The organism is Pantoea sp. QMID4 (assembly GCF_030270445.1).
Lineage (GTDB): Bacteria > Pseudomonadota > Gammaproteobacteria > Enterobacterales > Enterobacteriaceae > Pantoea > Pantoea vagans.
In genome coordinates this window covers 171,270-226,918 of record NZ_BSXL01000006.1, presented here as the reverse complement: position 1 = coordinate 226,918, position 55,649 = coordinate 171,270, and the positions used below count along the sequence as shown (strand labels likewise).

The window sequence follows — 55,649 nt, the reverse complement described above, 5'->3', positions numbered from 1 at the left end:
AGTTGGCGATCACCGCATCGACCACTTCCAGCGCAAAGCGACCGCGTTTTTCGATGCTGCCGCCATATTCGTCGGTACGCTGGTTTGAACCCGGCGCCAGGAACTGGTGCATCAGGTAGCCGTGCGCGGAGTGCAGCTCAAGCAGGTCGAAGTCTGCTTCACGTGCGTTTGCCGCAGCCTGACCAAAATCGGCCACGATCTGCTGGATCTCTGGCACCGTCAGTTCGCGCGGTACAGACGTGTCTTCGCGATAGACGCTGCCATCTTCAGCACGCAGTGACGTACGCGTACCCGCAGCAATGGCGGATGGCGCTACCGGTGCTTTGCCTTCCGGCTGCACGCTGTTATGTGAGATACGACCGGTATGCCATAACTGCACGGCGCTATGACCGCCCGCCTGATGGACACCTTCGTTAATCACTTTCCACGCGGCAATCTGCGGTTGAGTATGCAGGCCTGGCGCACCGGCATAGCCTTTTGCCTGGAAAGAGATCTGGGTTGCTTCGGTGATGATCAGACCGGCGCTGGCACGCTGACGGTAATACTCCGCCATCAGTGGAGTAGGGATGTCACCTGGTTCAATGCTGCGCAGACGGGTCAGCGGTGCCATAAATACGCGGTTTGGGACGGTAATTGCGCCGACTTTCAGCGGACGAAACAGCTGGGTACTCGCCATAATAGCTCCTGATTAGTAGACCAGTCGTCTACAAATACGTTTTTTAAAAATCAGTGGCTTTCAAGCCACTGTTCGATGGTACTCAGTGCCAGACGCAGTGGCTGCGCCTCGCGGGAAATTTTGCTCTGCAGACTGGCGCCCAGCCACAACAGCGACAGCAACTCTGCCATCTGGGCGGGAGGCTGCGGCAGGCTCAGCGACTCCTGCTGCTCTGCAGCAATCAGCGTCCGGGCATAGAGCGCGGTAATCTTTCCTGCACCCTGCTGAAGTGCATCACGCATCGGCTCTGAAAGGTCGCAGACCTCAGCAGAAACTTTCACGCCCAGACAACCGACAATGTGTCCCTGCTGCACAAACAGCTCAACCGCAGCACGAAAATGATTTAGCAGACGCTCACGCGGCGTACCGTCTGTCTGGTTGAGCTGTAACCCGACATCCTGCAGATAACGCGCAAAGTAGCGTTCCAGTAACGCTACGCCAAATGCCTCTTTAGATCGGAAATAATAGTAAAAGGAGCCTTTCGGCACCGCCGCCTGTGTCAGCAGTTCGCTGAGGCCCATTCCGGTAAAGCCGCGTTGCAGACAGAGCTGTTCACCTGTCTGGAGCAGGTGTTCACGGGTTTCATTGCGTTGTAACGTCTTATTCATGGCTGAGAGAGTAGTAGACCGGTTGGTCTGATGCAACGCTGTACCGTGCATTTGGCACAGAGTGTTCACTCACCCGTGAAAGAAAAGGATAATTCTGACGGGGCAAAGCTTAATTCCTGCGCATCCAGGCTACGCTTTTACTGGACTATTTATTCTGTTAATCCGGAGTCATGGTGGCTGAACAGCTTGAGTTTTTCCCGGTTCCCAGCCCCTGTCGCGGCATCTGTCAGACTGATGCGCGCGGCTACTGCCTGGGATGTTTACGCAGCCGCGATGAACGGTTCAACTGGCTGCGCTTCAGCGATGCGCAAAAGCGGGAAGTCATTCGTCTCTGTCAGCAGCGTCGTCTGCGCCTGCAACGGCAGCAGAAAAGCGAGGAGCCACCCGAGCCACAACAGCCGGAGTTATTCTGACGACTTTCCGCTTTCCGTTATACTCTCTGACACACTAATTACAGCCAACGCGCAACAGGGAGAACGTCATGTCAGAACCGCAGGCCATCGCTTTACAGGGCCCCGATTTTTCACCGCTGGTTATGGGGTACTGGCGTCTGATGGAGTGGGGCATGTCGCCGCAGGAGCGGGTTGCGTTTATTGAGCACCATCTGAGGCTCGGCATTACTACGGTTGATCATGCGGACATTTATGGCGACTACCAGTGTGAGGCGGCTTTTGGTGAGGCGCTGAAGCTGGCTCCAGGACTGCGCGATCAGCTTCAGATTGTGACCAAATGCGGCATTGCCACCCGCGCCCGTCCTGAACATCAGATTGGCCACTACATTACCGACAAACATCATATCCTGCAGAGTGCTGAAAACTCGCTGCGCCATTTCCACACTGATCGTCTCGACCTGCTGCTGATCCATCGTCCCGATCCGCTGATGGCGGCTGACGAAGTGGCTGAAGCCTTTATGGCACTTCATCAAAGCGGCAAGGTGCTGCATTTTGGCGTCTCGAATTTCACACCATCCCAGTTTTCACTGCTGCAATCGCGTCTGCCGTTCTCTCTGGTCACGAACCAGCTGGAGATTTCACCCGTGCAGCAAAGCGTGCTGCTGGATGGATCGCTGGATCAGTGCCAGCAACTGCGCATTCGTCCGATGGCCTGGTCCTGTCTCGGCGGCGGATGTCTGTTTAACGATCCTCACTTCCAGCCCCTGCGTAATGAACTGGAGGTGGTGCGTCAGGAAACCGGTGCCACCAGTCTGGAACAGGTAGTTTATGCCTGGATACTGATGCTGCCGTCGCGACCGCTGCCCATCATGGGGTCAGGCAAAGCGGCGCGCGTCAGCGAAGCCGCCGCGGCACTGGATTTATCCCTGTCGCGGCAGCAGTGGTTCCGTATTCGCAAAGCGGCGCTGGGATTTGATGTGCCCTGAAGCGTAAAACTGCGTCAATCTTCGGCAAAATAGTGCAACAGCGACCAGACTTATCTCAACCCCTGGGATACAAATGGAGTCACCATGAAAATGAAAGCAGTTGCGCTTTTTGCGCTGATCGCCTGCGGCTCAGCACAGGCTGCCAGCGAGCAGGTTACGATCCATCAGGTTACCGCTGAAGGGATTGGCAAATCGCTGGGCACCGTTAAGATTGACGAGACCCAGTATGGTCTGCAGTTTACGCCGGATCTGCAGGGACTGAAGCCGGGCATTCACGGTTTTCATGTCCATGCTAAAGGCAGCTGTGAGCCGGGCGAATCTGAGGGAAAAGTGGTCGCCGCCGGTGCGGCTGGCGGTCACCTGGATCCGGCTAACAGCGGCAAACATCTGGGGCCATATGCTGAAGGTCACCTGGGCGACCTGCCCGCGATCTATGTTGATGAGAAAGGCAGCGCCACCTATCCGGTGCTGGCGCCACGGCTGAAGTCGTTAAAAGAGATCAAAGGCAAAGCGCTGATGGTGCATGCCGGCGGAGATAATCATGCCGATCATCCTGCACCGCTGGGCGGCGGCGGGGCGCGTTATGCCTGCGGCGTTATCTGAATGTCCGGGCGGCAGGTGATAGCCGCCCCTTTTATCCCGCCTGTTTATGAATTGTTATACCATCCCCGTCATTTCCCCCCTATGATATTGATTCAGGTAAGAAAGCGTGATGGGGAAAGGAGCAGGAAAATGAAATTCAAGGGCGCATTACTGCTGTGTCTGCTGCTGGTGGGATGCGATAAGACCAATGATACGCAGCTGGTCACTGAAACCGGACGGGAGCTTCAGCGCACCATTGATACCAGCAAGATGCGTGTCACCTGTGAAAAGATCGCCAAAGGTCGTGAATGGCTCAGTCGCAACATGGTGCGCAAGCTGGAAGCGCAGGGGTGCGATCAGGTCTTTCGCAGCGCCACTGAAACTAATTTCACTGACACCACGATCTATCGCCGTACCATGACCATGGTGTGCGGCGGCATTCACGGCCAGAGTTTTACCGGCACCGAGCTGACGCGTCGCTTTATCTTCTCACCCGATGAGAAAGCGCTGGTGATTGAACCGATGACCGAGATGGATAAAACCCGCTTCGAGGGCCATAAAACGCTGCAACAGCTGCAGGATGATTTTAACCGGCAACAGCAGCAGTATTGCCAGTAATCACTCTGGCACAGCCTGCTTCAGCTGTGCCAGCGAACAGCGCAATCGCCAGATAATCCCCGCCAGCTCGCTGGCCTCATTGTTTTCCAGCGCCAGTAACGCGGTAATGGTCGCTTCCAGTTCCGTCAGCATCTGATCCAGCGAACTGTGCCGTACGCCGCGGCTGCTGATAATCTGCTGTAAATTTTGCAGGCTGTTATCGCGAAACGCCATCAGCGTTGCTGCACCGGCGCGCCATTCACGCAGCTGCCAGACGATATGCGAACAGTTGAGCAGCACCACGCCCCAGCGCAGAAGCCAGACACGCGCCTGCTCATCCCGGCTATGGCTGAGCTGGCTGATGCGATGATAAATCTGCGATTCAAAGCGGTTCTCGCTGAGCCGTGGTCGTTGCCGCAGCTGATCGAGAAACGCCAGCCGCAGTGCCCGGATATGCCGCCGGCTGCGCCGCGCATCAGAGCTGGGCCGCAGGATCTGAAACGCCAGCCAGGCGAGCAGCACTCCGCAGACTTTGGCGATGTTATCATTAAAAAAGTCCTGATAATCCCACGTGGGCGGGTTAGTCACCGCGATAAACGAGCCCATAAAGACGATGAACTGCCCCCACATCCCGGCGCGCTGTTTCTGCTGCAGCTTGAAGAGTTGCAGCGTCACCAGCAGCGGAAACAGAAACAGTAAAAACGGCCATAGCTGACCGATCTGCACCATCAGGCCAAACTTCATCACAAAACTAAATGCAAACAGCCACATCAGCGTTTTCAGCAGCAGCGTGACGCTGCCGCCGGGTGAGGGGGCAGCGGCATAGAGCACGCAGGCAATGGCGGTCAGGGTGAGCGCCGAGGCTCCGGAAGACCATTGCGTGTTAATCCAGAACGCGCAGCCCAGGACGATTACGCAGAAGGTGCGCAGGGCGCTCCAGCCCGCTTCGGCACTGTCACTGTCACGCGCCAGCGCCGGAACCGGCGGCGGCTGAAAGCGGGTATCGGCATCGGCGCGATCAAGCAGGCGGATCCAGCGCAGCACGTTGAGGTACATCCAGCAGAAGTAGCGCAGCCGCTGACAAAAGGCGCGCTGCCGATAGTCGCCATCCGCTGCGGGTGTCACGCTACGCAGGATTTGCGCCAGACGATATTTATCACACGCCGGTTTTGCCAGCTCCGCCAGCAGTTGCTGCAGCGCCTCAAATAGCGCCTCTGGCGCGTCAGGCCAGTTCAGCAGCATACGGCGCAGGCTCGAGAGCACGCTGGTAAGTCGAAGTTGCTGGTGCAGCACATAGTTCAGGACGTTGTTCTGTCGCCGAAAACGGTAGTGGCTCCAGAAAGCCTGAATGCGCAGCAGGTTCATGGTGAGGATCTGGCTGATGACGTTTTCGTGCGCGGTACGAATGGTATCGCTGGCCGAGGGCTGCAGCAGCAACACCGCATGGTCCAGCAGCCGGGCATGCATCTGTTTCAGTGAGGTGATCAGCGTCTCGCCATCGGAGGTACTCGGTAGCACCATCATCATCAACCCGGCGCACAGAATGCCGGAGATCACCTCGCAGACACGAGCCTGGGCAATCGTCCACAGCGAGGTGATATCGGTGATGTTTACGCTGCTGAAGGCGATAATAGCGGCCGTGTAGCCTGCCAGTGAAAAGGCGTAGGCGACATTGTTCTGGTAGTGGTTTGCAATGCCGGTGCAGAGCGCCAGCCAGCCAGCAATCGCAAAGGTAAACAGCCACGGCTCATTCAGGGTATGTCCGGCAATCAGCAGCGCGGCGGTGGCCCCGAGCAGACTGCCGACGACGCGGCCCAGACTTTTGCTGATCGCGCCGCCCACGGTAGGAAAGCTGATTACGGCGGCGGAGGTCATTGCCCAGTAAGGCTCATCAAGATCCAGTCCATAGGCGATGCTCAGCGCCAGACACATTGCGATAGCATTCCGCAACGCATAACGCCACTGACCGCCGTTCGCCTTAATCCAGGGCAGTTGATCCCAGGCCAGCCACTGAACATTCATGGCTGGATGGTGATGGTGCAGCTGGTGCCCGCAACCAGACTGGCATCAGCCGGGAGCGGATCGAGACGAATGCGCACCGGCACCCGCTGCGCCAGCCGCACCCAGGGCACGTTGGGTTTGATATCGGGCACCAGACCGCTGTCGGTCTCAATGCTCTGGTCATAGATAGCGCGGCCAATGCTGTCCACCTGGCCCTGCAGCCGCATACCATTGCTGTAGAGCACCACCTGAGCCGCCGCACCTGCGTGGATATGGCGCAGCTTGGTCTCTTCAAAATAGCCCATGACATAGTAGGAGTGGCTGTCGACCAGCGCAAACAGGGGCGACCCCGCTGTCGCATAGTTGCCGGGACGAAGCGTCAGATTCGTGATCCAGCCATCTGTCGGTGCAGTCAGCGTCGTCTGCTGCAGATTCCAGCGTGCCCGCTCCAGCTCCGCCTGCGCGGCTTTGGCACTGGCGGCGGCGGATTCCGCGCTTAAGCGTGCCGCATCCAGATCCTCCGCGGAGATGATGTTACGCGGCAGACTGCTGCGCCGGTGATATTCATGCTGCGCTTTCGCCAGGTCCGCCTGCGCTTTGCTGAGCTGAGCGGCAGCGTTGTCGAGTGCAATCTGCCAGGGCACCGTGTCCAGCGTTAACAGCAGCTGGCCCTGATGCACGAACTGATTATCTCTGACCTTCAGTTGCGTAATCCGGCCCGACACCTGAGGCGTAATATCCACCAGCTCTGCCCGCACTTTCCCGTCACGCGTCCAGGGCGACTGCATGTAGTAGTTCCACAGCCAGCCACCGGCCAGCAGGGCCAGCGCAAACACAATCAGCGTTGAAAAGTATTTTACCGCGTTAAATTTCATATCGATTATCCGTGACCGATGAGCCAGAGTGCGGCGGTCACGCACAGCACAAACAGGGAGAGATCAAACAGGGTAGGATGCCAGACGTCGCCGGAGTAGATCCAGCCGCGTACCAGCGGGTGAATCAGCAGCCAGAAAAAGAAGCCGAGCAGCACCGCTTTGAATATCGGCGGGAAAAAAAGCGAGGCGCCCACGACCAGATCGGTAAGCGGTTTCGCACCTGAAAAAGCAGGAGTGAGCACGTGATAACATCCTTCATTAACCCAGACGGCAGACTGAACGCGCTGCCGCGTAATCGTAGCCTGGTCCGGGATTTGTAATTTGTCCTGTAAACTCGCAGAATAGTGTAAAATCTGGCTTGATAGCTAGCAAGCTAATTATAAGGAGATGAAATGGATACGCCCCTCGGAACGGATTTATCTCGCCTGGTGCGCATCTGGCGCGCGTTGATTGATCAGCGGCTCAAGCCGCTTGAGCTGACTCAGACTCACTGGGTGACGTTGCACAATATTCATCAACTGCCGCCTGAACAGTCGCAGATTCAGTTAGCCAAGGCGATTGGCATTGAACAGCCTTCGCTGGTGCGGACGCTGGATCAACTGGAAGAGAAAGGATTGATTACCCGTTCGACCTGTGCCAACGATCGTCGTGCCAAGCGCATTAAGCTGACGCAGCAGGCGGAGCCGATTATCGAACAGGTTGAGAGTGTGATTGATGAGACGCGGGATGACATCTTGTCCGGCATCAGCCGGGAAGAGATTAGTCAGATGGTGACGCTGATCGCCCGGCTTGAGAAAAACATTCTCGAACTTCAGCACAAAGAGAAATAAAAAAACCGACGCCCGAGCGTCGGTTTTTTATTTTGCAGCATTAGCGAGGTGAAACCGTCACCTGGCTGCCGTTGGACGCCATGACAACACGCTGGCCAACAGAGTAACGCGAGGCGGCCTGTTTCTGAACCACCATGATGGTGTTGCCATCATCCTTACGGATTTCCAGCTCAACGCCATCAGTTTTATTGATTGCGCCCTGAACACCCTGGCCTGCTACGCCACCCAGAACTGCACCACCGGCTGTTGCCAGGCTACGTCCGGCGCCGCCACCAATGGTGTTACCCAGGAAGCCACCCAGCACCGCACCACCGATTGCACCGATGACGTTACTCTCATCACCGCCCTGGATTTTCACCGGACGCACAGAGACTAAGGTACCGTACGACACACTCTGCACCTGCTTGGCTTCACTGGCACTGTAGGTGTCACCCGACAGCGTACTGGTATTGCTACAACCTGCCAGCATCGCACCGGCCAGAGCGACCACAATTACACGCTTAATCATTTGAAACTCCTTTAGTCGAGAAGGCGCCACGTTTATCGCTATATCCTGCACACAGTATAAGACACAAAACTGGCAAATTAATCCCTGTCCGGATAAAACACGGTTGGACGAAGCATAGACTATGTAAGATCAACAATAATTCAATCGTCGTCTAAAAATAGTCCCGTAACGTTACTGGTCAGCACGATCAGATAAAAAGAATTTAATCATAGAATTAGCAATTATTATTTGTCAGGCTAACCGCAGATGAATCGCACTTCCCGCCGGAAGTAAGGAATGGTTATGAAATCAGGACGCTATATCGGGGTAATGTCAGGCACCAGCCTGGATGGCGTGGATGTGGTGCTGGCCGCCATTGATGAAAATATGGTGGCGCAGCAGGCGAGTTACTGCCATCCGATGCCACCCGCGCTGCGTCAGGCTATTCTGGGGATTTGCCAGGGCCAATCCCTGACCCTGTCACAGCTCGGCCAGCTTGATACCCGCCTCGGTCAGCTCTTCGCTGAAGCCGTCGTGACATTAATGCAGCGCGAGTCGCTGGAGGCCAGCGATATCACGGCGATTGGCTGTCATGGTCAGACTGTCTGGCATGAGCCTCAGAGTGACGCACCGAATACGCTGCAGATTGGTGACAATAACCAGATCGTCGCGGCAACCGGCGTCACCGTGGTGGGCGATTTCCGCCGCCGTGACATGGCGCTGGGCGGGCAAGGCGCGCCGCTGGTACCTGCTTTTCATCAGGCGCTGCTGATGGATGCCGCAGAACGCCGCATGGTGCTGAATATTGGTGGCATCGCCAATCTCTCATTGCTGATCCCTGGACAGGCGGTGCGCGGCTTCGATACTGGTCCCGGCAATATGCTGATGGACGCCTGGATATGGCGGAATCAGGGTCAGCCTTATGACAAAGATGCGCAGTGGGCGCGCAGCGGCTTGGTGATCCCGGCTTTGCTGGAGGCGCTGTTGCGCGAACCCTGGTTTGCGTTGCCGCCGCCGAAGAGCACCGGACGCGAACACTTTAACCTGGGCTGGCTGGAGCAGCATCTGCGCTATTTCCCGGGTCTGTCACCGCAGGATGTGCAGGCCACGCTGGTGGAGCTGACCGCCATCACTATTACACAGCAGGTTTTACTCAATGATAGCTGCGATCGTCTGCTGGTGTGCGGCGGCGGCAGTCGCAATCCGCTGCTGATGGCGCGGCTGGCAGCACACCTTCCCGGAACGGAAGTGGCGACCACCGATGCGGCGGGTATCAGTGGTGATGACATGGAAGCGCTGGCGTTTGCCTGGCTGGCATTCCGTACGCTCTCCGGTCTGCCGGGCAATCTGCCTGCGGTGACGGGCGCACGGGAGAAAAGCGTGATAGGCGCAATTTATCCGGCCAATTCTCTCTACCAGCGTTAAGCGAAAATGCGGGGGTATTATGCCCCCGCAGGCGAGCAGGCCGCCGTCAGGCGGCGCCGGAGAGATGCGTCAGATTACGAACCCCGGTAATCACCGTGGCAACCATTGTTTCACGTCGGGTAATGACCTCAACCTGATAAAACCGGCTGCGGTATGCGATGGAATAGATGATGGGATGGTACTTATTACCTTCTCCGTAGCGGGCGTAGTGCGCTTCGAGCGCACGGGTCGCTGCCAGAATATGGGAGGGTTCTTTATCACCGCGGATGATTTGCTTCATTCAGTTCCTCAAATGCTGTCCCTGGATTCACGTCGCACGCATGGCGCGTAGCGCTGGCCTAAACACTGAACATCTGACTGCTAAACATTTAATCACTGATGGGGTCATAACTGACTGTGACGCGGGAAGATGACAGAAAGATGATCCTCCGGCGCTGATAATTATTTAGCAGCCGCCGGGTGATCCAGCAAGGCAGGGAAGCGTAAAATCATCCAAATCGCAGGAGGTTAAATCAGCTCCGGCCAGGCCACGGCCGCAACGCCATTCAGTTCAGGCTCAGAGAACAGGAACCCCTGGAACTGGGTCACGCCCGCGGCTTCCAGCCACATCCATTCTTCCGGTTGCTCAATGCCTTCAGCGATTACGCCGATCTCCAGTGAGGCGCAGCATTTCAGAATGGCGTGGATAATCGCCTGTTTCGGCCCACTTTTATGCACGTCAGAGATGATGGCGCGATCGATCTTAATTTTGTCAGGCTGAATGCGGGTCAGTAGCGACAGCCCGGCAAAACCGGCACCGAAATCATCCAGCGCCAGGCTGATGCCAGCCGCTTTCAGCTGCCTGATGGCGGCTTCAAACGCTTCCGGCTGTGAGATGACTTCATTCTCGGTGAACTCAACCATCACCTGCTCGGGCACCAGTCCCTGGGCTGCTATCTCATCCACCAAAAAGAGGACGGCGTCGGGCACTTCTACCAGCGTCATCGGCAGCAGATTGATCGACAGGGTCATCCCCTCAATCCCCAGCTTCTTCGCCTGAGCAAAGGCGATCTTTTTCGACTGCAGATCGACCTGATAAAGCTGCTCGCGTGTCAGTCGGGCAAAATAGTCGAGCGGCGATTCTCCCTGCGGACCGCGCAACAGTGCTTCCAGTGAAACGATCTCGCAGGCGAAGGGATCAACAATAGGCTGAAACGCAAAGCTGACGTCATCCGTAGCCACCAGCGCTGCATCGCCTTCGCGCTGTTCTGCCTCATCACGAATAAACGTCCAGCCGCTGGCGGCAGGGATCTCGAAATAGTTCTCTTTTTCGCGCGCTTCAACAAAGGTGCGCAGGAACTGCAGTGCGCGATCGGCATAGGTCATCTGATATTTCGTCGTGCATTTTTCCAGCACTGACTCCAGCACGGTTTCCTGATCGTGCAGCCGCAGATCGAAGAGCTCCATACCGACATGACCAAAACGTCGCGCCGGGGCGTAATCTCGCAGCAGTTCGACCAGATTGTGGTGGCGCGGATCCTGGCAAATGCGGCTATAGACCGCATTTACTGCCGCCTCCGGGCCTTCCAGAAGCTGGAAAAAATGCGTGCCATTGAACAGTAAAATTCCGGTGATACTTGACGATTTGTTGATTTTATTCGCTTTCAGCGCCAAATCATTCAGGGTTTCGAGCTGCACATGTTCAGTGATGTGGCTGCGATAGATGATTGTCGACAACATAATGGTTTCCGGAATTTTTTATTTTTTGTTAAGGCACCTTACCAGAAGCGTCTCCTGGGGAAAACGAGGGCCAGTATGACTTTCTTATTCTGACGCTAATATTTTAGTCAACTGGCGGCGTGGTATCGCCTGTTGCCAGAGAACGTTGCATAAAAACGGTATCCAGCCAGCGGCCCTGTTTGAAACCCACCGAGCGCAGGATGCCTGTCATCTCAAAACCTGCTGCCTGGTGCACGGCAATCGAACCCTGGTTCTCGCTGTCGCCCACGTTGGCAATCATCTGGCGAAACCCTGCCTGCTCAGCCCAGGTAATGGCATGATCTAACAGACGTGAGCCGGCACCACGTTTCTGGAAGCCGGGGTCAATATAAATTGAGTCTTCCAGCGTATGGCGGTAGGCGTGGCGAGGGCGGTAAGGTGCCAGATAGCAAAATCCACGTACGTCGCCGTCGCTGACAGCAATGAACCACGGCAGCCCTGCCTGCTGTATCTTACGCACTCGCTCGCCCATCTCTGTAGCGTCAGGGGGCACGGTCTCAAATGAGCCGGTGCCGTTAAGAACATGCCAGGCGTAAATCTGCTGAATCGCCGGAATGTGGCGTTCATCTGCATCATAAATTTCCACCATGAGGTTTGCCCTGATCGTCTGCACCTGTTGTAAAACAACGGTATAGCGGGTGCTCAGATCGCGCAATATAAATCTCGTGCGCGTTAGCAATTTTATTACTGGCGCTTCCTCCAGGACGATTCCTGACGAAAAGGGAACACTCATACCCGCCGGTTGAGCCCCGCTTCTGAATGGCGGTTAAGCCTATTCTGAAAACAGCGTCAGCCGGATGATTCGCTCCGGCGTTAAGGCTATTATCTGTGCCGTTCCAATAGGGTGAATTAATTGACGGGAGGCGCAGCGTGATGCGATTTGTTGATTTTCTGAATAGTAAGCAGGGGCTGCGTGCAGCAAGAAATCACTGCTTCGAATTAAATGGGGTCGTGCTGGGCCATTTTACGGCGTTATTCCTGCACGATAACCAGATTATTTTTACCAAAGATGGTAAGCAGTGTGCGGTGCCTTATTATCTGGGGCCCGATGAAGATTTACTTCAGCAGAAGGTGAATCCACGGATTAAAAATATTCGCGCGATCTGAAAAGCTTCGGGGCTGTCTTTATCCGCTTTATTATAAACGTGCTCTTGAGCTGGACAGTTATATTGAACAATGTCTGGTAAATAACATTATCAGTTAATTCCCGCCACGCTTTGCGATGCTTTTCGTTATTTACGGCTTATTGATCTGATGCGTCACTATTCTGCGACGGTGTAATAAATTGCAGGAGCAGGGCGCTGAGCGAAAACAGCGTTAATGCCGTACTGGCACCCAGCGCGGCGTAAAGCTGACCAAACAGAAGCGATCCCGCAACCTGACCGACTGCCAGCATAAAAAACAGGATACCGACGCCTGTCGCGGGCTCTTCAGCCGTGGCCTGTGCTCCCCATACCAGCAACACGCCCGACAGCGTCACGTATCCTGCGCCGCAGCAGGCCACCGCAACCAGTAAATCGGTAGATTCACCGTGACTGAAGGCCAGAACCAGCAGTGGCAATGCCATTCCGCACAGTGACAGCCGGTAAACCGCGTTCAGCCCGATACGAGCAGCGACCGGGCCGGTTGCTGCACCCACAATGCCTGCACCTCCGGCAACCAGCCAGAGTAAACGGGCGGTCTCTGCATCGACACCGACATGCTGGCGCAGCAGCGCCGACCCAAAGCTCCACCAGGCCGCACTGACCAGACCTGAAACCAGCGCTATGCCTGTCAGCCGGCGCATAGCGCGACGGTACAGACGCTGGTGCCAGCGTCGCGCTTTAGCAGCGCTGCCGGCAGCATGAACCGGCAGCACGCGGATTACCGGCAGCAGACAGGCCAGTGACAGCAGGGCGAACATTAGGCAGGCGGCCCGCCATCCGCCAGGCAGCACGCTCAGGATCACCACGGTCAGAATGATACCCGCGCTGGTGCCGGCGTTGATCAGCGTATTGATGCGCGGCTGATCGGCAACCGCAATCCGGTTACTGACAGCCGCGGCCAGAGCGGGCGAGGCCAGCCCTGAACTCAATCCGGCGACAAACAGTCCTGTCGCCAGCAGTAGCGGTGAGGAGGCGCAGGCAAGCAGTAGCAGCCCTGATGCGGCACTCAGGGCCGCCAGCAGTGCGGTCAGTCGGGCACCATAGCGGTCTGCCAGTGCGGCTGCGGTGAGAATAGTGAGGCAGTAGGCCACAAAGCTGCAGGCTGACAGCAAGCCCGCCTGCTGCGGGCTGAACGGGATATCGGCTGAGATCGAAGGCAGCATCAATCCCCACGAGAAGCGCGCCATGCCGTAAGTCACAGCAATCAGGCTAAAGCCGGTCAGTGCCAGCGCGGCGGGTGACCTCATCTGACCGCACCACGCTGCAATAACTGGCTGGCGACCTGTGCCGCCTGCCGTACAGCGGCAGGACCGATAATCAGCGCTGTGGTCATCGCTCCCTCAAAGAGTATCCAGATGGCATCACTCAGCTGCTGATTAACTTCGCCGCCCAGTTGCGTCACGCATTGCGTAATGTAAGCGCGCATTGTGGCGCGAAAGGCCAGTGCCTGGGATGCCAGCCCGCTATCCCGCTCGGCATATTCCCCCCAGGCTTTCAGAAAGAAGCAGCCACGCGCGCCGTTTAACGTCGTCCACTCACCCAGCACCGTAAACAGATGCGCGATTGCCTCAGGCTGTTGCGCTGGCAGCAGCTCCGCTATAAAGCGCTGCTCGCGGGCGTCAAGCACCGCGGCGGTAAGTGCTTCGCGGGAGGCGAAATGATGGTAAAGCGTGCGTGTCGAAACGCCCGCTTCGCGACAGAGTTGATCGGTACTGGTGGCGTGGAAGCCGTGGGTATAGAAGAGCCGCTCGGCGGCCTGAAGGATATCGTCTCTCTTTTTCATGCTTTAAAAGTAAACCGATCGTTTTACTTTTTCAAGCCAGTCGCGGTTAATTACGCCCGCCGTTATTGATAAACCCCCGACTCTGCCTGTCTCAGCACTTCGCTAAAAGAGAGGCGCTCTGCCGCTTTCACACTTTTTCAGTCTCTGTTTATCAATACTCATAAGTCCCCCTGCGGCGGTTAATGTCGTTTGTTGTGGCTCTAATCATAACCACCGTGACATATCAGGCAGGATGTAGCAGAAAGTAAAATAACCTACTGTTTTATATTGCTTATTTTGTTTTATGGTTTTTTATTGATGCATTAGTACCCTAAATGAAAGCGGGACTGCAAAACGGGACGGGAACGTTAAGCGCGCTGAATGCCTGAAGCGATAGCAGAGGCTGAAAAGGGCATATTCTCAAAGTCGGTTTGCGTTACGCAATAAAGTGGTTTTAGGGATAATTCTCAGTTAGTTTAATAAAGCTTCAGATTACAAATAAAACCTCTTACGAATTTTGGTTCGTTTTTTACGACACATACAGCAACTATCAGGATGACTACCATGCTCAAAGCCAGCTATTATTATCTGTGCCCGCGTCCCATGGGTGGATGGATTTTACACAAAGAAGGTTGCGTTAATCTGTCAAAAAACGATAAACGCGTTTTTATTGGTTCGCTTTATACCCGACAGCAGGCGCTGGCGGTGGCAAAAGTCCATCACGCTAATGCTATATCGTGTAATGCCTGTCTGAGCACCTTTATTTGCCCGACCAGTACCAGTACGGCAATTAAACCGGCGCGCGCGGCAACGCCAACCCGCCATACGCCAAAACATTAATTCACTGAAATTAAACGGCAGCAGTAAAAGAGAATAAAAAAATTTACAGGGCGGGGCGTTCAGAATAAAAAAGGCAGCGTAACACGCTGCCCTGATACTTATGCCTGTTTAGGCTGGCCATTTGAGGCGGTTATTCCGCCATCAACCGGCAGATTGACGCCGGTAATATAACTGGCTTCATCGCTGGCAATAAAGAGAATTGCACGCGCGATATCATCCGCTTCACCGGCACGACGCAGCGGAATGCGATCGTAAAAACGCTCCAGCAGTTCCTGATCCTGTTTGGCATCTTCGGTCAGATCGGTAAAAGTGAAGCCGGGGCAGATGGCATTGACCCGCACGCCATCCGCACCGTAATCCATCGCCAGCGCACGGGTGAAGTTCGTAATCGCCCCTTTAGCGGCGTTGTAGATGCTCATACCCCAGTCACCGCCTAAGCCTGAAACGGAGGAAATGTTGACGACGTTACCTTTGCTCTTCAGCAGCGCTGGCATGAAGTAGTGAACACCGTGGAAAACGCCATCAAGGTCAGTTTTCATCAGGGTTTTCCATGCGTCGAGGTCGACTTCATGGATACGGCCCTGAACGATAACGCCCGCATTATTCACCAGTACGTCTGCACGGCCATACTTCTTCAGCACCGTTTCTGACAGCTGTTTAACCTGTCCGGCTTCTGAGACGTCGCAGGCAGCCACCAGGTGATCGCCCGCCGTCATTTTAGCCAGCGTCTCTTCCAGTTTCTGTCGGTTGCGTCCCACCAGCACCACGGATGCCCCTTCTTCAGCGAAACGCTTAGCGCTGGCTTCGCCAATGCCGAATCCGGCACCTGTCACAACCACAACTTTCTGTGTAAATCTGGACATTATGCCTCCTTATCAGCATTAATTCTTACTGTTAACAACCGGTTAAGCCTGGCAGCGATCGGCAAAAAAACAAGCGCAGCGCGGAATACGCTGCGCCTGATGCCTGATTGTCAGCCTGTTCAGCGACTAGGGACGTCTGAACAGGGCGAAGCTGCGTCCTTCCAGCTCGAAATCCTTCTCTTTAGTGATCACCAGACCCCGCTTCGCCACATCGCTGGTGGTCAGCTCCAGCACCCAGCCACCCTCGCCAAACTGTGGAATGCGGAAGGGCACATTGCCTTCGAAGGGGTTAAGCAGCATCAGGACGTCATGCCAGATGCCTTCCTCGGTCTGCAGATCCGGCCGGCCGATATAGACGCCCAGCGTTGAGCCTTCATCCCACTGCTCACTCTGCTGGAAACCGCCACCGGCGTTAAACCACTTGATATCCATGCCGTCGCGCCAGTTTTCACGGCGCAGCAACGGCTGCTGAGCACGCAATGTCAGGATCTGACGGGTGAACTCGCGCAGCGCCTCCGCGGACTCTGGCAGGTTATCCCAGTGTACCCAGGAGATTTCGCTGTCCTGGCAGTAGCCATTGTTGTTGCCCATCTGGCTGCGGCCAAACTCGTCGCCAGCCAGCAGCATCGGCGTGCCGTGAGAGAAGATCAGCGTGGCGAGGAAGTTACGCTTCTGACGCTCGCGCACCGCGTTAATGCCTTCGTCATCGGTCGGGCCTTCAACGCCGTAGTTATAGGCGCGGTTGTCGTTATGGCCGTCGTTATTGTCTTCGCCATTCTCATCGTTATGTTTGTCGTTATACGACACCAGATCGTTGAGCGTAAAGCCGTCGTGGGCGGTGATGAAGTTGACGCTGGCCCACGGACGCCGACCGTGCTGGTCGTAGAGGTCGCCTGAACCCAGCAGGCGGGCGGCAAAGTCGGTGGAGACGTTGTTGCCTTTCCAGTAGTCACGCACCGTATCACGATACTGATCGTTCCATTCTGCCCAGCCAGGCGGGAAGCTGCCCACCTGATAGCCGCCCGGACCGATATCCCAGGGTTCGCCAATCAGTTTTTTCTGCGACAGAATGGGATCCTGCATCACGGCATCGAAGAAGCCGCCACGCGGGTCAAAACCATCCGGTTCGCGGCCCAGAATCGTGCCGAGGTCGAAACGGAAACCGTCGATATGCATCGACTCAGACCAGTAGCGCAACGAATCGAGCACCATCTGCAGTACGCGCGGATGCGAGGTATTCACGGTGTTGCCGGTGCCGGTGTCATTGATGTAGTAACGATGCTGGTCGGGCATCGTACGGTAATAAGAGAAGTTATCGATGCCTTTAAACGACAGCGTCGGACCCAGCTCATTACCCTCGGCGGTGTGGTTGTAGACCACGTCAAGGATGACCTCAATACCGGCATCGTGGAAGGCGCGTACCATATCACGGAAGCCCTGAATGCCGCGTGGCCCGAAGTAGCGGGTCGCGGGCGCAAAGAAGCCCAGCGTGTTGTAGCCCCAGAAGTTTTTCAGCCCCTTATCCAGCAGATGCTGATCGTCCGGAAACCAGTGCACCGGCAGCAGCTCGACGGAGGTAATGCCCAGGCTTTTGATGTAGTCGACGGTTGCTTTGTGACCCATACCATCAAAGGTGCCGCGCAGCTCCGGCGGCAGTGCGGTGTTGAGCTGCGTAAAGCCTTTCACGTGGGTTTCATAAATGACGGTTTTCGGCCATGGCACATTCGGGCGGTTTTTATCCTGCCAGTCGAATTCATCAGGGTCGATAACCCGGCACTTAGGCGTAAACGGCGCGCTGTCACGGGTGTCGAACGTCAGATCTTTATCGTCGTGATAAAGATCGTACGCGAAGTGCGCCTCGTTCCAGGCGATGTCACCCGCCAGTTCTCGGGCGTAGGGATCGAGCAGCAGCTTGTTCGGGTTAAAGCGGTGGCCATTTTCCGGATCATAAGGGCCATAGACGCGATAGCCATAGAGCGCGCCCGGCTTCAGGCCCGGAATATAGCCGTGCCACACTTCGTGGGTATATTCCGGCAGCTCCAGCCGGGCAATTTCCGTTTTACCGCTGGGATCGTACAGACAGAGTTCAACCCGCTCGGCGTGGGCGCTGAACAGGGCGAAGTTCACGCCCTGGCCATCAAAATTGGCCCCCAGCAAATGGCTGTAACCCGCCGTAATTTCAAAACGCTGACTGTTTGACATTTATGCCTCGTTATTCAGTGAACAGATTGACGCGTAATAAACTAAATTCTTCCTGAAACTCACTGTGCCACCAGCACGGCGCACCACTGCGACGCCAGTTCTGTCAGCGGCAGCTTGTCGCCTGCATCAAGGGTTTCACCGCTCAGCACATCCTGATAGCGGCGCTGGCCGAGTGCGGCGGGCAGGGCGATATGCGTGTCAGCCCAGCGCGCCTCGGGCGCCTGCTCGAGATTCTCCGGCAGTAAGTTAAAGACCCGGCGTGAGACAATTACAATGACAGCCTGATCCTCACGGGTACGGGCAAATGCGAGCACCTTGTCCTGATGCTCACCCTCTGTTGACAGCGCCAGATAATCACCGTGTCGGAACAGCTCTGGCTGCTGCTGACGCAGCGTTAACAGCTTCACAATCGCCTGCTGATTGACCTGACCGCGCAGCCAGTGTGCCTCACTGCCGTCATGCTGCGGCGCGTTAAGCATTGCCGCCAGCGCATCAAAATCGGGTTCACGGCGGTTATCGGGATCGACCAGGCTGAAGTCCAGCGCCTCACTGCCCTGATAAATATCGGGTACGCCTGGTGCGGTAAGCTTCACTACGGTCTGGGTCAGGCTGTTGACCAGGCCGGCGCGCATAAAGGGTTGCAGCGACTGGCAGAAATCATTGAGGAAGGGGCTGTTGCCAGGCGCAAGCAGATGACGGGCATAGCTCAGCACCGCCTCTTCATAGTCATCGTTATTGTCGGCCCAGTCGGTGCGCAGTTTGGCTTCACGCATCGCTTTCTCAACATAGACCACAAAGCGGGCTTCCAGCGACGCCAGACCTTCCGCATCCTGCGGCTGCAGGGTGGTCGGCCAGACGCCGGCCAGCGCTTCATACAGCATCCACTCCACAGCCGGTTCCGGTGCCGGGCCATCTTTCAGATGAACGACATGATCTTTGTTCATCTCCCGCCAGCGGCTCACGCACTCCGCCCAGCGCTGTGGCGCTTCGGTCAGAGTATAGAGCCGCGCGCGGGCATCTTCGCCGCGTTTAGTATCGTGCGTTGAGGTGCCCGACAGCGCATCGGGCTGATGTTCGCGCCGCGCCTGCATCTCTGCATGGAACTGATCCAGCGAGAAGTGGCGTGCCAGCGGTTCAGCGCCGACTTCATTCAGCGCCAGCGCCATGTGCTGACGGAAGAAGAGGGTGTCCTCGACCGATTTCGCCATCAGCGGACCCGTCAGCTGCTGGAAGCGGGTGCGGAACTGCGTGGCATCGTCACGGGCGGAATCGCCCACTTCTGCACGCAGAATGCAGGTCAGGAAGTCCAGCGCCTGCAAGTCAGGCGCATGGTCGCTGGCTTTCACTTCGCTGACCACCTGGTCCAGCAGCGCGGTATCAGCGGGCGTCAGGCCTTGCGGTGTGCCATAAGTGCGGTAAACCGGGAAGGCGACCAGCAGCTCACGCAGCGCATTTTTCAGTTCCGCTTCCGGCTGAGTCGTGCCCTCTGCGTCAGCAATTTTCAGTGCCAGTTGCAGTAACCGGTTAAATTCGCCGGCAAAATTGCGGTTCGCCATCAGCAGCTTGGCGGCACGCAGCTCTGCTTTCATGTCGACGGTTTTGCCAATGACAGCCTGATAGGCTTTGCGCAGTCCGCTCAGGCGGTCGCTGTCGACCAGCAGATTGGCGAGTGAGGCCATAAACTCATAGCCGGTGGTGCCGGAAACCGGCCACTCATCAGGCAGCTGTTCATTGTCGCCCAGGATCTTCTCTACGGTGAGATAGCAGTCGGGACCGGCAGCCTGGCGTAACTGCTCCAGATAGCCGCGCGGATCGGCCAGACCATCCACATGGTCGACGCGCAATCCCTGCACCGCACCGCTGTGAACCAGTTCGAGGATCAGCTGATGCGCGGCATGAAAGACGGCCTTGTCTTCCACGCGCACGCCCACCAGACCGGTCACTTCAAAGAAGCGGCGGTAGGAGAGGTCGTTGGGCGCGTCGCGCCAGGACATCAGTCGCCACGGCTGCTGGTCATGCAGTCCGGCGATCTCTGCGGCATCGCGCAGGGCGAACACCGCCTCTTCGCGATCCTGCCAGGTCTCAGGTTTCAGCGGATAGAAATTGTCAAAGTAGGCCAGCGCCGGTTTGCCGGTCTGCGGATCGCGCTGCACGCTGATATCACCGTCAGCCAGCACTGCCTCAAACGTGTCGCCCAGGAACGGCAGCGTCAGGCGGCGTGACCAGTCGATATCAAAATAACTGGCATAGCGACTCTGTGCGCCATGCTCAATGACGTCGCGCCACCAGGGGTTCTCCAGCGAGGCGGCCATATGATTCGGCACGATGTCGAGGATCAGCTCCAGCCCGGCCGCTTTCAGCGCGGCCACCATGCGATCAAAACCTTCCCGGCCACCAATCGATGGCTCGATCTGGTTAACGTCGGTCACGTCATAGCCGTGGGTTGACTCAGCGGTGGCGCTGAAGATCGGCGAGGCGTAAAGATGGCTGATGCCCAGCTGTTTCAGGTAGGGCACCAGCGCCGCCGCACGGTCAAAGGTCATGCCATTGCGGAACTGGATGCGGTACGTTGCGGTTGGAATAGTCATTCTGTTTCTCTCTTAGCCAGACGTACCACGATAGCGTTGGGAATCAGTTCGGTTGCGGTCTGCGGCCAGGCAAACAGCGTTTCACCCGGCAAATCGGGAATCGGCTGCGTGCTGTCGCCGACGTTCAGCGCCAGTGACAGCGTGCCCTGTGGGAAATCCCAGCGCACCGCCAGGAAATCGTCTGCTGTTTTCACCACCTGACCGGCATCACCGCCGGCGGTCTGCAGCAGCGGCACGATATGTTCCTGACGCAGCGCCAGCAGATGACGCGTCAGCGCCAGCCACTGCTGACCTTCCGGCGTTTCTGTGCGTGGCCAGTCGAGTTTCGACTGTTCAAAGGTGGTGACATCGTTAGGATCCGGCACCGTTTCGCCGTGACCGGCATGGCCTTCAAACTCCCGGGCGCGACCTTCACGCACCGCTTTAGCCAGATCGCCGTGGAAATCGGTGAAGAACAGGAATGGTCGGGTTTCGCCATACTCTTCTCCCATAAACAGCAGCGGAATGTGTGGCGAGACCAGCAGCATGGCCAGCAGCACCTGTGTCCGCTCTGCACCTGCCAGCGAGACCAGCCGTTCACCCTGCGCGCGGTTGCCCGTCTGGTCATGGTTCTGGATAAAGTCGACAAAGGCGACCGGTGGCTGACTGCTGCTCTTCACACCGCGTGGCTCGCCCGACTGCGTTGACACTTCGCCCTGATAGACAAAGCCTTCTGCCAGCGCCCGCGCCACCCGCTGCGCTGGCTGGTCAGCGAAATCCTGGTAGTAGGCGTGGGTTTCACCGGTTGCCAGCACATGTACGGCGTTATGGAAGTCATCGTTCCATTCGCCGGTAAACAGCGGAGCATCTCCGTTGTCGTCGCGCGGATGCAGGAAGGTAACGTTTCGGCAATCTTCAGTAGTGAGATGAATGGGGCGATCGGTAATAGTGGCGCGGATGCGCTCGGCAATCTCAACCAGCACATGCTTCTCGCTCGGGTCATCAATCTGATCGATGGCGTCAAAGCGCAGGCCATCCAGATTAAATTCCTGCAGCCAGTAGAGCGGCGCTTCCACGATATAGCGGCGCACCGCATCAACATCATAGGCGATCCCGGCGCCCCACGGCGTCTGGCGCTCTTTATGGAAGAAGTCTGGCGCGAGCAGCGGCAGATAGTTGCCCTCCGGGCCAAAGTGGTTCAGCACGATATCCAGCACTACCGACAGGCCGAGACCGTGCGCCGCATCGATAAAGGCTTTGAAATCATCCGGCGAACCGTAGGCGGCATGCGGTGCATAGAGCAGCACGCCATCGTAGCCCCAGCCACGATTACCGCCAAACTGCGACACCGGCAGCACTTCAATCATGGTGATGCCGGTTTCGGCCAGCATCGGCAGCTTCGCTATCGCCGCCCGGAAGGTGCCTTCCTGGGTAAAGGTGCCGATGTGCAGTTCATAGACCACTGACTCTGTCCATGGACGACCCTTCCAGCCCGTGTTCTGCCACTGATACGCGTCAGGATCGATCACCAGGGAGGGACCGTTGACCTCCGCTTTCTGGGCGCGGGCAGCGGGATCGGGCACGGCTGTGCCATCTGCCAGCACAAAATCATATTCGGCATTCGCAGCCACACCGGTGACCTGGGCTTCAAACCAGCCGTCCGCCTGCGGTGTCATCTCAATGTCTTTACCGGCGAGACGCAGCGTCACGCGTTGCTGGCCGGTTGCCCAGAGGCGGAAACGCACCTCGTCACTGGCAACCCGTTCAGCGCCCCAACTTTTAGAAAAAGATTTGGATTCCATTCAGTTGCCTCATTTAGCCTGGAAATACGCGATGGTGACCACCGCGTGAATAGGATGTCGATGACGTAAGCGTCAGAAAATCGTAAAGCTATCAGTGAGACCCGGATGCCAGGTGGGCTGGCGCGCCTCTTCAGCCAGGAAACTGGACTGGTATTCAGCGTGATGCGGCGGGAAGGGAAAAGTGAGACCACTTCCACGCGGCATACAGAGAGTAATCATAGACTAAGATGTTGCAGTCGCAGGGTGGCAGGCGGCTCAGGCGTATTAATTTGCGTTAATTACTCTGAATCGGCCTCTGGCAAGGGGAAATCATGGGGGCAGACCCAGAAAACTCTGCCGGATAGCGCGGATTCGCTATAAGCTTAAGCGCGATCGCGCAGGTCACGCTGGAGGATCTGCGGCGCTGAACATTTCAAAAGGATATTACGTGAGGAAACGCGTTCTGTTAGTCACGCTGCTGCTACTGATTTCCGCCTGTTCTAACAGGGTCGGACACCGGCTGGACAACCGCAATCTGCAGCAAATTCATGCCGGTCAGACGACCAAAGCCCAGCTGATCGCGCTGTTTGGTCAGCCTGACAGCGAGACGCCTTACCCGGACGGGCAACGGTTGCTGAAGTGGACCTACAGCGAGGCGCGCACCCTGAACACCACCGAAGGGCAGACGCTGACCGTGCAGATGAAGAATGACAAAGTGCTGAACTATGCGCTGAGTAAGAGTTAATGATCTGATCCACTGTGAGTTCCGTGGCGGTGCGGGACCGCCACAGCAGGTCACGGGTTACGGCATGCCGTTTGGCTCTGTATCCCCGCTGAGGGGACGCGGCTGCGCCAGACGGGCGAAATCAGACCCGGCCGGATGCTGGTAAATCTGCAGTTCAAAGAACCGGGCCATGGCATAGATATACTCAAAAATCGCCGCCTGGGTATTTTCATAATCGGCCCAGAAAATGGATGAGGTGAAGCAGTAGATCTCCACCGGCAGCCCATCCGGCGACGGCTTCAGCGGCCGCACCACGATATACATCTCTTTCATAATGTCATCGCGCTGGGCCAGCCAGGCACTCAGGAATTTACGGAATACCATCAGATTAGTGATGCCGTTCTCCATAAACCAGCGGTCGCCGACGGCATTGATATCCCGTCCATCCAGCATTTCAGTGATCGTTTCGCCCGCGAGGCGGATCTGACTCATCGCCTGCAGCATCTCCTGATTCACAAAGGTGATCGACTTCTGATCAAGATAAAAGCTGCGCATGATGCGGCGCGCGCCTGAAGAGAACATCGCCTGCCAGTTGGTGTAGGTTTCGGTCAGGAAGTTCTTGGTCGGGATGCGCGAAAGGGTGTTATCCCAGTTGCGGATGGTGATGGTATGCAGCGCAATATCGATCACCTCGCCGCTGATATTCCTGTCCGGCATCTCAATCCAGTCGCCCAGTTGCAGAACATCGTTAGAGGAGAGCTGAATATTCGCCACCAGCGACAGCAGCGTATGCTGGAAGATCAGCATCAGTACCGCGGCGACCGCACCCAGCGAGGAGATGATAATGGCGGGCGACTTGTTGGACATAATCGCCAGAATCATGATTGCGGCGATAATATGTACCAGGATTTTACCAATCTGGATATAGCCCTTGATCGAGTGATTCTTACGCTTTGATTTGCGCGAGTAAGAGTTGTTAACAATCTCCAGCACTTCGTTGAAGAAGATCGACAGATAGACAAAAAACAGGATGCCGCAGATGGTCTGAATCGCCACTTTCAGATTTTCAGGCAGGCCAGGCATGAATTGCAGGAAATTGTAGACCACAATTACCGGCACAAAATTTGACAGCTTCTGAGAGAGGCGGACATCTTTATCCAGCGGAACGTTCTTTTTATGACTGCTGAAAAAGACCTTCCTTATCACTTTGACGATGAAGAATTTGCAAATCAGGTGAGTGACCATCCCGGCCATAATCAGCAGCAGCAGGCTGAAGCCGATCGACAGCACCCGGTTTCCCTCTATAAAACTCATCAGACTCTGAATGTAATGCATGTTAACCACGTGCGAAAAATGTAAGGGGCGAATTCAACCACAGCACGGGGGCGCTTGTTAAGCGACGAATGCGTTCAGGCGGCGTCACGCCCTTTTTTTCAGTGCAGTACGACGTGCTGGCTGCATCCGGCGGGTTGCGGAGAGCAGGCTTCTTTGCAACTGCGCTCAGTTAAATTCCTCGCTTGCCGATAACAGCTTTATCTTCTCTGATATGAGTTTGCGGACATGCTTAAAAATCTTAAAATAACTCACGGTATTCTGGCGGTGCTGGCCGTTTTTATTACGTTACTGGCCCTGACCGGATTTCTGTTCTACAACGGCGTGTCAAAAGCCGACAAAAACTTCGTGGCGGCCGAGCAGCTGACGCTGCAACAGCAGCACCTGAGTGATGCGGTGAAAACCCTGATTAAAACCCGCGTCACCATTAACCGCGTGGCGATCCGTTTCCTGAAAAATCAGCAGGACCCTAAATCGCTGGCGGCGATGGCTGCGCTGCTGGAGCAGGCGGGTCAGTCAGCGGAAAAGGCGGATGCAGACTTTAAAGCGTGGCAGGCGATGCCGCGTAAAGCGGAACAGGGCGAAGCCCAGTCAACGCAGGTTCAGACTGCTTATCAGCAGATGCGTGACACCATGCTGGCCTCTATCACCTTCCTGAAGCAGGGCAACTACCCGGCCTATGGCAACCTTGAAGCGCAGGCAGCGCAGGATCAGCTCGACACGGCCTATGAGGCCTGGCGTGCAGTGAACATCCAGCTGATGAAAGATACCTCTCTGCACAACCAGCGCAGCCTGACGGATGCACTCTGGGCGCTGCTGGCCATCGGCCTGATCACCGGCGTGATTGGGGTGGCAGTCTGGATGGGACTGCAGAAGCTGCTGATTAACCCGCTGGCCAGACTGACCGCTCATATGCGCGCTATCTCGGCCGGTGATTTAACTTCTGCGATTCAGCATGAGGGCCGCAACGAGATGGGCCAGCTGATTCAGGAGTTGCAGCAGATGCGTGATGCGCTGGTCGTGACCATTACTTCGGTCGATGACGCCACCCGTTCGATCTTCACCGGTGCCGCGGAAATCTCTGCCGGCAGCACCGATCTTTCCTCCCGAACGGAACAGCAGGCAGCCGCGCTGGAACAGACCGCCGCCAGCATGGAGCAGCTTACCTCGACGGTAAAGCTCAACGCAGACAATGCGCAGCAGGCGACCACAGTGTCGAAAGAGGCGTCAGCTACGGCTTTGCAGGGCGGTGAGACCGTTGCCCGGGTGATTGCCAACATGGATCAGATTAGCGAAAGCTCGAATCAGATCGCCGGTATTATCGCCATTATCGACAGCATCGCCTTCCAGACCAATATTCTGGCGCTGAACGCTGCGGTTGAAGCCGCGCGTGCCGGTGAACAGGGTCGTGGATTTGCGGTGGTGGCGGGTGAAGTACGCTCGCTGGCAGGACGCAGCGCCAGCGCCGCACAGGAAATTCGTGGACTGATCGACCGCTCAGCAGAGCGGATCAAAACCGGTGCCGGTCATGCTGCGCAGGCGGGCACCGCGATGGAGAGCATTGTGAAGTCGGTGAGTCGTGTGACGCAACTGATTGAAGAGATTGCGGCATCCTCGACCGAACAGACGCGGGGCATTGAGCAGGTCTGCATTGCGGTCTCGGAAATGGATGGGGTGACGCAGCAGAACGCCGCGCTGGTGGAGGAGTCAGCCACTGCCGCCGCCTCCCTGGAGGAGCAGGCGAGCTACCTGCGTAAAACGGTGTCGGTATTCAAAACCGGCACGCTACACGCAGCGTTCTCTGCCCCACCGGTTGCGAAGGCGATTGCTGTGCCAAAACGTCAGCCTGTCGCTGTGACAGATAATGAGAACTGGCAGACCTTCTGATAATAAGTGAGAACCGATTTCTGGCTGTGAGACCGTGCCTGCACTGGGAACACGGTCAGATCGGAAAGACGCAAAAGATGTCATCCATGGCCGCTCGGCCCGCGCGATTACGCACCTCATCCCTGAGGTGCGCCCGTAACCGGGCCAACGCGTTGCGTTGTTCAAAAACGCTTCCGGCGTTTTTGTCCCTGACGCGGGACGCTTTCCTCTTCTGTCCGTGTTCCCAGCGCGTTGAGTCTGGCCGTTGCTGCCAGATTTACCCTGATTCAGGTTTATCAGCAGCCATAAAAAAACCGCCCCTGGAGGCGGTTTTTTATTTACTCAACGCATCAGGCCGGAACGGACTGCGCTTTCTGGCTACGGGACCAGACGCGGTGCGCTTTCATCGCCTGCGTGAAATCCGACATTAGCGCGGTCTCTGCCGAGTCGCCCTGCACGATGCCTTCTTCCTGATCGGCATCTTCCAGGCCGAACTGTGCTTTAAAGCGACGCGCGTCGCCCACCAGACCAATCACCTTGAGGTGTTTATAGGCTTCCAGCAGGAAGTAACGGGCATCGCCGCTTAACAGCAGGGCATCGATATTGCCATTTGGCACGATCACGGCATCAAAGGTCAGAGAAGGCAGACCGGCAAAGGTGGCATCAACCGGCAGCACTGAGCCGTCATCCGCACGCACCTGGCCCATATGCGGTGCCAGCAGTTTGGTGTGAACACCTTCTGCTTTCAGCGCCTGCAGAATCGCCAGCACATCAGCCGCTTTTACACCATCGCTCAGCAGCAGCGCCACCTGACGACCTTTGATCTCACCATCCGGGATGGCATAAAGGCTCAGACTGTCATCTTTGGTCAGGCCGTTCACCGCCGCCGGCGGCTGGATGTTAAGCTGCTCATCGGTCAGCGCAAGTCCAAGGTTATCCGCCACGCCTTGCGCCAGCTTCGTATCGATGCGTGCCAGGTGATCGACCACGCGCTCACGGATATAGGCGCGTCCCACTTTACTCAGCTCAAACGAGTAGGCACCGATGATGTGCTGCTGCTCAACGTCTGTCTGGCTGTTCCAGAACAGGCGCGGCTGCGCATAATATTCACCGAACGACGGGCTGCGCTCGCGCACTTTGTGGCCTTCAACCCGCTCCTGATAGCTCTCGAATCCGCCGCCAGTTGCAGCAGGTGGGGTCTCACGCGGCCAGTTGTCGTTGATCGAGTTCGGCTCGTAGTTTGCCGGATTGGTGTCGATATCCTGACGATGCATGCCCTGACGCTGGAAGTTATGGTACGGGCAGGTCGGACGATTGATCGGGATCTCATGGAAGTTTGGTCCGCCCAGACGACTGATCTGCGTGTCAGTATAGGAGAAGAGACGACCCTGCAACAGCGGATCGTTGGAGAAATCCAGACCCGGCACGATATGGCCTGGGTGGAACGCCACCTGCTCGGTTTCGGCAAAGAAGTTGTCCGGGTTACGGTTAAGCACCATCTTGCCGACGATCTCAACCGGTACCAGCGCTTCCGGGATCAGCTTGGTGGCATCCAGAATATCGAAGTCGAATTTGAACTCATCTTCTTCCGGGATCAGCTGCAGGCCCAGTTCATATTCCGGGAAATCACCCGCTTCAATCGCTTCCCACAGATCGCGACGATGGAAATCGGGATCGCGACCGGTCAGTTTCTGCGACTCATCCCACAGCAGCGAGGCTTTACCGGCCACCGGCTTCCAGTGGAATCGGACAAAGGTCGCTTTGCCTTCGGCGTTAATCAGACGGAAGGTATGGATACCAAAGCCTTCCATAGTGCGATAGCTGCGCGGAATACCGCGGTCAGACATTGCCCAGATGACGTTATGCATGGTTTCCGGCTGCAGAGAGACGTAATCCCAGAAGGTGTCATGGGCGCTCTGGCCCTGCGGGATTTCGTTGTGCGGCTCTGGCTTCACGGCGTGCACAAAGTCAGGGAATTTGTGCGCATCCTGAATAAAGAATACCGGCGTGTTGTTGCCGACCAGGTCAAACACACCTTCTTCGGTGTAGAACTTGGCGGCGAAACCGCGAATATCACGCACGGTATCGGCAGAGCCTGCACCGCCCTGAACTGTGGAGAAACGCACGAAGACGGGGGTCGTCTGCTCGGGATCGCTGAGGAACTGCGCTTTGGTCAGATCTTTCAGGGAGCGATAAGGCTGGAAATAGCCGTGTGCGGCAGAGCCACGGGCGTGCACGATACGCTCCGGGATGCGTTCATGGTCAAAGTGCGTGATCTTCTCACGCATAATAAAGTCTTCCAGCAGCGTCGGACCACGCGAGCCGGCCCGCAGTGAGTTCTGATCGTTGGCGATGCGTGTGCCCTGGTTGGTGGTCAGAGGGCGGTCAGTGCCGTTTTTGCGGCTGGCTTCAAGCTGGTCAAGTTTGGCGTTGTGTGTCTGTGGCGCTTTCAGGCTGCCCGGGGCGGTAGGCTGTTTGCCTGGCGGGGTCGGTTCGGCTGGGGTCTGATGCGAACCATCTTTTGGTGCCAGCGATCCCAGCCCCGGCTCTGATGATTCCGGGCCGGTGGTCGGCGCGCGTTCGCTCAGGGGTTTCTTCTCGGTTTCTTTCGACATTGATCCATGCTCCAGCTGTTATTTTACATTCGGCGACACTAAATATAGAACAACCTGAACAATGCTGAGGTTAAATCCGCGATTTAAACCACCCCGCAGCGCCTTTTTTATCGGGTTCAAAACGCGCGCTTATCTCTCAGCCCGCATTATCGCTTCGCTTATTCACACTCTGTGCCGTCTGGCTTAGCGGCCTGTCAGTCCGCGCCCGCTATAGCGACAACCCACTTTTGTGTTACGACAGGTTTGCTCGTCACTGGCGGGTGTGATGTGCCAGAAGAGGCCCCTGACCATTAAATAAAATTAACACGAGGATATGTTCATCGGGGTTGAATTGTGAAATGTTATATCATAACATTTCTGGCTGTTACATTAATCGGGGATCAGGCTTTGAAAAATCATGCAGGTAAATGGATGGGAATCGTCGGCGCGCTGTTAATCAGTCAGCAGGCGCTGGCACATGGTACGCATGCCCATGGAAAACCGCTGTCAGCGATGGAGCAGAAGGCGGCTGAAGGGGTTTTCGCTGACAGCGATGTGAAAGATCGTCCGCTCTCTGACTGGGACGGAATCTGGCAGTCGGTCTATCCGCTGCTGCAGAGCGGCGAACTGGACCCGGTCTGGCAGAAGAAAGCGCAGCAGAACAACAGTAAAACGGCAGAACAGTACAAGGCCTACTATCGCAAAGGCTACGCTACCGACGTCGATACTATTGGAATTGAAAATGGCGTAATGGAGTTCCACGTCGGCGATAAGGTCAGCGCCTGCCACTATCACTATGCAGGCTACAAAATCCTGACCTATACCTCCGGGAAGAAAGGGGTACGCTACCTGTTCGAGTGCCAGGACGCCAGCAGTCAGGCGCCGAAATATGTGCAGTTCAGCGACCACACCATCGGGCCGCGTAAGTCCGCCCATTTCCATATCTTTATGGGCAACCAGTCTCAGCAGGCCCTGCTGGCGGAGATGGACAACTGGCCGACCTATTACCCTTACCAGATGACGAATGCACAGGTGGTGGATGAGATGCTGCACCACTGAGTGCCGGGGCGGGATCGGATGACCCGCTGGCCACAGCGGGTTTTCATTATTACCTTTCGCAATCTTTATCCCACCCACACCGGGCGGCGTGAGGCGGGGATGCCGCGTACCACCCGCTGATATGACGCTTCAACCAGCTGCTGAATCAGGCCTGGTGAGAGACCGTCGCCGGGATAAACCGTAATCCAGTGGCGCTTATTCATATGGTAACCGGCAGTGATCGAGGGATAGATCACCCGGTGCAGCTCCGCCTGCTGCGGTTCGCATTTCAGGGTGATAATCGGCACGCCCCGCAGTTCGGTCAGCAGTAAAAACACTTTTTCACACACTTTATAAACCTGATGTTGCGGCCCGAATGGATAGCCTGATTCGGCGGCGGGCAGCCGTTCAGCCGCGTCGATAGCGATGCGCTGGATCGTGTGACCCTGCATAGTCTCTCTCCCTGTCATTATTCAAACTGCCGCTGTGGCCCGCGACTGGCTGGTCGTCAGAGGCCTGTTACACTTCTGATAAGCATTAATCAGGAGCAGTCATGAAATTAGGTTTTGCATGTAAGTATCTCAATAGCGATGGCAAACAGTTTTTCCCGTTTCGCGCGACTACCCGTAAACGATTTCTGAGTTTACCGCACGCTGAACGTCATCAGCTGGTTCATGAGATCACCGTTACCAATCTCAATAATCTCTACCTGACGCTTGAGCATCTGGCCACGTTACCGCCGCCGCTGCGAATGATGCGTATCGGCAGCGATCTGTTGCCACTTTACACGGTGCCCGAAGCGACGCCGCTGTTTGCGGAATTCCTGCCTGAGCTTTATCCGCTGTTTGCCCGCTGTGGCGAGCTGGCACGGGCGCATGATATCCGGCTCTCCTTCCATCCGGGACAATATACCGTGCTGGCTTCCGATAATCCCGATGTGGTAGTGCGCGCACTGGAGGATGTGGAATATCACACGCTCTGCGCCTGTCTGATGGGCTACGGCAAGACCTTCCAGGATTTTAAAATCAACATTCATATGAACGGCAAGGCGGGGTTCGATGGCTTTAAGCGGTCGTTTAATCAGCTCAGCCCGGAAGCGCGGCTGATGCTGACGGTTGAGAATGATGAGATCTCCTGCTCGCTGGATGATGTGCTGCAGGCGGCACCGCTCTGTCCGGTCGTGCTGGATATCCACCATCACTGGGTGAAAGAGAGCGAGTTTATTCAGCCGGATGACGCGCGTGTGGCCAGGGTGATCGACTCCTGGCGCGGCGTGCGGCCGGTGCTGCACTATTCGATTTCGCAGGAGGGGATTATTCCGCAGGAGGGCTGGCCCGATCAACAGCAACTGGGCGTGAGCAAAAGCAAACTGCGGGCGCACTCTGACTTCTTCTTCAATCCGACGCTGAATGGGTGGGCGCTGTCGTTTCAGGCTTTCGACATCATGTGCGAAGTGAAAATGAAAAATCTGGCGCGGGAGCCACTCTGGCAGTGGGGCGTCGCGCAGAAGCTGCTAAAGGATCCCCTGGCCGAAAGGGCCAGGGAATCGGTGGACGTTAAATAATCGCGACGCCGCCCGTGACGGCGATGGTGGCCCCGGAAATGTAGCTGGCTTCATCACTGGCCAGCATCACATGGGTGGGTGCCAGCTCAGCAGGCTGACCGGCACGCTGCAGCGGTACTTCACTGCCAAAGTTTTTCAACCGTTCAACCGGCATGTCCGACGGGATCATCGCTTTCTGACCGGCGACCTCAACCAGTCGTGCGTTATCCTGCGCATCCTCATGCTCATCAAGATAAAAGATCAGCACGTCAGCCCCTTCCCGGGCAAAAGCAATCGCCACGGCCCGGCCAGGGCCGGACTCACCGCCGGTAATAATCGCTTTTTTACCCGCCAGACGGCCTGAACCCTGATCACTTTCTTCACCATGATCGGGCTGTGGCTGCATTGCGGCGGTACTGCCGGGCCACGTCTGCTGCTGCTCTTCGAAAGGGGGATGGGGACGCTGAGTGGATGATATGATGACTCCTCCATAAAAAGATGGGAAAAACCTGTCAGGGCATCGATCCCTGACAGGCGGGCAATCAAGGTTTCGGTGGCGTAACGCCGTCAATCTGCTCTGACTGCGCACCGGAGCCGGGACGGGCATTGCCGGGTAGCGGCTCTTTTTCTCGTCTGTGCTTACCGTGGATGCAGAAAACGCCTGTACACAGTTAGCGGATAAATAAAGCGAACCAAGACCAATTAATCGCAATTTAAGGTGAAATAAACGGCAAAACCGGCAGATAGCAGAGCTATATGTGGCCCGGCAGGGCAGGCTATGCGGGAGGTAAAAAAGAGGCGGGTGATGCAGTGCAGCAGCAATAAAAAAGCCCCTTTGTAAAAGGGGCCGATTCCGTAGTGAAAAAGCATCCGTGCTAATTCGCGTTCCGTCATGACAGACACAGGTTTTTAGCTTTCGCTGGTAGCCGTTGCACGCTGCAGAACATATTCAAGAGCCTGACGGTAAATATCCTGCTTAACCACGTCGCGCTCGCTCTCCAGACGGTGAATCAGGCCCAGCACGATGTCTTTATCGGAGACATGGGCTTTGGCGCGTGCGAGTTCAGCATGGACCGCGGCGATAACCTGTTTTTCAGTAGTCAGCGCTGTACCAGAGTTCATGAAGTAATCAGAAATCTGAGACTCTGTATTCATCGTTGTTTGCATGTCAGGCCTCATAAGAAATTGGGGAGGAATGCGTCGATTCCGATCCGGTAACCGGCTGACGCAAAAAAATTGCATCTGAAGGTGGAAATCCACAACACCTTCAGATGCGGTGCAAAGCACGCTCGTTACAAGTGATTTAACATCACGAGATAAAGTTATACAATAACGGCAAAGTTGTACAATAAAATTTGACAAAAGATCACTGGTCAGAGGTGTTGAGGGGCAGGCAGACAACGGAAGTGTGTCGGATTTTTAGTGTTTATCTGAGTTAATTCAGTGTGTTAATGGATTGTTTTCGCAGGATGGTCGCGTCCGCTGGTGCGTAACGCCTCTTTTTTCCGCCGTGCGAAAACGATACAACAGCCGTTCAGACAGAGATTTCAGCAAAAAACCTGTACAGGCCGTACAGGTTTTTTGCGCAGGAAAAGCGGATAATACAACACGGCTGCTGCAATCCTGTCCGCCTGACAGGTCATGCCACATAATTCACTTCCCACGCCTGATGCAGAAGGCTAAGGTTGAGCCCTTATTCATCACAAGGAAATGATCATGGTTCACGACTATTTTGCGATTCCGCCTGCGGGCGTGACTCAGGAACAACATAAACGTTCAGTGGCTGTGGCAGCGGCGCTGTCAGTGGCAAAGGAGTCCGTTAGCGCTTCAACGTCAGCAACCGGCTCAAAAGCCTCCTGGGATTTGCAGGCCGTGGCAAATGAAATTGGTAATCTGGCCGATGCGATTCAGGATGCGCTGGAAAGTGATAGCCAGGCGTAAACACTAACCCGGGGACGGGGCAGATCAGGGGATGGCAGTGTTCAGGAGCCGGTAACGTCCGGTGAGCGGACGCTGCCGGAAAGTCCTATTCCATTGCGGGTGGCTCATATTTAATATACTCGCGCAGAGCGTCATGGATTGCCTGATTGTTGCCTTCCTCCAGACCGCGTCCGGCATATTCTTTTGCCAGGGCGGCCAGCACATCGTCAAACTTCCCTTTGTAGTTGAGATTATTCAGCGCAATTTGCTGACCGAGTATCGCTTTTAATACCGTGGTCTCCACTGTTAACTGCGCAACTGCCTCTTCCAGATGTTTAATTCGATCGTCGTCCGCCATAACCCCTCCAGGCCTTAAAAAAGGCAGAATAACCAGCCTGCTCTGAATATTCAAACCTCAGCAAATGCCACAGAGACGTTGTCAGATTTTCCTTAAGTAAAAATAATCAGCGGGTGAATTTATAAGATTAGTTACTGAAAGAAAAAAACGCTGATATTCCCGTGCTGCGGCAAAAGTAACCGGTTTCCGCTTACTCTCACAGCAGTGAGAAAAAAGAGGGTTAAAAAAATGCATTACCATCAACTCCTTTGCTTAAAAATGTTCCGTGTCACTTGATTAAAAGGGGGATTAGCTATTACTGTATTTATATACAGTAATCTGAGAAAGGAGTGAAATTGTGGAATTCATTAAACCTGCGGACATTCGCGCCGTTATGCCTTTACCGCTTTATATCGAACGTGTGCCGTGCGGATTTCCCTCCCCGGCGCAGGATTATGTCGAACAACGTATCGATCTCAATGCACTGATGGTGCAGCATCCCAGCGCCACCTATTTTGTCCGCGTCAGCGGCGAGTCGATGATTGAGGCGGGCATTAACGATGGTGATATGCTGGTGGTCGACAGCTCGCTCACCGCCTCACACGGCGATATCGTGGTGGCCGCCGTCGACGGTGAATTTACCGTTAAACGTCTTCAGCTTCATCCCTGCCTGCAACTGATGCCGATGAATACCAAATTTAAACCGATCGCTATCCAGACCGAAGATACGCTGGAGGTGTTTGGGGTTGTGACCTTTGTTATTAAATCGACGCATTGACCATGTTCGCGCTGGTCGATGTGAACTGCTTTTATGCGTCGTGCGAAACTGTTTTCCGGCCCGATCTGAAAGGCAAACCGGTGGTGGTGCTGTCGAACAATGACGGCTGTGTGATCGCGCGCAGCGCCGAGGCAAAGAAAGCTGGCATTAAAATGGGCGCGCCCTATTTTAAAATGCGCGAAGAGCTGACGCGTCACGCGGTACAGGTCTTCAGCTCAAATTACGCGCTCTATGCCGACATGAGCCATCGGGTGATGACCATCCTCGAAGAGATGGCCCCCTCGGTAGAAATCTACTCGATCGACGAGGCGTTTATGGATCTTACCGGCGTGCATAACTGCATGGCGCTGGAAACCTTTGGCCGTCAGGTCAAAGAACGGATCCGCAAAGAGACCCATCTGACCGTCGGCGTCGGCATTGCACAGACCAAAACGCTGGCCAAGCTGGCGAATTTTGCGGCCAAAAAGTGGAGCAAAACCGGCGGCATTGTTGATTTATCGGACCCCGAACGACAGAAAAAGCTGCTGTCACTGATCGATGTGGCTGAGGTCTGGGGCGTGGGGCACCGGATCGGCAAACGGCTTAACGCTATGGGCGTCATAACGGCGAAAGATCTGGCCGACCAAAGCACAGAGTCTATTCGCAAACAGTTCAGCGTGGTGATGGAGCGTACCGTCAGAGAACTGCGTGGCGAATCCTGCCTGGAACTGGAGTCAGTGACACCGGATAAGCAGCAAATCATGTGTTCACGTTCGTTCGGTAGCCGCATCTCCGATTATGACCAGATGCGCGAAGCTGTCTGTGCCTATGCGGAGCGCGCGGCAGAGAAACTGCGTCGCGAGAATCAGTATTGCCGTCAGATAGGGGTATTTTTGCGCACCAGCCCGCACGCAACTGATGAACCCTTTTATGGCAATCAGTCTATAGAGACGTTGCTAATCCCGACGCAGGACACCCGCGACATCATCAACGTTGCAATGGCGTGTCTGGATAACGTCTGGATTAAGGGATATCGCTATATTAAGGCGGGCATTGTGCTGGGGGATTTTTTCAGTCAGGGCGTGGCCCAGCTTGATCTGTTTGATGAGCATCAGCCGCGCCGTAACAGTCAGGAGCTGATGCAGCTGATGGATAAAATTAACAAAACCGGCAGCGGGAAACTGTGGTTTGCCGGACAGGGGATTAACAAGGCCTGGGCGATGAAGCGCGAGATGCTGTCGCCTGCCTATACCACACGGGTAGCGGATTTGCCGGTGGCGGCGGTTAAGTAGGCGCGGGGCCGGCTCCCTCTGTTGCTGACGTAGCAGCAGCGTCTGTTAAAAGCTTTTTTATCACGCGATTAAAGTGACAGGAAGTTATGCTTTGCCTGGCCCGATTAAGTAGTTTTTCATCGGGCGTTTTAAAAAAATAACCAGGTAAATATAATGGATTTCAGAAAGTTTGAAGCCAGAGTAATGCTCTGGCCTGCAATACATTTCACAGCAATCATGCATTCCCGCTACCACGACGACTATGAGATTTATGCGGTCGACGACAACAGCAATATCAAAACCCGACTCTTTTTATGCTTTGCTGACAATGAGAGCCACGCCAGCCTGCTTATTAAGCAATTTATGTTATGGCTCATCAAAATAAACGCCCAGCAACGCAGGCAGCGACGGGCCGATCGCCGCAAAGAGACCGCGTTATTATCTGAATGAGTCGTGACCGGTTTGCCCTGTAACCTGTGTCGGGTTGCAGGGTCCAGCCGGTTATTTCCCTTGATCATCAGATGACAGAAACGGACATCCGTCGGTGCCGCTCTCTATACTTGTTACCCATGCCTGCGATAGAATCCGGGCTGATTCTGACAGAAACGTACCTCCCAGACCGGTAACAATGATCACGACAGCGACAGCGCATAAAAACAAAGAGCGGGGACGTCCCAGAGAGTTCGATATTGAACAGGCTCTGGATCACGCCATGATCGTATTCCGCCAAAAAGGGTATCACGCCACATCAATAAGCGATCTGGGGGAGGCGATGAATCTCTCCGCAGGCAGCATCTATAAGGCCTTTAAAGATAAGCGCTCGCTCTTTCTGCTGGTATTTGAACGTTATCTGTTGCTCAGAAATACTGAGCTGCGCCGTCGTCTGGCACCCTGTATTAGCGGACGGGAAAAAATAACCGAGCTGTTGCAGTTCTATCTCGACTCGGCGCGTGCTATCGAAGGGCGGCGCGGCTGTCTGGTCGTTGCCAGCGCCATTGCACTGCAGACGATGGATCAGGCGCTGGCGCAGCGTATTGATGAGGTAGTCCGGCGTAATCAGCGCTTTCTGGTCTCGCTGCTGGAGCTGGGTCAGCGGGATGGCTCAATCGATAACACGCTGGACAGTGAAGCGGCAGCCGGTTTAATTCTCTGCATTGCATACGGTATGCGGGTTGCAGGCAAGGTCAGCGATGTAACCAACGAACAGCAGACGCTGGCGCTGGCATTAAAAGTACTGGGGTAATCGTTACGGGGCAGGTTAATCACTAAACCTGTATTTCACCGCCCGCGTTTTTTCGGGCAGAGAAAGTCTGCAGTGCGCTTTTCCCGACGCTGTTTATTTGCCAGGCTTTTACGTTTTATTCTGTAGCGTAATAATTAAGGCCTGCTTCGTGAAAACCTCAATCTTACTGACACTCCTGGCCGCTATTGGTTGCTCTGTCTTTGCTGCCCAGGGGGATTTGAAACCCGCGCAGCGCAACATCCGCTGCAACAGCAGGTGACGGAAAGCAAGGAACCGCTGACACATTAACAGAAGTCGCTGGCAGAGAGCGTCCGCTGCTTAACGGCCAAACAGCAGGCTGATGAGAGCACGGTAGTGGCGCTCATCTTCCAGCGTAGATGCTGTTTCCAGCCGACGAAGAAGTTTGGTGCAGATCGATTTACGGTTTACGTTCCCGCCCGCATGCAGAATTTCCACCACCACCTGGCCCAGCGTTTCCTGCTGTGAGGGCAGGCTTGCCGCATTAAAATAACGGGCAATATCGTCTGCCGTCCGCGGCAGTCTCTGGTTCGGGTACATGGGTGATTTCCTGTCAGGTGAGGGAAAAACGATCAGTTTGCGGCAAAGTTATACAAAAAAAGCAAGCCTGTATAGCTATTTCAGCACAGAAGAGGGGTTTTTTGTGCTATCTGCATAGCATTCAGTGATAAACAGGAAAAATGCAAAAACTGGCATGGTGCAGGGAAAAGCTGAAGGGCACCAGGCGAGGCCTGGCCCCTGAACCGACAGCGCCATCATTCAGCGCATTAACGATAATCTTTAAGGAAAATCGGCGCCTGTCCGGTCTCGACCAGCCAGTTTAATTCTGCGCGGTCGCGCGTTGAGGCCTCGATAAAGCCTTTGAGCCAGTTGCGTGCATCAGCAATCTGCGCGACGCGTTCATCGCTGCATTCGTTTTCAGCCATTTCACCCAACTGGCGAATCAGTGATACCAGCGTAATCTCCTGCTCTTCAAACGCCAGATTGATTGCGGCTTCACCAAGAAGCATGTGACCGATTATTTTATCATGGTAAATCATCAGCGACATCCTGATTGAATAACGATATGAATAGTCTAGTTAAAGGCAATCCGGACTAAAAGATCGGAAAACGCCGATAAACGCGGTTTAAATTTTTAAAAATAAAGTGAACCTTTAAGCGAAGCGATAAGTCTCTAATAAAAAACAATAAAAGCACACGTCTGTTTTGCAGATAAAGCAGCCTGAGCTATTAAGCTGGTTAAAAAAGATAAAGATTGCCTGAAATTCAGATAAGTAACTGGCAGGTGAATCGTAATTATTGTCATGCTGCCTGCCATATTCTTGCCAAAGAATAACGGATATTTCTGATTAAAATCGGCAGGTGGCCAGGAAATTCGGTCGTGCCACATGTCGTGCTAAGCGCAGACAAAAATAAAGCCGCCCGTGGGCGGCTTTATTAATTGGACGGGAGTGCCCGGTTTATTTCTTCGGTACTTCAGAGACCGCTTTAACGTCAGCTTTATTGATCTGTTGCTTCACGCCATTGGCGTCAGTATAGGCCAGCAGGCCAGCATCTGACTCAGAAGGCTTGCCATCACTAATAATGGTGCGTCCATCGTTAGTCTGAATCGCATAACTGGTACGGGTGCAGCCGGTTAATACGGTCGTACCAATCAATGCGGCGAGAGATAAAATCAGCGCTTTTTTCATCTTATTCACCTTAAATTAGTTGTCGAGTTCACTCATATTACTGATCTCATTGCGATTGATCTGCTCAGTTTTTCCTGTCTGAGCATCGCGATAAGAAACCAGGCCAGTATCTGAATCGATCTGCGGTTTACCATCAGTGACAATGGTGCGGCCATCAGTGGTCTTAATCGACTGATTCGAGGCGCAGCCTGCCAGCGTACCTAAAGAAAGAGCCAGCAAAGCAATGGCTGACAGGGATTTCATTTTCATTTTTTTTCAACTCCATGAAGTATAACCAGACATTTACAGCATAGACGGCTTTATAGAGTTTGCTGGTCCTGTCACGCTTCGCTGCCGGTTTTTTAGACAAAAAAGGGGGGTGTAGCGATGATTCTGAGGAATGACGGCAGGGAATAGCATTTATTGCAAATGTGCACGGCTGTTTATGCCGTTTTAGCAGCGGCATTACCAGGCCGGAATAAACGTGACGCCAATACAGGAAAACAGGAAATAAGCACGGCAGCCGGAGCAGATATTCTTTGTCAAAGCCAGAGTCGCCAAAGGGGTAATCGTCTGCACCAGCGTTAACGGCTGATCATGTCCGCAGGCCCGATATCCTGATGACTATCGGGCCAGTAAGGAAGGGGATCAAAGAATGGAGTCTTCACCGGCTTTGGCTGCCGCTTTTTCCGCTTTCATGGCGCTGACCGGATCGGATGCGCTCAGCCAGCGGTCAAATTTCTGGTAGGTGTCGATAAAGGTTTTAAAGTAGCTGCTGGCGACGGTAGCATTCTCTTTGTGGTTCATAAACGCCACCGCCAGCTTAAATGCATCTTCGTTATCAAATTTCATGTTTTTCTTCCTCGCTTAGGATCTATAGAGCGTAGCCTGAGAACACGGCCTGTGCATTCAGACAACCGCCTGAAAACGCGCAATAATTAAGGCTGCCTGACAGCATCCACCAGATTGGCGTGGATTCCCACTTACTTCGCGCCAAATCCTTCTTATAATGCCAGCTTCACTCGTGAAGGAGACCCGCTTATGTTGAAAGGATTAACCGTTGCCGCGGTGCTGCTGCTCTCGGGCTGTAGCCTGATGCATAAACAGCCACCGTCGCCGCAGACCCTGCACTATCGCTGCGGAACCCTGCCTCTGACCGTGACGCTGGATGAGGCGAAAGAGCAGGTGAGCTTCATTATGGATGGCCAGCCCCTGACGCTGAAGCAGACGATATCCGCTTCCGGCGCGCGCTACAGCGACAACACCTATGTGTTCTGGTCCAAAGGAAACGGCGCATTTATCGAACGTAACGATAAAATCGTCGTGAACGATTGTGAGCTGCAACCTGCCAGCTGACTCTTTATCTGAATAGGCGAGAATTATGAGCGAGAGCGAAACGCTACACACCATTTCCCATCTGCGGCGCGAATATACCCGCGGCGGATTGCGTCGTAAGGACCTGCCGGATGATCCGATAGCCCTGTTTGAACAGTGGCTGAGCCAGGCGTGTGAGGCAAAACTGCCTGATCCCACGGCAATGACTGTAGCCACCGTGGATGAGCAGGGCCAGCCGTGGCAGCGCATCGTGCTGCTGAAACACTTTGATGCGCAGGGCATGGTGTTTTACACCAACCTTGGTAGCCGTAAGGCGCTGCAGCTGGCGCACAATCCGCGCATTTGTTTGCACTTCCCGTGGCACGACCTGGATCGTCAGGTAATGGTACTGGGCGAAGTGGAGAAACTGTCGCCGCTGGAGGTGCTGAAATATTTCCACAGCCGTCCGCGCGACAGCCAGATTGGGGCATGGGTGTCGAAGCAGTCGAGCCGGATTTCGGCCCGTGGCATTCTGGAAGGAAAGTTCCTTGAGCTTAAGCAGAAGTTCCAGCAGGGCGACGTGCCGCTGCCCAGCTTCTGGGGTGGCTACCGGGTGAAATTTCACACCGTGGAGTTCTGGCAGGGAGGCGAACATCGTCTGCACGATCGTTTCATCTATCAGCGCGATCACGACGGCTGGAAAATTGACCGTCTGGCACCCTGAATCTGCATGATTTCCCCCTATCAGCGCTGGCACAGAAGACGTCAGCGCTTTATGCTATAGCCCTCATTTTTTTCGATTCCGCAACTCAGCGGAAAGCTGTGTACCAGCATAGGTGCAGTCTGATCAATTTGGAGTCAGTAATGACCAGCAGTAACCTGATACAACAATTGCAGGAGAGGGGCCTTATTGCCCAGGTGACGGATGAAGACGCGTTAACGGAGAAACTGGCGCAGGGGCCAATTTCGCTCTATTGCGGCTTTGACCCCACTGCTGACAGCTTGCATTTGGGCCATCTGGTACCGCTGCTCTGCCTGAAGCGTTTTCAGGATGCCGGCCATCAGCCGGTGGCGCTGGTCGGGGGTGCAACCGGCCTGATTGGCGACCCGAGCTTTAAAGCCGCAGAGCGTAAACTTAATACCAGCGACACCGTCAACGAATGGGTTGAGAAGATCCGCCAGCAGGTGGCGCCATTCCTGGACTTCGATTGTGGCAGCAACAGCGCCATCGCCGCCAATAACTACGACTGGTTTGGCGGCATGAACGTGCTGACCTTCCTGCGGGATATCGGCAAACACTTCTCCGTCAACCAGATGATCAATAAAGAAGCGGTGAAGCAGCGTCTGAACCGTGACGATCAGGGTATCTCCTTTACCGAGTTCTCCTACAATCTGCTGCAGGGCTATGATTTCGCCTGCCTGAACGAGCGTCACGGCGTATCGCTGCAGATTGGCGGTTCCGATCAGTGGGGTAACATTACCTCCGGTATCGACCTGACCCGTCGTCTGCATCAGAACCAGGTGTTTGGCCTGACCGTTCCGCTGATCACTAAGTCTGACGGCACCAAATTCGGTAAAACTGAAGGCGGCGCAGTCTGGCTGGATGCGAAGAAAACCAGCCCGTACAAGTTTTATCAGTTCTGGATCAACACCGCGGATGCTGACGTCTATCGCTTCCTGAAGTTCTTCACTTTCATGAGCATTGAAGAGATCAATGCGCTGGAAGAAGAGGACAAAAACAGCGGCACCGCGCCACGTGCGCAGTATGTGCTGGCTGAGCAGGTAACGCGTCTGGTGCATGGCGAAGCGGGTCTGTCGGCGGCAAAACGTATTACGGCCAGTCTCTTCTCAGGCTCCGTAAGCGACATGACCGAAGCCGATTTTGAACAACTGGCGCAGGATGGTATGCCCACTATCGTGCTGGGCGCTGACGACGATCTGCAGCAGGCGCTGGTGAAAGCCGAGCTGGTGCCGTCTCGCGGTCAGGCACGCACCATGATCGGCTCCAATGCCGTTTCGCTGAACGGTGAAAAGCAGTCTGATGCGGAATATCGCTTCAGCGACAGCGACAAACTGTTTAACCGCTTTACGCTGCTGCGTCGCGGCAAGAAACATTACTGCCTGATCAACTGGCAGTAAGATTTCAGGGCCGGTTTCCGGCCCTTTTTTATGGCAAGGCAGGACAGGGCAAACAAGTGAAAAATATTTTAGCGATTCAGTCGCACGTTGTTTTTGGTCACGCCGGTAACGCGGCGGCTGAGTTTCCGATGCGCCGCCTGGGGGCAAACGTCTGGCCGCTGAATACCGTGCAGTTTTCTAACCATACGCAATATGGCCACTGGACCGGCACGGTGATGCCTGCAACGCATCTAACCGACATCGTTAAAGGTATTGCGGATATTGACCGCCTGAAGACCTGTGACGCGGTGCTGAGCGGCTATCTGGGGTCGGCAGAGCAGGGCGAGCAGATTCTGCAGATTGTTCGGCAGGTCAAAGCAGCTAACCCGAATGCCTGGTACTTCTGCGATCCGGTGATGGGTCACCCCGAGAAAGGCTGCATTGTGGCACCCGGCGTGGCGGAGTTTCACTGCAAGATGGCGATGCCGGCCAGCGACATTATCGCCCCGAATCTGCTTGAGCTGGAGATGCTGAGCGAACGCACTGTTACCGACGTCGACGCCGCAGTCGACGCTGCGCGGGCGCTGATTGCCCAGGGACCTCGCGTGGTGCTGGTGAAGCACCTGGCACGAGCCGGTCGTCGCAGCGATCGCTTTGAGATGCTGCTGGTAACGGCGGAAGACGCCTGGCACATCAGCCGTCCGCTGGTCGATTTCGGTGTGCGTCAGCCGGTCGGCGTGGGCGATCTCACCAGCGGTCTGCTGCTGGTGAATCTGCTGCACGGCAAATCATTGCAGGATGCGCTGGAGCACGTCACTGCAGCGGTCTATGAGGTGATGCTGAAAACCCATCAGATGGGCGAGTATGAGCTGCAGCTGGTGGCGGCCCAGGATGCCATCGCCAGTCCGACGCAGCATTTCGCGGCAGAAAAGCTGTAAAGCAAAAGGGCCGGTTAACCGGCCCTTTTGACTCAGGCTAAGCCTTCCGCTTTCAGCGCCGCCTGCACCGCAGGACGTTCCGCAACACGATCAAACCACGCCTCCAGCGCCGTAAAGCCGGACAAATCCAGTCCCAGCGCTTTTGCCCAGCGCGTCACCACAAACAGATACGCATCTGCCACGCTGAAATGCAGTCCCATCAGCCACTGTCTGTCGTGCAGTGACGCATCGACATAGCGGAATTTCGCTTCCAGCTGGCTGCGCGTCTGTGCTTTCACCTCATCGGAGTAACCGGGACGAAACAGCGGCCCGAAGCTTTTGTGCAGCTCGCTGCCGATGAAGCTGAGCCACGCCACGGTGTGATAACGCGTCAGGCTGCCGACCGGTGCCAGCAGATGGCGATCGGGCTTGAGATCTGCCAGGTACTGCACAATGGCAACACCTTCCGTCAGCACGGTGCCGTCGCTGAGCTGCAGCGCGGGCACCTGGCCTTTAGGGTTAATCTGGCGAAAATCATCGCCCCGTTCAGTGAGTTTTGTGGCCAGATCAACACTCACCTGCGTGAAGTCCAGCCCGCATTCGCGCATAACAATGTGGGGAGAAAGAGAGCAGGCTCCTGCTTTGCAAAACAGTTTCATGACCATGTACTCCTTGTTGCAATGGGATCACAGCATAGTAAAGGCTCAGGGTGGAATTACCAGTGATAAGGATCAGGGATCGATGAGGGGAAAGGGTCAGCAATAAAAAAGCCGGGCAGAGCCCGGCTGATTCGTGTCACGGCAGCGATGACGCCTGCATGTTATTTTTTCGCGTCAGGATCCTGCGTCATACGGTTCAGTAACGGCGCCGTAATCAGCATCAGCAGAGCGATGACAGCGGTCACGATACCAATCTGCTGGAATACGCGGCTGTAGGTCGCCAGCGAAATCAGCGGGTCGGTCACGTTTTCAGGCACCGCCATCAGGTTGGCCACTTTACCGGCAATGACCGCCGCGCCTGCGGTGGTCAGGAACCAGGAGCCCATGATAAAGCCCATCAGACGCTGAGGCACCAGCTGTGCCACCATTGCCAGACCGAGGCCGGAGATCATCAGCTCACCGATACTCTGCAGCGCATAGCTCAGGATCAGCCAGTTAACAGAAACGATACCGGCATCGCTGGCGAACTTCGCGCCCACCGGCAGCACCAGGAACGCAGCGGAGCAGAGCACCATACCAAAGGCAAACTTGTGCGGCATCGGCAGCTTATCGCCCAGCTTGTTGTAGAGCGCCGCCAGCAGCGGACTGGCCAGCATGATCCAGAATGGGTTCAGCGCCTGGAACTGCTCGGGCGCAAAGGTAATGCCGAGAATCTGGTGCTCAACGTTGCGGATAGCAAAGAAGTTGAGTGACGTTGGCATCTGCATATAGAGCACGAAGAACAGAATCGCTTCGACCATCAGCAGGAAGGCCACAATCATTTTACGACGCGCTGCGCCCTGCAGTGCGAAGGCTTCTTTAGCGAACACCAGCACGATACCCAGTGCAATCACAGCCAGCACCAGGCGCGCAATGACCTGATGATGCAACATCCAGTTCGCCAGCGCGATCAGTACTACGACGCCAACCAGCGTCATCAGCAGTTTTCCGACCTGCAGCGGTGCAAAGTCGGGCTTAGAACCGTAATCCCTGACCATGCGTTTGCAGAACAGGAAGTTAAACAGGGTGATGATCAGACCGATAACGCACAGTGAGAAGGCAACGCTGTAACCATATTTTGCCGCTAACCACGGGGTGAGCATCATCGAAAACAGTGAACCGATGTTGATCGACATATAGAACATGGTGAAGGCACCATCGATACGCGGATCATCTTTTTCGTAGCAGGTGGAGAGCAGCGAAGAAGGGTTCGCTTTGAACAGCCCGCTGCCCACGGCGATGGTCGCCATACCGACATAGACGATGCTGACGTTATGACCGGAAAATGCTACCAGCGCATAACCCAGTGCCAGTACCAGCACGCCCAGCACAATCACACGTTTGGTGCCCAGCACTTTATCGCCGAGCCAGCCGCCAATGGCGACGAGTCCATAAACCAGCGCGCTGAATGAAGAGAACAGGGTGATGGAGTCTGATTCAGACAATCCCAGTTGCTTCACCAGGTAAACCGCCATAATGGCCTGCAGGCCATAGAAGCCAAAACGTTCCCATAACTCAATCGAGAAGATTAAGTAGAACGCCTTCGGCTGTTTAAACGCATTGAGACTGACAGCCTCATCAGTGTGTTTGTTTGCAGTTGACACATGTACCTCAGTTTTTCATACCCTGTTTCGGGACAGCAATTAAGTCCGCGTCATGTGAGTTTTTCATGCGCGAGATTGTTATTAGAAGGGAAAAGCGGCGACTAATTTGGCTGATTACGGGCGGCAGGGCAAGAATTTTTTGACAACCGGCCTGCGCTGATAATCCAGAGTTAAAAACCTTATAACAAACTGTTGATCAGATTTTAATTTTGATGAAAAAGAGCAGATCAGTATAAATCAACTGAATGCGAGCGAGGTGCTGGATGAATTTAACATTAACTGCTAACGGAGAACAATTCAGATGAAACGTTTGCTGCAGATTTTATCAGCAGCATTTACAGGAGGTTTCAGGCCATTATGCAGGCAATATGACGAAAAAGTAAACGTTAACGCGTCTGCTTTGGCGGCAAAGCATACAATTGCTGATCGAGAGCACAAACCAGCGATTTAATTCAGTAAGCAAAATAAGAAACCGATTGCATTGCTGTGCAGGAAGGCTGAAAAGCCTGTCGTCAGCAAAAACCGGCAAAAAGTTTCCGCTGAAGAAATGGGGGGCAGGCTGTGGTGAAGGGGGGATGCTCCCTGTATTGAGTGGCAGCATTATGACGTGGTTTTCAGAATGCTCGACTTGAAATTAACATTCCTGTAACCTTTCAATTTCCCCAGGAAGGATCTGTTTATGTCGTCTCCCCTGCAGTTATCTCTGGCTGGTGACTACCGCGCCGATGCGGTTGCCCATCAGGCCATTCCTCTTGCTATTGAACGTGCTGCCCGCTGGCTTAACATTACGGTTAAAGCGGAATGGATTGCCAGCGAAAAACTCGCTGAATCCAATCTCAGGCGCAGTGACGCGGTCTGGGTTGTGCCTGGCAGTCCCTACAATAATGATGAGGCCATTTTTGACACCATTCGCTGGGCGCGGGAAAGCGGAAAACCTTTTCTGGGTTCGTGCGGGGGATTCCAGTATGCGGTCATCGAGTATGCGCGCAATGTACTGGGCTGGCACGATGCGAGTCATGCCGAAACCGATACAGGCGGGCGCAGGGTCATAGCGCCGCTGAGCTGCTCGCTGGTGGAGCAGCGCGGCGCGGTCAGGTTCGAACCCGGTTCACGTATTGCTGCGGCCTACGGCACGCTGGACAGCGATGAAGGCTATCACTGTAACTTTGGCGTCAACCCGGAATTCAGTGCGGCGCTGGACGATAACACCCTGCGTATTACTGCCTGGGATGACGCGGGGGACGTACGCGGTGTGGAGCTGCCGGATCATCCTTTCTTTGTTGCCACCCTGTTCCAGTCAGAACGCGCTGCGCTGCAGGAGAAAGAGTCTCCGCTGGTCGTCGCCTGGATGCAGGCGGCGCTGGCACAACGCTAGAAAGTGAGCAGTCTGTGACACTGTCACAGACTGCTGTTCTTCAGCGCAGCAGCGCCGGGCGTTTGGCGTTAAACGACCAGTTTTCAATCAGAAACTGCATGCCCAGCGCATCGTTACGATTTTTATCCGGCAGCGAATTGTAAAGTGCATGTGCCGTTTCAACCCGCGTCATATCCAGAGTAACGCCCAGCCCTGGCCCCTCTGGCAGTTCCAGATGCCCATCCCGAATCTGCGGTGCATGCTGCGTCAGCTGTTGTCCATCCTGCCAGATCCAGTGCGTATCAAAGGCCGTCAGACGATCGCCGGGTGCAGCCGCCCCCAGATGCGCCACCATTGCCAGAGACACATCAAAGTGGTTGTTTGAATGGCAGCCGGTGGTCAGCCCCCACTCCTGACAGAGTTGCGCCACGGTATGCGCATTGCGCATCGTCCAGAAGTGGGGATCGGCCAGCGGAATGTCGATAGCATTAAGCTGTAACGCATGCTGAAACTGTCGCCAGTCATTGGCGATCATATTGGTGGCAACCGGAATACCGGTGGCCCGTTTAAACTCGGCCAGCGTTTCCCGGCCGGAGTAGTCCTGTTCCGCGCCACAGGGATCTTCCAGATAGGGAATGCGGCCCGCCAGTTGTTTACCATAATAAATGGCTTCGTCCAGCGACCAGCTGGCGTTGGGGTCGACCGTGACACGAGCCTGCGGAAAGTGTTGCAGCAGGGCGTTGACCGTCTCAACCTCCACTTCGCCGTGGTGTACGCCGCCCTTGAGTTTGAAGTCGCGGAAGCCATAGCGTTCCGCTGCGGCTTCAGCCAGCCGCACGACGCCTTGCGCATCCATCGCTTTTTCATGACGCAGTTGCAGCCAGGCATCACCGCCAGACTGGCCTGCCTGATAGTTCATGCTGGTAAGGTTGCGGTCGGCGATATAGAACAGATAGCCGAGCACCGGCACCCGATCGCGCTGCCTGCCGCTGGCAAGTAATTCGGCAACCGGCAGATTCAGGTGCTGGCCCATCAAATCAAGCAGCGCCGCTTCAATCGCCGCGGTGGCGTTGTAGAACTTCTCCGGGTTCATCTGCGGAATGTGGATGTCATCGGTATGCGCGGTCTGCTGATGGCGTGCGTCACTGGCAAACAGCGTGGCGATCGTCGCATTCAGCCGCAGCAGTTCGCTGCCCTCAATCTGCGATCGAAAACGTGCCAGCAGCGCCAGCGTCGAAGCGTGACAGGGACTTTCGCCAACGCCGGTACGGCCTGCGGAATCGGTCAGGATCACCAGAATGCGGGTAAAGTAGCAGTTATGCGCGCCACCAATGTTCAGCAGCATGCTGTCATACCCGGCGACCGGCACCACCCGCATTGTTTTAATGACTGGACTGTCTGACATGGTGATTCTCCATAGGATCAAGGGAAGGCGGGGATGGCCTGCGGCGCAGCAGCAGCCACAGCCCGGTCAGCAGCGAAACGCTGGTCAGCGCATAGAGGCCGCCGGTAGTGGAACCGGTCTTCATCTCCAGATAGCCAAACACCGTCGGTGCGAAGAAGCCGCCAAGATTGCCAACAGAATTCACCAGCGCAATGCCCGGTGCGACAATCGAGGCGGGCAGTTCTCCCTGCGGCATTGGCCAGAAAAAGGTGGCGCTGACTTTTGAGCCGATACAGGCCACGATCATCGCAAGGAAACCAAACCATGGGGAACCCAGCGTGGCCATAAAAGTGCCACAAGCGGCGACCAGCATGGCAACGCCCAGCGCTTTATCGAGTTTGTCACGGTGGCGGTCTGAAAAGCGGCTCAGCAGGTTGATGGCGACAATGGCGCACAGCCATGGCACAGCGGTAAGAATCCCGATACCAAAACTGCTGAAGCCCTGAATACGCTGAATAATCTGCGGCAGCCAGAACACCAGCGTATAACCGGTCATGGTCATGGTGAAGAAGATTGCGCAGAAGAATAGCAGGCTGCGATTGCGTAACAGCGACATTTTGCCCGGCTCGCGGTTAAACGCGTCGCGCAGTGCTTCTTCACTGTTCAGTTGCTGCACCAGCGCCTGTTTCTCTGCATCATTCAGCCAGCGCGCATCAGCGGGACGCGACACCAGCACCCAGGCGGCGAGGATCCCGACCAGCACAGAGGCTCCGCCTTCAAGGAACATGACCCATTTCCAGCCCGCTATTCCCAGAAAGTTGTGCATCATCAGGATGGCACCCGTGATTGGCCCGGAGAAGAGAAAGGCGCCAGCCGTGGCGCTCAGGACCATCGCGGTAGCCCGACCGCGCCAGGCATTCGGCACCCACTGACGGAAATAGAACAGCACGCCGGGAAAGAAGCCCGCTTCGGCGACGCCGAGCAAGAAGCGCAGCAGGTAAAACTGAATGGGTGAGGTGACAAATCCGGTCAGGACCACCACCAATCCCCAGGTAATCATGATGCGTGTCAGCCAGACGCGTGCGCCAAAGCGCTTCATCATCAGATTGCTCGGCACTTCAAACAGCGCATAACCAATGAAAAAGAGGCCCGCACCCAGACCAAAGGCGGCGGCGCTGATCCCGGCATCCGTGCGCAGTTCGGCTTTAATAAAGCCAATGTTGGCGCGGTCGATCTGATTAATAATCAGCATCACCACCAGCATCGGGATGATATGGGTGAAGAATTTTTTGATGGCGGAGGCGATCAGCTCATCGTGTTGCGGAGATAAGACGCTATCCATCGTTCTTCCTCATAAGAAACGTAAAGAAGAGCAAAGTGTAGGGCGCTGATAAGGCGGGCTCTATGGGCATCTGCCCAGGACCGGATGGGCGTCCGGCCTGGGGGGTTGTGTTATCAATATGTTACCGTAAAGGCGAGGCGAAGCGGCTGAGCAAAACTGTGGCGGCGATCAACTTTGTGTGTCATTCGGCCACGCGGAGCGTGCCGGCAGAACAGGATGCGTCAGCAACAGGCAGGCTTCAGCCGCTAAACTGACGGCGCTGCGCAATCTCTTCTGTACGCCGCAGGCGATGGCCGGATCGGGTATCAACTGGCTGACGGTGACGCCTGCCAGCGCAGACAGGCTGTTGCCGCCGACTATCGCCCACGGCTGCGCCAGGGGACTGGCAGGCAAACCAAAGAGCAGGACAGCTGATGCGCCAACCGGGGCGACGAACCAGAGGTTAAGTTCGCCCAGCATCCAGTGGCTCAGCAGGCTGGTCAGTACCAGACCAATGCCCGCACCCAGTCCGGCTAACATTACATGCTTTCTGCTCACCGCCAGCGGATACGGCCAGAGGCGCGCCAGAAACAGGCGCAGCGAATGCCTCTCTGCTGAAGGGCTTTTGCTCATTACGTTACTCGCCGTGTCATAACATTTTCTTATCGGCAGGGGCGGCGATTTTTTATCATCAACACCAATGTAACAACCTGACAAGCTGTGGCGGTATTTCGGCGCGTCACAAAGCGCGATGAAAAGGGGGATCGCGCAGAAGACGTCACGCAGCGGGCACAGGCAGACAATAAAAACCCGCCGCACCGGGTCAGTCATGAGTGGGATCACTCGACTTTGTCGGGGTACTCGCAGAGATCCTCAATCAGGCAGGAGCCGCAGCGCGGTTTACGCGCCACGCAGGTGTAGCGGCCGTGCAGAATCAGCCAGTGATGACAGTCGACCTTGTAGGCGGCCGGAACCACTTTCAGCAGCTTCTGTTCCACCTCTTCCACATTCTTACCTGGCGCAAATTTCGTACGGTTACTGACGCGAAAAATATGGGTATCAACGGCAATCGTCGGCCAGCCAAAGGCGGTATTGAGCACCACATTAGCGGTTTTACGGCCCACACCGGGCAGGGCTTCCAGCGCTGCACGGTCTTCCGGCACTTCGCCGTTGTGCTGCTCCAGCAGAATGCGGCAGGTCTTAATCACATTTTCCGCTTTGCTGTTAAACAGGCCGATGGTTTTGATGTATTCCTTTACGCCATCCACGCCCAGCGCCAGCATCGCAGCAGGTGTGTTGGCCACCGGATAGAGCTTTGCGGTGGCCTTGTTCACGCTGACATCGGTCGCCTGAGCCGAAAGCAGCACCGCAATCAGCAACTCAAACGGCGAGCTGAAATTCAGTTCGGTGGTCGGATGCGGATTGTTCTGCTGCAGCCGGTGGAGGATTTCAGTGCGTTTGGTCTGATTCACACCGCTTTCCCGACGGTGTTCTGAAGAGCTGCGGTTTCAGCCGCCTGAGCACGCATCGCTGCACGCTGTTTCATCTTCTGATCGATCAGGTATTTGCACGCCAGCATCATGCCCAGGCCGATAAACGCGCCAGGCGGCAGCATCGCCAGCAGCATCGGCGAGTCGAAATGAACCACTTCAATACGCAGCGATTTCGCCCACGGGCCAAGCAGCTGATCGGCACCGTTAAACAGCGTACCGCTGCCGATAATTTCGCGCAGCGAACCTAACACCACCATGGCGCAGGTTGCGCCCATGCCGATGGCAAAGCCATCCAGCGCCGAGAGCGGGATGCTTCTTTTAGAGGCGACGGCTTCAGCACGGCCCACCACGATGCAGTTGGTTACGATTAGCGGGATAAAAATCCCCAGCGACTGATAGAGACCGTAGGCATAGGCGTTGATCAGCATCTGCACACAGCTCACTACCGAGGCGATGATCATGACATAAATCGGGATACGGATTTCCGACGGCACCCAGCGGCGCGAGGCGGAAATAAAACTGTTGGTCAGGGTCAGCACCAGCGTGGTAGCCAGACCTAAACCCAGCGCGTTAGTGGCGGTCGCGGTGACCGCCAGCAGCGGGCAGAGGCCCAGCAGCTGCACCAGTGCCGAGTTGTTCTTCCACAATCCACCAACCAGCAGACTTTTAGCTTCACTCATTTGTGTCTCCACATGCCGGTAACGAAGAGAGTCTCTCCGGAAGCGTTTTCATCAACAGCGCGGTGCGTTTCGTCGCATTGACCACCGCGCGTGGGGTAATGGTGGCGCCGGTAAACTGATCGAAGTCACCGCCATCTTTTTTAACCGCAAAGGCTTTATCCGCCGGACCCTGTACCACTTTGCCATTAAAGCTGTTGATCCAGTCAGAGATGCGCAGTTCGATTTTATCGCCCAGGCCAGGCGTTTCATGGTGTTCAATCACCCGCACGCCCAGTACTTTACCCTGGAAATCGGCACCGACCAGCATTTGTATCGCACCAGAATAGCCGTCAGGCGCCGTTGTCTCCAGTGCCGCCGCGACTGGCTTGTCGCCTTTACGCGCCAGGAAGAGATGATGCGGCGCACTGTTACCCAGCGCTGCATCCGTGACAACGTAACAATCCTGCTGGATGTTGTTGTCATACAGCTCAATGGGTACCACCTGATCCAGCAGATTTTTCTGCTGTAACCGGGTCTGATGCTCTACCGTCGGCTTGGTTACCGTATTCACTACAGCGGTAGCGGCCGTGGTAATCGCGGCGAAAATCGCCAGCGTGACGCCATTTTTGCGAATCGTCTCCAGCATCGTTTAATCCTTCTGATGGCCGTAAACGCGCGGCTGGGTGTAGTAGTCAATGAGCGGCACGCAGATGTTGGCCAGCAGCACAGCAAACGCCACGCCGTCAGGATAGCCGCCAAAGCTGCGGATCAGCCAGACCAGCAGTCCGATCAGTGCGCCATAGACCAGACGACCACGATTGGTGGTCGACGCGGTTACCGGGTCGGTAGCAATAAAGAACGCGCCCAGCATGGTGGCACCGGAGAAAAGATGAATCAGCGGGCTGTTCAGCGATTCCGGTGAGAAGAACCAGCCCAGCGTGGCGCAGAACGCCAGTGACAGCAGCATGGCGACGGGGATATGCCAGCGAATCGCACTCTTCCACAGCAGGAACAGGCCGCCCGCCAGATAACCGACGTTAACCCACTGCCAGCCGAGCCCGGCCAGCACACCGCTGTAAATCGGCTGCGCCAGCAGATGTTCGGCACTGTGACCGGCGCGTAGGCCGGTTTTGAAGGTATCCAGCGGCGTCGCCTGGCTGATGCCATCCACACCCATCTGCAACTGCTGCATGGTATCTCCCGCCAGCGTGTGGCCCTGGAACACCATGCTCAGACTGTCCATCAGGCCAGGTTTAATCGCCTGTAGCGTGTCAGGCGGCAGCCAGCTGGTCATCTGTACCGGGAAGGAGATCAGCAGCACTACATAGCCAACCATCGCCGGGTTAAACGGGTTCTGGCCAAGTCCGCCATAGAGCTGTTTGGCAATGACCACCGCAAACAGAGTACCAATCACCACCAGCCACCAGGGGGCCAGCGGCGGCAGGCTGATACCGATCAGGATGGCGGTCAGCAACGCCGAGTTATCCGCCAGCGTGCTGGCAACCGGTGCTTTACGCAGACGCAGGATAGCCGCCTCGGTCAGCCAGGCGGTAAGGATCGCCAGTAAGACCTGTAAAACGGTGCCGTAGCCAAAGAAATAACACTGTGCAGCAAAACCTGGCACCGCCGCCAGCACCACCAGCAGCATGATGTTGCCGGTACTGCGGCGGTTATGGGTATAAGGGGAACTTGCGATACGAAAAGCCATTTAATCCTCAAGCGTCGTAGACGACTGCGCTTTACGCGCTTTGGCACGGGCGATGGCGGCGGCAATAGCGGCCTTGCGCGCATCATCAGGTTGATTCAGTTCAGGTGCCTGTTCAGGTTCAGCATTGGCGTTATTTGCCTGCTCCTGCGCCTGTTCCGCTTTCTCTACCGCAAAATGTGCGGCGGTGGCGAGCACTGCGGCGTCACGGGAAGCGGCATCGGCGTCACTTTCCGCCTGCGCCGTTTTCTTCGCTTTGGCGCGGGCGATAGCGGCCTGAACCGCGGCTTTACGTGGGTCAGTTTCCACGGCAGCGTCTGGAACGGCGTCTGCAACACTCTCCGATGCAGCCGTCGCCGTCGCATCAGCGCCTTCAGCCTGCGCCGCTTTCTTCGCTTTGGCGCGGGCGATAGCGTCCTGAACCGCGGCTTTACGTGGATCGGTTTCAGCGGCGGCGTCTGGTGCTGCATCAGTAACGCTCTCCGATGCAGCCGTCGCCGTGGCATCAGCGCCTTCAGCCTGCGCCGCTTTCTTCGCTTTGGCGCGGGCGATAGCGGCCTGAACCGCGGCTTTACGTGGATCGGTTTCAGCGGCGGCGTCTGGTGCTGCATCAGTAACGCTCTCCGATGCAGCCGTAGCCGTGGCATCAGCGCCTTCAGCCTGCGCCGCTTTCTTTGCTTTAGCGCGGGCGATAGCGGCCTGAACGGCGGCTTTACGCGGGTCGGTTTCAGCGGCGGTGTTCGGTATGGTTTCTGGAACGCTCTCCGAAGCAGCCGGAGCGCTTTCAGCCTGTGCCGCTTTCTTTGCTTTAGCGCGGGCGATAGCCGCCTGAACCGCGGCTTTACGTGGATCGGTTTCAGTGTCTGCAGCTGAGGAGGCTGCTGCAGCATTGTCGGTTGCGGCCTGCGCAACTTCAGCGCTTTCAGCCTGCGCCGCTTTCTTCGCTTTGGCGCGCGCTACAGCGGCCTCGACGGCGGCTTTACGCGGATCGACACTGGCGTCAGCGGCCGTATCAGTCGGTGAGACTTTCTTCGCTTTTGCCCTGGCAATCGCGGCTTCAACCGCCGATTTGCGCGGATCGGCTGACTGACGCGTTACCGGCTGGGTTTCAGCCTGCGCCTCAGCCTGACGCAGACGCGCCTGCGCATGGCGGGCTTCACGCTGCGCTTCAAGCGTCGCTTCATCCGGTTCAGCGGCCTGACGGGCTTTCACCCGCGCTTTGGCTGCGGCCAGCTCACTGGTATCGGTGCGGGCAACTCGCTGTTTCGCCTCTTCATGACGCGCTTCACGGGCCTGCTTCTCACGCTCCAGTCGCGCCTGGCGCGCTTCGAAGCGGGCTTTAGCTTCCAGTGTGCGTTTCGCTTCCAGATCGATGGCGCGAAGTTCCGCTTTTTCCTGACGGTAATATTGCACCAGCGGAATGTTACTCGGGCAGACATAGGCGCAGGCACCACATTCGATGCAGTCATCGATATGGTGGGCACGCGCTTTATCGTGATCGCCGCCCTGGCTGTACCAGTAAAGCTGCTGCGGCAGCAGTTTGGCCGGACAGGCATCGGCACAGGCGGAACAGCGAATGCAGGACTGCTCTTCGTCACTGTTGCCCATCTCACTGGCAGACGGCGCAAGAATACAGTTGGTGATCTTCACCACCGGCACATCCAGCGATGGCAGGGTAAAGCCCATCAGTGGACCGCCCATAATTACCATCTGACGCGGCGCAGGCGTAAAACCCACCTGATGCAGCAGATGGCTGATTGGCGTGCCAAGACGACTCCAGACGTTACGCGGCTGGGCAATCGCCTCGCCGGTCAGCGTCACGACGCGTTCGGTGATCGGTTCCCCGTTAATAATGGCCCGCTTAACCGCCCAGGCGGTACCGACGTTCTGCATCAGCACGCCGATATCGGTTGAGCGTCCGCCGTGCGGCACTTCCATGCCGGTCAGAATGTGGGTCAGCTGCTTGGCACCGCCGGAAGGATATTTGGTCGGGATTACCCGGATTTGCAGATCGCGCTCGCTACCCAGCGCCTGTTTCAGCGCGGCTATCGCTTCAGGTTTATTATCTTCAATGCCAATCAGCACCCGCTCAGCCTGTAACACCCAGGCGAGAATGCGGCTGCCTTCCAGCACTTCGGCGGCGTAATCCTGCATCAGGCGATCGTCAGCGGTGATGTAAGGTTCACATTCTGCTGCATTGATAATCAGGGTTTTAACCCCGCGCAGGCCGCCTTTCAGTTTGGTGGCGGTCGGGAAGCCCGCGCCGCCCAGACCCGCGATGCCCGCATCATGAATTCGCTGCACGATGTCGGCGCGCGGATGCTGACGGTAGTCTGGCAGCGGATCGAGCGGC

At 55.8% G+C, this 55,649-nt stretch carries 59 protein-coding genes and 2 pseudogenes (2 of these 61 cut by a window edge); 23 read left to right on the top strand and 38 right to left on the bottom strand.

Annotated features, from left to right (window positions below):
* Together QSK07_RS15205 and QSK07_RS15200 are read right to left on the bottom strand one after the other, a co-directional pair.
* Positions 1-676, bottom strand: partial view of an alkene reductase gene (locus tag QSK07_RS15205; protein ID WP_098050734.1) — the 5' portion only. It extends 422 nt beyond the left edge of the window; the window shows 676 of its 1,098 coding nt (coding positions 1-676); the start codon lies at positions 674-676; its stop codon lies off the left edge, out of view.
* 50 nt (positions 677-726) lie between these two features.
* On the bottom strand, positions 727-1,323 hold the full coding sequence (locus tag QSK07_RS15200) for a TetR/AcrR family transcriptional regulator (RefSeq protein WP_098050733.1): 597 nt from the start codon (positions 1,321-1,323) through the stop codon (positions 727-729).
* A gap of 173 nt (positions 1,324-1,496) precedes the next feature.
* On the opposite strand from QSK07_RS15200, the gene QSK07_RS15195 reads away from it, so the two are divergent.
* From QSK07_RS15195 to QSK07_RS15180, 4 genes are all read left to right on the top strand, one after another.
* Complete coding sequence (locus tag QSK07_RS15195) at positions 1,497-1,736, top strand: DUF1289 domain-containing protein (protein ID WP_061063711.1); 240 nt, start codon at positions 1,497-1,499, stop codon at positions 1,734-1,736.
* Positions 1,737-1,804: 68 nt separating this feature from the next.
* Positions 1,805-2,701: an aldo/keto reductase gene (locus QSK07_RS15190; RefSeq protein WP_285721873.1), complete on the top strand. Its 897-nt coding sequence runs from the start codon at positions 1,805-1,807 to the stop codon at positions 2,699-2,701.
* Positions 2,702-2,785: 84 nt separating this feature from the next.
* The gene (sodC, locus tag QSK07_RS15185) at positions 2,786-3,304 is read left to right on the top strand and encodes a superoxide dismutase family protein (RefSeq protein WP_013357717.1); all 519 of its coding nucleotides are present in this window, start codon (positions 2,786-2,788) and stop codon (positions 3,302-3,304) included.
* A gap of 129 nt (positions 3,305-3,433) precedes the next feature.
* A complete protein-coding gene (locus tag QSK07_RS15180) occupies positions 3,434-3,901 on the top strand; it encodes a hypothetical protein (protein ID WP_098050731.1) in 468 nt (155 codons plus the stop codon).
* Here QSK07_RS15180 and QSK07_RS15175 read toward each other — a convergent pair whose 3' ends face one another.
* From QSK07_RS15175 to QSK07_RS15165, 3 genes are read right to left on the bottom strand one after another with little or no spacing between them, the layout of a single operon-like run.
* On the bottom strand, positions 3,902-5,902 hold the full coding sequence (locus QSK07_RS15175; RefSeq protein ID WP_285721872.1) for an FUSC family protein: 2,001 nt from the start codon (positions 5,900-5,902) through the stop codon (positions 3,902-3,904).
* Positions 5,899-6,756, bottom strand: a complete 858-nt coding sequence (locus tag QSK07_RS15170; RefSeq protein ID WP_285721871.1) for an efflux RND transporter periplasmic adaptor subunit — start codon at positions 6,754-6,756, stop codon at positions 5,899-5,901. The genes QSK07_RS15175 and QSK07_RS15170 overlap by 4 nt, the downstream gene beginning before the upstream one ends.
* A 5-nt stretch (positions 6,757-6,761) precedes the next feature.
* A complete protein-coding gene (locus QSK07_RS15165) occupies positions 6,762-6,998 on the bottom strand; it encodes a DUF1656 domain-containing protein (protein ID WP_013357721.1) in 237 nt (78 codons plus the stop codon).
* A 150-nt stretch (positions 6,999-7,148) separates the two neighbouring features.
* Here QSK07_RS15165 and slyA point away from each other — a divergent pair, with 150 nt between their 5' ends.
* Positions 7,149-7,586 carry a transcriptional regulator SlyA gene (slyA, locus tag QSK07_RS15160; RefSeq protein ID WP_010245551.1) on the top strand — a complete coding sequence of 146 codons (438 nt, stop codon included), beginning with the start codon at positions 7,149-7,151 and terminating at the stop codon, positions 7,584-7,586.
* Positions 7,587-7,626: 40 nt separating this feature from the next.
* Here slyA and slyB read toward each other — a convergent pair whose 3' ends face one another.
* Positions 7,627-8,094, bottom strand: a complete 468-nt coding sequence (gene slyB, locus QSK07_RS15155) for an outer membrane lipoprotein SlyB (RefSeq protein ID WP_098050728.1) — start codon at positions 8,092-8,094, stop codon at positions 7,627-7,629.
* Positions 8,095-8,376: 282 nt separating this feature from the next.
* Here slyB and anmK point away from each other — a divergent pair, with 282 nt between their 5' ends.
* The gene (gene anmK / locus QSK07_RS15150) at positions 8,377-9,498 is read left to right on the top strand and encodes an anhydro-N-acetylmuramic acid kinase (protein ID WP_285722002.1); all 1,122 of its coding nucleotides are present in this window, start codon (positions 8,377-8,379) and stop codon (positions 9,496-9,498) included.
* Between the two features lie 46 nt (positions 9,499-9,544).
* Here anmK and QSK07_RS15145 read toward each other — a convergent pair whose 3' ends face one another.
* The 3 genes from QSK07_RS15145 to QSK07_RS15135 all read right to left on the bottom strand — a co-directional run bounded on the left by QSK07_RS15145 (position 9,545) and on the right by QSK07_RS15135 (position 11,842).
* On the bottom strand, positions 9,545-9,778 hold the full coding sequence (locus QSK07_RS15145; protein WP_013357724.1) for a DUF4060 family protein: 234 nt from the start codon (positions 9,776-9,778) through the stop codon (positions 9,545-9,547).
* Between the two features lie 227 nt (positions 9,779-10,005).
* A complete protein-coding gene (locus QSK07_RS15140; protein ID WP_285721870.1) occupies positions 10,006-11,217 on the bottom strand; it encodes a diguanylate phosphodiesterase in 1,212 nt (403 codons plus the stop codon).
* Positions 11,218-11,320: 103 nt separating this feature from the next.
* Positions 11,321-11,842 carry a GNAT family N-acetyltransferase gene (locus tag QSK07_RS15135; RefSeq protein ID WP_098053046.1) on the bottom strand — a complete coding sequence of 174 codons (522 nt, stop codon included), beginning with the start codon at positions 11,840-11,842 and terminating at the stop codon, positions 11,321-11,323.
* Positions 11,843-12,129: 287 nt separating this feature from the next.
* Here QSK07_RS15135 and QSK07_RS15130 point away from each other — a divergent pair, with 287 nt between their 5' ends.
* The gene (locus QSK07_RS15130) at positions 12,130-12,363 is read left to right on the top strand and encodes a hypothetical protein (protein WP_098050725.1); all 234 of its coding nucleotides are present in this window, start codon (positions 12,130-12,132) and stop codon (positions 12,361-12,363) included.
* A gap of 136 nt (positions 12,364-12,499) precedes the next feature.
* Here QSK07_RS15130 and QSK07_RS15125 read toward each other — a convergent pair whose 3' ends face one another.
* Positions 12,500-13,648, bottom strand: a complete 1,149-nt coding sequence (locus QSK07_RS15125) for an MFS transporter (RefSeq protein ID WP_285721869.1) — start codon at positions 13,646-13,648, stop codon at positions 12,500-12,502.
* On the bottom strand, positions 13,645-14,184 hold the full coding sequence (locus QSK07_RS15120; RefSeq protein ID WP_285721868.1) for a TetR/AcrR family transcriptional regulator: 540 nt from the start codon (positions 14,182-14,184) through the stop codon (positions 13,645-13,647). The genes QSK07_RS15125 and QSK07_RS15120 overlap by 4 nt, the downstream gene beginning before the upstream one ends.
* 543 nt (positions 14,185-14,727) lie before the next feature.
* Between QSK07_RS15120 and QSK07_RS15115 the strand changes: the two genes are divergently transcribed.
* Positions 14,728-15,003, top strand: coding sequence for a hypothetical protein (locus tag QSK07_RS15115; RefSeq protein ID WP_098050719.1), 276 nt, complete (start codon positions 14,728-14,730; stop codon positions 15,001-15,003).
* Positions 15,004-15,101: 98 nt separating this feature from the next.
* Here QSK07_RS15115 and budC read toward each other — a convergent pair whose 3' ends face one another.
* The 4 genes from budC to treZ form a co-directional block, all read right to left on the bottom strand.
* The gene (gene budC, locus QSK07_RS15110) at positions 15,102-15,866 is read right to left on the bottom strand and encodes a meso-2,3-butanediol dehydrogenase (RefSeq protein WP_285721867.1); all 765 of its coding nucleotides are present in this window, start codon (positions 15,864-15,866) and stop codon (positions 15,102-15,104) included.
* 126 nt (positions 15,867-15,992) lie between these two features.
* Entirely contained in the window at positions 15,993-18,068 is a 2,076-nt protein-coding gene (gene glgX / locus QSK07_RS15105) for a glycogen debranching protein GlgX (protein WP_285721866.1), read from the bottom strand.
* A gap of 59 nt (positions 18,069-18,127) precedes the next feature.
* Entirely contained in the window at positions 18,128-20,656 is a 2,529-nt protein-coding gene (gene treY, locus QSK07_RS15100; protein ID WP_285721865.1) for a malto-oligosyltrehalose synthase, read from the bottom strand.
* Positions 20,653-22,437 carry a malto-oligosyltrehalose trehalohydrolase gene (gene treZ / locus QSK07_RS15095; protein WP_285721864.1) on the bottom strand — a complete coding sequence of 595 codons (1,785 nt, stop codon included), beginning with the start codon at positions 22,435-22,437 and terminating at the stop codon, positions 20,653-20,655. The genes treY and treZ overlap by 4 nt, the downstream gene beginning before the upstream one ends.
* A 427-nt stretch (positions 22,438-22,864) precedes the next feature.
* Between treZ and QSK07_RS15090 the strand changes: the two genes are divergently transcribed.
* Positions 22,865-23,161, top strand: coding sequence for a hypothetical protein (locus QSK07_RS15090; protein ID WP_275219526.1), 297 nt, complete (start codon positions 22,865-22,867; stop codon positions 23,159-23,161).
* A 57-nt stretch (positions 23,162-23,218) separates the two neighbouring features.
* On the opposite strand, the gene QSK07_RS15085 is transcribed toward QSK07_RS15090, so the two are convergent.
* On the bottom strand, positions 23,219-24,475 hold the full coding sequence (locus QSK07_RS15085) for a mechanosensitive ion channel family protein (protein WP_098050708.1): 1,257 nt from the start codon (positions 24,473-24,475) through the stop codon (positions 23,219-23,221).
* 225 nt (positions 24,476-24,700) lie between these two features.
* On the opposite strand from QSK07_RS15085, the gene QSK07_RS15080 reads away from it, so the two are divergent.
* Complete coding sequence (locus QSK07_RS15080; protein WP_285721863.1) at positions 24,701-26,359, top strand: methyl-accepting chemotaxis protein; 1,659 nt, start codon at positions 24,701-24,703, stop codon at positions 26,357-26,359.
* A gap of 329 nt (positions 26,360-26,688) precedes the next feature.
* Here the strand turns inward: QSK07_RS15080 and katE are convergent, their stop codons facing one another.
* Positions 26,689-28,953, bottom strand: a complete 2,265-nt coding sequence (gene katE / locus QSK07_RS15075; protein ID WP_098050704.1) for a catalase HPII — start codon at positions 28,951-28,953, stop codon at positions 26,689-26,691.
* A gap of 387 nt (positions 28,954-29,340) precedes the next feature.
* Between katE and zinT the strand changes: the two genes are divergently transcribed.
* On the top strand, positions 29,341-29,991 hold the full coding sequence (zinT, locus tag QSK07_RS15070; protein WP_502921721.1) for a metal-binding protein ZinT: 651 nt from the start codon (positions 29,341-29,343) through the stop codon (positions 29,989-29,991).
* A 65-nt stretch (positions 29,992-30,056) separates the two neighbouring features.
* On the opposite strand, the gene QSK07_RS15065 is transcribed toward zinT, so the two are convergent.
* A complete protein-coding gene (locus tag QSK07_RS15065) occupies positions 30,057-30,422 on the bottom strand; it encodes an MmcQ/YjbR family DNA-binding protein (RefSeq protein ID WP_275219523.1) in 366 nt (121 codons plus the stop codon).
* Positions 30,423-30,523: 101 nt separating this feature from the next.
* Between QSK07_RS15065 and QSK07_RS15060 the strand changes: the two genes are divergently transcribed.
* Positions 30,524-31,534, top strand: coding sequence for an apurinic/apyrimidinic endonuclease family protein (locus QSK07_RS15060; protein ID WP_285721862.1), 1,011 nt, complete (start codon positions 30,524-30,526; stop codon positions 31,532-31,534).
* Here the strand turns inward: QSK07_RS15060 and QSK07_RS22960 are convergent.
* The 4 genes and pseudogenes from QSK07_RS22960 to QSK07_RS15045 all read right to left on the bottom strand — a co-directional run bounded on the left by QSK07_RS22960 (position 31,527) and on the right by QSK07_RS15045 (position 32,680).
* Complete coding sequence (locus tag QSK07_RS22960) at positions 31,527-31,688, bottom strand: SDR family oxidoreductase (RefSeq protein WP_502921723.1); 162 nt, start codon at positions 31,686-31,688, stop codon at positions 31,527-31,529. The two genes, QSK07_RS15060 and QSK07_RS22960, sit on opposite strands and share 8 nt — an antisense overlap.
* A pseudogene (locus tag QSK07_RS15055) lies at positions 31,686-31,994 on the bottom strand (NAD(P)-dependent oxidoreductase); the annotation flags it as partial. The pseudogene QSK07_RS15055 and the gene QSK07_RS22960, both read right to left, overlap by 3 nt.
* A 221-nt stretch (positions 31,995-32,215) precedes the next feature.
* Positions 32,216-32,407 (bottom strand): hypothetical protein, encoded by a 192-nt coding sequence (locus QSK07_RS15050; RefSeq protein ID WP_285762117.1) that lies wholly within the window; start codon positions 32,405-32,407, stop codon positions 32,216-32,218.
* Between the two features lie 15 nt (positions 32,408-32,422).
* Positions 32,423-32,680, bottom strand: a complete 258-nt coding sequence (locus QSK07_RS15045) for a biofilm development regulator YmgB/AriR family protein (RefSeq protein WP_098050697.1) — start codon at positions 32,678-32,680, stop codon at positions 32,423-32,425.
* Positions 32,681-33,229: 549 nt separating this feature from the next.
* Here QSK07_RS15045 and QSK07_RS15040 point away from each other — a divergent pair.
* Positions 33,230-33,454, top strand: a complete 225-nt coding sequence (locus QSK07_RS15040; protein ID WP_033732545.1) for a hypothetical protein — start codon at positions 33,230-33,232, stop codon at positions 33,452-33,454.
* Positions 33,455-33,539: 85 nt separating this feature from the next.
* On the opposite strand, the gene QSK07_RS15035 is transcribed toward QSK07_RS15040, so the two are convergent.
* Complete coding sequence (locus tag QSK07_RS15035) at positions 33,540-33,791, bottom strand: hypothetical protein (RefSeq protein WP_285721861.1); 252 nt, start codon at positions 33,789-33,791, stop codon at positions 33,540-33,542.
* 337 nt (positions 33,792-34,128) lie between these two features.
* Between QSK07_RS15035 and umuD the strand changes: the two genes are divergently transcribed.
* From umuD to QSK07_RS15015, 4 genes are all read left to right on the top strand, one after another.
* A complete protein-coding gene (gene umuD, locus QSK07_RS15030; RefSeq protein ID WP_098050688.1) occupies positions 34,129-34,548 on the top strand; it encodes a translesion error-prone DNA polymerase V autoproteolytic subunit in 420 nt (139 codons plus the stop codon).
* A 2-nt stretch (positions 34,549-34,550) separates the two neighbouring features.
* Entirely contained in the window at positions 34,551-35,819 is a 1,269-nt protein-coding gene (umuC, locus tag QSK07_RS15025) for a translesion error-prone DNA polymerase V subunit UmuC (protein ID WP_285721860.1), read from the top strand.
* A gap of 153 nt (positions 35,820-35,972) precedes the next feature.
* Positions 35,973-36,248 (top strand): hypothetical protein, encoded by a 276-nt coding sequence (locus tag QSK07_RS15020; RefSeq protein WP_285721859.1) that lies wholly within the window; start codon positions 35,973-35,975, stop codon positions 36,246-36,248.
* Positions 36,249-36,426: 178 nt separating this feature from the next.
* Complete coding sequence (locus QSK07_RS15015; RefSeq protein WP_033732552.1) at positions 36,427-37,041, top strand: TetR/AcrR family transcriptional regulator; 615 nt, start codon at positions 36,427-36,429, stop codon at positions 37,039-37,041.
* A gap of 318 nt (positions 37,042-37,359) precedes the next feature.
* Here QSK07_RS15015 and ycgZ read toward each other — a convergent pair whose 3' ends face one another.
* The 5 genes from ycgZ to QSK07_RS14990 all read right to left on the bottom strand — a co-directional run bounded on the left by ycgZ (position 37,360) and on the right by QSK07_RS14990 (position 39,581).
* On the bottom strand, positions 37,360-37,599 hold the full coding sequence (ycgZ, locus tag QSK07_RS15010; protein ID WP_098050682.1) for a regulatory protein YcgZ: 240 nt from the start codon (positions 37,597-37,599) through the stop codon (positions 37,360-37,362).
* A gap of 227 nt (positions 37,600-37,826) precedes the next feature.
* Positions 37,827-38,099 carry a hypothetical protein gene (locus QSK07_RS15005; protein WP_098050680.1) on the bottom strand — a complete coding sequence of 91 codons (273 nt, stop codon included), beginning with the start codon at positions 38,097-38,099 and terminating at the stop codon, positions 37,827-37,829.
* Positions 38,100-38,519: 420 nt separating this feature from the next.
* Positions 38,520-38,750, bottom strand: a complete 231-nt coding sequence (locus tag QSK07_RS15000; RefSeq protein ID WP_285721858.1) for a YgdI/YgdR family lipoprotein — start codon at positions 38,748-38,750, stop codon at positions 38,520-38,522.
* 15 nt (positions 38,751-38,765) lie between these two features.
* The gene (locus QSK07_RS14995) at positions 38,766-38,999 is read right to left on the bottom strand and encodes a YgdI/YgdR family lipoprotein (protein ID WP_010245442.1); all 234 of its coding nucleotides are present in this window, start codon (positions 38,997-38,999) and stop codon (positions 38,766-38,768) included.
* 378 nt (positions 39,000-39,377) lie between these two features.
* Positions 39,378-39,581, bottom strand: coding sequence for a hypothetical protein (locus tag QSK07_RS14990; protein ID WP_061062381.1), 204 nt, complete (start codon positions 39,579-39,581; stop codon positions 39,378-39,380).
* Positions 39,582-39,770: 189 nt separating this feature from the next.
* On the opposite strand from QSK07_RS14990, the gene QSK07_RS14985 reads away from it, so the two are divergent.
* The 4 genes from QSK07_RS14985 to pdxY all read left to right on the top strand — a co-directional run bounded on the left by QSK07_RS14985 (position 39,771) and on the right by pdxY (position 43,099).
* Entirely contained in the window at positions 39,771-40,085 is a 315-nt protein-coding gene (locus tag QSK07_RS14985) for an MliC family protein (RefSeq protein ID WP_285721857.1), read from the top strand.
* A 25-nt stretch (positions 40,086-40,110) separates the two neighbouring features.
* Positions 40,111-40,767 carry a pyridoxamine 5'-phosphate oxidase gene (gene pdxH, locus QSK07_RS14980; RefSeq protein WP_285721856.1) on the top strand — a complete coding sequence of 219 codons (657 nt, stop codon included), beginning with the start codon at positions 40,111-40,113 and terminating at the stop codon, positions 40,765-40,767.
* A gap of 140 nt (positions 40,768-40,907) precedes the next feature.
* Positions 40,908-42,182, top strand: a complete 1,275-nt coding sequence (gene tyrS / locus QSK07_RS14975) for a tyrosine--tRNA ligase (protein ID WP_285721855.1) — start codon at positions 40,908-40,910, stop codon at positions 42,180-42,182.
* A gap of 56 nt (positions 42,183-42,238) precedes the next feature.
* Entirely contained in the window at positions 42,239-43,099 is an 861-nt protein-coding gene (pdxY, locus tag QSK07_RS14970) for a pyridoxal kinase PdxY (RefSeq protein ID WP_061062385.1), read from the top strand.
* Positions 43,100-43,131: 32 nt separating this feature from the next.
* On the opposite strand, the gene gstA is transcribed toward pdxY, so the two are convergent.
* Both gstA and dtpA read right to left on the bottom strand, forming a co-directional pair.
* A complete protein-coding gene (gstA, locus tag QSK07_RS14965) occupies positions 43,132-43,737 on the bottom strand; it encodes a glutathione transferase GstA (RefSeq protein WP_285721854.1) in 606 nt (201 codons plus the stop codon).
* A 161-nt stretch (positions 43,738-43,898) separates the two neighbouring features.
* Positions 43,899-45,380, bottom strand: a complete 1,482-nt coding sequence (dtpA, locus tag QSK07_RS14960) for a dipeptide/tripeptide permease DtpA (protein ID WP_098050672.1) — start codon at positions 45,378-45,380, stop codon at positions 43,899-43,901.
* Positions 45,381-45,681: 301 nt separating this feature from the next.
* Between dtpA and QSK07_RS14955 the strand changes: the two genes are divergently transcribed.
* Positions 45,682-45,831: a hypothetical protein gene (locus QSK07_RS14955; RefSeq protein ID WP_275245593.1), complete on the top strand. Its 150-nt coding sequence runs from the start codon at positions 45,682-45,684 to the stop codon at positions 45,829-45,831.
* A 228-nt stretch (positions 45,832-46,059) separates the two neighbouring features.
* On the top strand, positions 46,060-46,755 hold the full coding sequence (locus QSK07_RS14950) for a CTP synthase C-terminal region-related (seleno)protein (RefSeq protein WP_285721853.1): 696 nt from the start codon (positions 46,060-46,062) through the stop codon (positions 46,753-46,755).
* 40 nt (positions 46,756-46,795) lie between these two features.
* On the opposite strand, the gene QSK07_RS14945 is transcribed toward QSK07_RS14950, so the two are convergent.
* From QSK07_RS14945 to rsxC, 8 genes and pseudogenes are all read right to left on the bottom strand, one after another.
* The gene (locus QSK07_RS14945; protein WP_285721852.1) at positions 46,796-48,139 is read right to left on the bottom strand and encodes an enolase C-terminal domain-like protein; all 1,344 of its coding nucleotides are present in this window, start codon (positions 48,137-48,139) and stop codon (positions 46,796-46,798) included.
* Positions 48,117-49,460 (bottom strand): MFS transporter, encoded by a 1,344-nt coding sequence (locus QSK07_RS14940; RefSeq protein ID WP_285721851.1) that lies wholly within the window; start codon positions 49,458-49,460, stop codon positions 48,117-48,119. Before QSK07_RS14940 ends, QSK07_RS14945 begins: the two co-directional genes overlap by 23 nt.
* Before the next feature lie 213 nt (positions 49,461-49,673).
* Positions 49,674-50,072 (bottom strand): annotated as a pseudogene (locus QSK07_RS14935) (HPP family protein); the annotation flags it as partial.
* A gap of 206 nt (positions 50,073-50,278) precedes the next feature.
* Positions 50,279-50,911, bottom strand: coding sequence for an endonuclease III (gene nth / locus QSK07_RS14930; RefSeq protein ID WP_003849001.1), 633 nt, complete (start codon positions 50,909-50,911; stop codon positions 50,279-50,281).
* On the bottom strand, positions 50,908-51,612 hold the full coding sequence (locus QSK07_RS14925; RefSeq protein ID WP_285721850.1) for an electron transport complex subunit E: 705 nt from the start codon (positions 51,610-51,612) through the stop codon (positions 50,908-50,910). Before QSK07_RS14925 ends, nth begins: the two co-directional genes overlap by 4 nt.
* Positions 51,605-52,237: an electron transport complex subunit RsxG gene (rsxG, locus tag QSK07_RS14920; protein WP_098053044.1), complete on the bottom strand. Its 633-nt coding sequence runs from the start codon at positions 52,235-52,237 to the stop codon at positions 51,605-51,607. The genes QSK07_RS14925 and rsxG overlap by 8 nt, the downstream gene beginning before the upstream one ends.
* A 3-nt stretch (positions 52,238-52,240) precedes the next feature.
* Complete coding sequence (gene rsxD / locus QSK07_RS14915) at positions 52,241-53,299, bottom strand: electron transport complex subunit RsxD (RefSeq protein ID WP_275219512.1); 1,059 nt, start codon at positions 53,297-53,299, stop codon at positions 52,241-52,243.
* On the bottom strand, positions 53,300-55,649 hold the 3' portion of the coding sequence (rsxC, locus tag QSK07_RS14910) for an electron transport complex subunit RsxC (RefSeq protein WP_285721849.1). Its footprint extends 356 nt past the window's final position; the window shows 2,350 of its 2,706 coding nt (coding positions 357-2,706); the start codon falls outside the window, past its right edge — the gene reads right to left on this strand; it ends in the stop codon at positions 53,300-53,302.

Coding starts and splice junctions, on each gene's coding strand:
- QSK07_RS15040 (WP_033732545.1), top strand. CDS start 33,230: ATGGTTCACGACTATTTTGCGATTCCGCCTGCGGGCGTGACTCAGGAA.
- anmK (WP_285722002.1), top strand. CDS start 8,377: ATGAAATCAGGACGCTATATCGGGGTAATGTCAGGCACCAGCCTGGAT.
- QSK07_RS15020 (WP_285721859.1), top strand. CDS start 35,973: ATGGATTTCAGAAAGTTTGAAGCCAGAGTAATGCTCTGGCCTGCAATA.
- pdxH (WP_285721856.1), top strand. CDS start 40,111: ATGAGCGAGAGCGAAACGCTACACACCATTTCCCATCTGCGGCGCGAA.
- QSK07_RS15145 (WP_013357724.1), bottom strand. CDS start 9,778: ATGAAGCAAATCATCCGCGGTGATAAAGAACCCTCCCATATTCTGGCA.
- katE (WP_098050704.1), bottom strand. CDS start 28,953: ATGTCGAAAGAAACCGAGAAGAAACCCCTGAGCGAACGCGCGCCGACC.
- QSK07_RS14955 (WP_275245593.1), top strand. CDS start 45,682: ATGAAACGTTTGCTGCAGATTTTATCAGCAGCATTTACAGGAGGTTTC.
- QSK07_RS15175 (WP_285721872.1), bottom strand. CDS start 5,902: ATGAATGTTCAGTGGCTGGCCTGGGATCAACTGCCCTGGATTAAGGCG.
- QSK07_RS15015 (WP_033732552.1), top strand. CDS start 36,427: ATGATCACGACAGCGACAGCGCATAAAAACAAAGAGCGGGGACGTCCC.
- QSK07_RS22960 (WP_502921723.1), bottom strand. CDS start 31,688: ATGCCGGTTGAACGGTTGAAAAACTTTGGCAGTGAAGTACCGCTGCAG.
- QSK07_RS15115 (WP_098050719.1), top strand. CDS start 14,728: ATGCTCAAAGCCAGCTATTATTATCTGTGCCCGCGTCCCATGGGTGGA.
- ycgZ (WP_098050682.1), bottom strand. CDS start 37,599: ATGTACCCGAACCAGAGACTGCCGCGGACGGCAGACGATATTGCCCGT.
- slyB (WP_098050728.1), bottom strand. CDS start 8,094: ATGATTAAGCGTGTAATTGTGGTCGCTCTGGCCGGTGCGATGCTGGCA.
- QSK07_RS15170 (WP_285721871.1), bottom strand. CDS start 6,756: ATGAAATTTAACGCGGTAAAATACTTTTCAACGCTGATTGTGTTTGCG.
- QSK07_RS15180 (WP_098050731.1), top strand. CDS start 3,434: ATGAAATTCAAGGGCGCATTACTGCTGTGTCTGCTGCTGGTGGGATGC.
- QSK07_RS15190 (WP_285721873.1), top strand. CDS start 1,805: ATGTCAGAACCGCAGGCCATCGCTTTACAGGGCCCCGATTTTTCACCG.
- slyA (WP_010245551.1), top strand. CDS start 7,149: ATGGATACGCCCCTCGGAACGGATTTATCTCGCCTGGTGCGCATCTGG.
- QSK07_RS15000 (WP_285721858.1), bottom strand. CDS start 38,750: ATGAAAAAAGCGCTGATTTTATCTCTCGCCGCATTGATTGGTACGACC.
- sodC (WP_013357717.1), top strand. CDS start 2,786: ATGAAAATGAAAGCAGTTGCGCTTTTTGCGCTGATCGCCTGCGGCTCA.
- treZ (WP_285721864.1), bottom strand. CDS start 22,437: ATGGAATCCAAATCTTTTTCTAAAAGTTGGGGCGCTGAACGGGTTGCC.
- rsxG (WP_098053044.1), bottom strand. CDS start 52,237: ATGCTGGAGACGATTCGCAAAAATGGCGTCACGCTGGCGATTTTCGCC.
- treY (WP_285721865.1), bottom strand. CDS start 20,656: ATGACTATTCCAACCGCAACGTACCGCATCCAGTTCCGCAATGGCATG.
- gstA (WP_285721854.1), bottom strand. CDS start 43,737: ATGAAACTGTTTTGCAAAGCAGGAGCCTGCTCTCTTTCTCCCCACATT.
- glgX (WP_285721866.1), bottom strand. CDS start 18,068: ATGTCAAACAGTCAGCGTTTTGAAATTACGGCGGGTTACAGCCATTTG.
- tyrS (WP_285721855.1), top strand. CDS start 40,908: ATGACCAGCAGTAACCTGATACAACAATTGCAGGAGAGGGGCCTTATT.
- QSK07_RS14945 (WP_285721852.1), bottom strand. CDS start 48,139: ATGTCAGACAGTCCAGTCATTAAAACAATGCGGGTGGTGCCGGTCGCC.
- QSK07_RS14995 (WP_010245442.1), bottom strand. CDS start 38,999: ATGAAAATGAAATCCCTGTCAGCCATTGCTTTGCTGGCTCTTTCTTTA.
- QSK07_RS15140 (WP_285721870.1), bottom strand. CDS start 11,217: ATGTTGTCGACAATCATCTATCGCAGCCACATCACTGAACATGTGCAG.
- QSK07_RS15200 (WP_098050733.1), bottom strand. CDS start 1,323: ATGAATAAGACGTTACAACGCAATGAAACCCGTGAACACCTGCTCCAG.
- QSK07_RS14990 (WP_061062381.1), bottom strand. CDS start 39,581: ATGAAATTTGATAACGAAGATGCATTTAAGCTGGCGGTGGCGTTTATG.
- budC (WP_285721867.1), bottom strand. CDS start 15,866: ATGTCCAGATTTACACAGAAAGTTGTGGTTGTGACAGGTGCCGGATTC.
- QSK07_RS14940 (WP_285721851.1), bottom strand. CDS start 49,460: ATGGATAGCGTCTTATCTCCGCAACACGATGAGCTGATCGCCTCCGCC.
- QSK07_RS15085 (WP_098050708.1), bottom strand. CDS start 24,475: ATGCATTACATTCAGAGTCTGATGAGTTTTATAGAGGGAAACCGGGTG.
- QSK07_RS15065 (WP_275219523.1), bottom strand. CDS start 30,422: ATGCAGGGTCACACGATCCAGCGCATCGCTATCGACGCGGCTGAACGG.
- QSK07_RS15130 (WP_098050725.1), top strand. CDS start 12,130: ATGCGATTTGTTGATTTTCTGAATAGTAAGCAGGGGCTGCGTGCAGCA.
- QSK07_RS14950 (WP_285721853.1), top strand. CDS start 46,060: ATGTCGTCTCCCCTGCAGTTATCTCTGGCTGGTGACTACCGCGCCGAT.
- QSK07_RS15125 (WP_285721869.1), bottom strand. CDS start 13,648: ATGAGGTCACCCGCCGCGCTGGCACTGACCGGCTTTAGCCTGATTGCT.
- QSK07_RS15050 (WP_285762117.1), bottom strand. CDS start 32,407: ATGACGGAACGCGAATTAGCACGGATGCTTTTTCACTACGGAATCGGC.
- QSK07_RS15045 (WP_098050697.1), bottom strand. CDS start 32,680: ATGCAAACAACGATGAATACAGAGTCTCAGATTTCTGATTACTTCATG.
- QSK07_RS15035 (WP_285721861.1), bottom strand. CDS start 33,791: ATGGCGGACGACGATCGAATTAAACATCTGGAAGAGGCAGTTGCGCAG.
- umuC (WP_285721860.1), top strand. CDS start 34,551: ATGTTCGCGCTGGTCGATGTGAACTGCTTTTATGCGTCGTGCGAAACT.
- QSK07_RS15060 (WP_285721862.1), top strand. CDS start 30,524: ATGAAATTAGGTTTTGCATGTAAGTATCTCAATAGCGATGGCAAACAG.
- QSK07_RS15120 (WP_285721868.1), bottom strand. CDS start 14,184: ATGAAAAAGAGAGACGATATCCTTCAGGCCGCCGAGCGGCTCTTCTAT.
- QSK07_RS14985 (WP_285721857.1), top strand. CDS start 39,771: ATGTTGAAAGGATTAACCGTTGCCGCGGTGCTGCTGCTCTCGGGCTGT.
- QSK07_RS15005 (WP_098050680.1), bottom strand. CDS start 38,099: ATGATTTACCATGATAAAATAATCGGTCACATGCTTCTTGGTGAAGCC.
- QSK07_RS14925 (WP_285721850.1), bottom strand. CDS start 51,612: ATGAGTGAAGCTAAAAGTCTGCTGGTTGGTGGATTGTGGAAGAACAAC.
- QSK07_RS15080 (WP_285721863.1), top strand. CDS start 24,701: ATGCTTAAAAATCTTAAAATAACTCACGGTATTCTGGCGGTGCTGGCC.
- rsxD (WP_275219512.1), bottom strand. CDS start 53,299: ATGGCTTTTCGTATCGCAAGTTCCCCTTATACCCATAACCGCCGCAGT.